Here is a 46,941-nt window from a genome sequence, read left to right on the forward strand (position 1 = left end):
CAGAGGCATGAGCAGAGGCATGGGCCGGGCGCCGGTAGTAGGACACGACCGACTGTGCCAGGGACCCGACTCCGACCGGGACGGCGACCAGGTCGGGCGCCCGGCCAAGGGCGTCGTCAACCTCCTCCAGGAGGGTCGCGTAGCCGTCGACGATCCAGCGGGGGACTTCCTCATAACCGGGCCATGCGGTGTCCTGGACGAGCGCGCGGTCGCTTTCGCCGTCGGCATACTGCGCCGCGGTGCGCACCGCAGCGTCATAGTCGCCATCGATGCGCACCACCGCGGCGCCCTCGGACGCGATCAGTGCGGAGGTGTGCTCCAGCATGACCGCGGGGACGAAGATCGTGGCCCGAACGCCAAAATACCTAGCCAGGTGGGCTACCGCCCGGCCGTGGTTGCCGTCGGTCGCGGTGACTAGGTGCGCTCCCGGCCGCCGCTCGAGGACCTGCTGGCACGCCCAGGAGGCGCCGAGCACCTTGAAGGCGGGCAGCCCCAGACGAGAAGACTCGTCCTTGACGAGCAGGCGGCCGACCCTAAGCTCTGTTGCCAGGGAGGGCAGGTCCACCAGCGGAGTCGGCGCATAGCCGGGCAGCGTGCGGTGGAAGTCTCGCGCTGACTGCCCTGCGCTGCCGGAAGACCATTGACGCGCAGGAGCATTGGCATACCAACTCCTCATCATGGGCCGACCGTAGTAGACGCCACGGACAGTCCTTGGGCACCGCTCCCAGCCCGCAGAGTGTGCGACGTGCTGGTGTGTGCTGTTCTGAGAGTCCTGCGGGTATGTCGGTGGTTGGTGTTTGACTGGGTCTTATGAAGGAGTCGAGCAGCCTGGTGGAGCGGCTTGGCCTGGTGGGCCAGTCGGCCCTGGTGGGCGCCGTGACCGCAGCGGCTGCGGACGAGGCGGGGTGGGACCTTGCCGCCGACCGACCGGCAGACGCCGTCATGTCGGCCGGGAAGGCGGTGCTGGCGCGGGTGTCGGACCTGGCCGGGCAGGTGATGGTCACCGACGTGATAGCCCGGGACCGACTGCCGGTGGCCGATGACGGCGATGTGGCAGCCGGCCTGTTCGGGCTCTCGCAGTCGCTGGGCCGGATGGAGGCCTTGATGGTGGCCTTCGTGGTCCAGGCCCATGAGCGTCGGGCGTATGCCGAGACTGGTCTGTCGTTGCACGACTGGTTGGCGACCCGGTGCCTCTATCTGAGCCGCGGGCAGATCGACGACCTGGTGGTGGTCGCGACCAGCATCTCCGTCGGTGGGGTGTTCCCCTCGAAATGGGCGGCGGCCTACGGCCCTCTCGCGGCCGCGCTGCAGGAGCGGGGCCTGTCGCTGCGAAGGGCTGCGAAGGTGGTGCGGACGGCGGTGAAGGTCCGGCCCGTGTTCGACACGATCGAGGAGTTCACGGCGTTCATCGAGTCGCTGGTCGCGGTCGCGCTGCGCGGTGATGTGACCGACCATGACCTGGATCGACTTGCGAAGAAGGTCGTCACGACGGCGCTGCCGCCCAAGGACAAGGAATGCCGGGAGAAGGCCGCCCGGCTGATGCGCTCGGTGACCGAGGTCGAGCTTGCCGAGGGGGAGGTGGTCAGGTTCACTGTTACGACGGACGCGGCCGGCGCTGCGACCATCCGCGCGGTCCTCTCCTCACCGCTGGCCGCGCCGGTGCCGGACCCGATCCTGGGGATGGACGAACGCAGCGCGGGGCAGCGCCGCCACGATGCTTTGCTCACCGTGATCGGCAGGGGTGTCGCCTCTGCCGAAGGGGTCCCGACCACGGAGAAGGCGAAGGTCGTCATCACGATCGACTGGGAGGTCCTGCTCGAGCGGGTCAACGGCGCTGGCTTGACCACCACCGGCGAGGTGCTGTCTCCCGCGGCCGTCCGCAGGCTCGCCTGCGGTGCCGGGATCCTGCCGATGGTGCTCGGCACCGGCTCCGTCCCGCTCGACATGGGCCGGGAGACCCGCCTGGCCACCCCTTCGCAACTCAAAGCACTGTGGGTCCGGGACGAGGGCTGCAGTTTCCCGGGCTGCACCATTCCGCCCGGCTGGTGCGACGCCCACCACATCCTCTGGTGGGGCCGTGGTGGCCGCACCGATCTGGACCAGCTCACCCTCCTGTGCGGACGGCACCACACCATCGTCCACGACAAGGATCTGGCTGCGACCCTCGTCGACGGACACGTCTACTGGCACCTCTAGCGACCACGCCCCAGGCCCGGCGCCCCGCGCCGGGTCTGCTGGCCTGCGCCGGTGCCTCACATGTCGTGAACGGCGTCCAGCGCGAGCGCTGAGTGCGCGAAGGCGCCACCGGCCCGCATCTCTGCCGCGACCCAGATCGCTTCCATCAACTGCTCCTTGGATGCCCCGGCTTTCAGGGCTCCCTTAGAGTGTCCCCGGATGCAGTAGGGGCACTGGGTGGTGTGTGCCACCGCCACCGCGATCAACTGCTTGGTCTTCGCGTCCAGCGAGCCATCGGCAAATACCGCCTTGCTGAACGCGCTGAAGGCGGCGTGAGTCTCCGGCGCCAGGTCGCGTCGCTCACGCGACATTTCCGGGGTGGCCTGGGGATAGAGGTCGTCAGACATGAGGTGCTCCTTCGCACTCGATCGCGAGCCGCGTGGCGGGTCGGGGCGATCAGCTGGCGGCAGCGCTCCTTCCAAGATAGCCCGGCCGAAGCGGCGAGAGGGGTGGGCCTGCGGAGCAGCCCATCGCTTTTGCCCCGACGCAACTTAGGATGAGTCCCGACCGACGTGCACCGGCGTCGGCCGCCAAGAGCCGTTGGGAAGTGACATGGACACAGCCACCAGGAGCAGGGACGGCAGCATCCACGTCACCGACGAGCGCTTCAACACGGTCTCCCACCTCGTCGGGGCCTGCTTCGCCATCCTTGGCGCCGCGCTACTCATCGCCCAGGCCAGCGAGCAGAGTGACCCCTGGAAGATCGTCGGGTTGAGCATCTATGGCGCCTCGCTGGTCACCCTCTTCGTCTGCAGCACCCTGCACCACGGGCTCGACCGCGGACAGCGGTTCAACGACCTGCTGCGCACGCTCGACTACACCTCGGTCTTCTTCCTGATCGCGGGCACGGTGACACCACTGGTGCTGGTCTTCTTCCGTGACACCTTCGGGTGGACCGTCCTGGCAGCCGTGTGGGCGATCGCGGTGCTTGGAATTGTGCTGCGCTCGGTATGGCGATCGCTGCCGAAGTATGTGACGAACGCTTTGTACATCGCGCTGGGATGGATGCCGGTAGCCCTCATCGGCGCAGGTGCCTCGCTGCCGCTGGGCGCCTGGGTGCTGATGGCCGTCGGTGGCCTGATCTACAGCGTCGGCTTCGTGATCTACGTCATCGAGCGCCCCAACCTCGTGCCGGGAGTGTTCGGCTTCCACGAGCTCTGGCATCTGCTCGTGATCATCGCGGCGGCGCTGCACTTCGTCCTGATGTACCTCTACGTGCTTCCCGCCTGACCGTCGCGTCTGCGAAGTCGATCCGCAGGACGGCACGTCGTGTGGTGGGGCGGGAGACCTCCCTCAGCCCCGCATCTGCAAAGGTCGACACCGTCCCGACGTGCAACTCCTCCTCGAGGGCAGCGCCCGTCACCATCGGGTAGGCCTCCACTGCGCGAGCGCCGCGCTCGCGGGCATGGACCACAGCGGCCCGGGCCAAGTGAGCACTGATGCCTTGCTTGCGATGCCCGGCACGGACGAAGAGGCAGGTGATCGCCCAGACCGAGTCGTCGGCGCGGTCTTCCGCACGCCCCTGCCAGGGCACGGTGAAGACCCGCACCAGCCCCGAGTAGGCAGAGCGCGGCTCCACCGCGCACCACCCGACGGGTTCGTCGTCGAGATAGGCCACTAGACCACTGGTGCCAGGAGAGTCCGGGTCGGCGCACGCCGTCTGCTCGCGGAGTCGCGCGGCACGCTCCTCCGCGGGGAAGCTGCCGAAGGACTCACCGCGAGACAACTTGTAGCGCTGGCAGAAGCAACGGCTGCCTGCGCCACGGGTACCGAAGATCGCGGCCAGGTCGTCACCACTGGCCTCGTTGGCCGGGACGATGCGCAGCCGCGTCATCGCGTGCCGCCCAGATGCGTGGGCAGGATCGGCTCCAGGCCCAGCCATGCGGCCAGGTCATGGATCTGCTCGAGCACCCGATCTCGGCGCGATGCACTCCATACCCCGTCCTCATGAAGCGCGTCCACCCGCAACACCCCGGCCTTGGGGTCGGCGGTCGTGTCCAGCTTGCCGCAGAGCGTGTCGCTATCGAGGACGGGCAGCGCGTAGTAGCCCCACTTCCTCTTGGCCTTCGGCTTGTACATCTCCAGGATGTAGTCGAACTCGAGCAACTCGCGCATCCGAGTCCGGTCGAAGACGAGGCGGTCGATCGGGCAGAGCAGGGCGACGCGACCGTCCCAGGGTTGCTGGTCCAGATAGGACCCGTGCACGCGCCACGTGCCTTTGACCCCATCCACCACCGCTTCCTCACCGGCGTTGCCCGCGTCCAGGGACTCGGACGGGCACTGCGGTCCGCGGGGCCGAAGGATCCCCAGCGCTGCCAGGCGCCACTCGTCCTTCACTGTCTGCGCCTCTTCGATCGGGATGGTGGGCACGTCGGGATAGATGCGTTCCGCCAGGTCCCACAGCCGCTGTCCGCCCTCGCGCCCGGCCACGGCGATCTCGCCACGGGCGCCCATGAAATCAAGGAGTCGCTGGACGTTCTTCTCGTTGGTCCACCCGCTCGACTGCCACGGCACCTCGGTGTGGTCGGGGATCGCGCCCGTCGGGGCAGGACCCTCCGTCTCCAGGAGATCAAGGATGGCGCGTCGGGCGCGGTCGTTGGCCTCCACCCAGCGCGCGTTACTGACCTGCCAGGGCAGGGTCTCGCCCTTGCGTCCGGCCGGCGAGGGCCAGGTCTCCATCTCGGCACGGTAGAGCCCGATGTCCTCGCCGGATCGAATGTGGCCCAGGATCTCGATCAGGGTGCGGTCAGCGAGGTGAGCGTCCAGGTCGCCCTGGTCGTAGTCGCGCCCAAGCCGTGACCAGAGGACCAGGTGGTGGGCGGGAGCGACGGCCTTGACGGGGTCGATCTGCAGGTGTCCGAGCTCGCGGACGGTCTCCACTACGTCGCCGGGACGTTCCTTGGTCAGGAGCTGAGCTCTGATGAGGATGCGTCGGGCCTCGCGCCGCGACAGATGGTGCGGGGTGCTCATCGCGCCAGACTAGATCTGCTCGCGGACAGTTGTCGTCCGCACCGTTGACCAGCAGCGTCCCTGTCTCCGGCAGGGTGCCTCTCGTCGGCCGTCTCCAGCGCCAATCAGTTGGACGCCGCGCTAGCCACTCTCGTAGCGTCACGAGCGTGCCCGCCAACGAGTTCGATCATCCGTTGATCGCCGCTGCTTATGACATCGTGGATGGAACTCGTGACGACCTCGATATCTACGTGCAACTCGCAGCCGATCTGGGCGCCGGCGCAGTGCTCGACGTCGGCTGTGGGACAGGCACTCTGGCCATCCGGTTGGCCGAGGAGGGGTATGCGGTGACCGCCGTCGACCCGGCTGGCGCCATGCTTGACATCGCCCTCAGCAAGCCTGGCGCGCAAGGCGTGCGATGGGTCCATGGCACGGTCGATGACGTCGCCGGGCTGGCGAGCGCGCCCGGATTGCCCGCAGACCTGGCCGTCATGACCGGCAACGTCGCGCAGGTCTTCCTGACCGAGGAGGCCTGGCTCGCCACCCTGCGCACCATCCACGACAACCTTGCTCCCCGGGGCCACGTGGTCTTCGAGACCCGGATCCCGCAGCGGCGCGCGTGGGAGGACTGGGCGGCGGCGCCCGGCCCGATGAGCTACGTCGTCCCCGGCGTCGGCGAAGTGAGCGACACCTTCGAAGTTCGCAGCGTGGACCTGCCCTATGTGACGTTTTGCTCGGTCAGTCGACTCCCGGACGGGACCACCGTGAAAGCGGAGTCGACGTTGATCTTCCGACCCCTTTCCGAGCTGAAGCGCGCCCTGGGGACGGTCGGCTTCACCATCGTGGATGTGCGCGACGCCCCGGATCGGCCAGGACGGGAGTGGGTCGTCATCGCGCGGCGCGGGGCCTGATGCGCTGGTCGTGACGGGGGTGGCGTCTCAGCAGTGGTAGGCGGTGACGTGCCGCGGCTCGTAGAGCAGGATGTCGTCGGCCCCCGGCACCTTGAGCATGACGCCCAGGCCGAAGCCCATGTCTTCCTTCTGGGTCGCAAACTCGGCGCCGCGGTTGGTGAGTTCGGTCACGGTCGCCTCGAGGTCGTCACACATCAGGGTGAACTGGTGGCGACGCTCACCCTTCCACTCGCCGCTGATGGTGGGGTGGACGCCCAACTCGCTGGGCCCGGTGCCGAAGATGAGCCAGTCGGCGGGGTCCTGCGAGCCGGAGCCTTCTCCGTGTGGCTCCCCGTGGTCGCCATCGCCGGGCTCGGAGACGAACGGAAAGTGGAGCACGTCCTTGAAAAAGGCGCGCGTGGCGGCGGCGTCGTCGGAGTAGATCAACGTGTGCACCGAGGTGATCATGGCGTCAACCTAGCGCGGGCACAGGTCGACCTGCTATCTGTGGCGGGTGCTCAGCGACCTGTGGGACCGCGCCACGTCCACCGCGGTGCCGCTGTCGTGGCAGGTCAGCCTGTTCCTGGGCGCATTAGCTGTGGTGGTGACGTGGAGTCCGGTGGGCTATCGCGTGGTCCGGCATCTGGTCACCCTGCTCCATGAGGCTGGCCACGCGCTCGTCGCGGCGGCGGTGGGGCGCCGCCTGTCCAGCATCCGGCTGCACGCGGACACCTCCGGGGTGACGCTCTCTCGCGGGCGTCCGCGGGGCCCAGGCATGGTCGCGATGGTCGCGGCGGGTTATCCGGCGCCCGCGCTAGCCGGTCTGGGTGGGGCCTTCCTGCTGGGGGCCGGGTATGCCGCGGGGCTCCTCTGGGCGCTCGTCCTCACCTGCGCGGTCCTGCTGCTTCTGGTCCGCAACCTCTACGGGTTGTGGGTGGTCGCGGTCACCGGTGCGCTGGTGGCGTGGCTCTCCTGGGCGGCTTCTCCGCCCGTGGTGACGGGGGCTGCCTACCTGGTCGCCTGGTCCTTGCTCCTGGCCGCCCCGCGGTCAGTGGTCGAGCTGCAGCGGCAGCGGCGGCGACCGCGACAACCGCGAGGACGCGCGGGCAGTGGCGGTGCCAGCGACGCCGACCAGCTCGCCCAGCTCACCGGCCTTCCGGCACTGGTGTGGGTCGGGTTCTTCTGGCTGGTGTGCGCCGCTGCGCTGGCCGTCGGCGGGATGCTGCTGCTGCGCAACGCATGACAGGGTGAGGTCCATGACTTTCCGGTCCCTGGGTCGACCTGCACCATCAACCACCCGACCCGCACCGCGGCCGAGCCCGACCACCTGGTTGCAACGCGTCATACCTGTGTTTCTCCTCGTCGCGCTGATGTGGGTCAGCGAGATCGTCGACCTGTCCACCCCGCTGCGCCTGGATCAGTACGGCATTCGGCCGCGTGACCCCAGCCATCTCGTCGGGATCGTGCTCAGTCCCTTCTTGCACCTCGGCTTCGGGCACCTGCTGGCCAACTCGATCTCGCTGCTCGCGCTGGGCAGCATGCTCGCGCTGTCGACGCGACACTTGTGGCTGGTCACGGTCGGCGTCATCGTGCTGGGCGGGGCCGGCGTGTGGTTGTTTGCCGGTCCGAATACCGTGCACATCGGTGCCAGCGGCGTGGTCTATGGCTATGCCGCGTTCCTGGCGGTCTACGGCTTCGTCGCCCGGCGCCTGGGCTCAGCGGCGGTCGGCCTGCTGGTCATCGTGGTTTACGGGTCGATGGTGTGGGGAGTGCTGCCGCTGCGCGAGGGCGTCTCCTGGCAAGGGCACCTGTTCGGTGCCTTAGCGGGAGCGGCGCTGGCCGTCGCGTTGGGGCGCAGGGACCGCGCAGCCCGGCGGATCTGACGGCACCCGGGCATGCAGCGAGCCCCGACGGGGGACGATCGCGTCGAGGCTCGGCATGTCAATGATAACGAACCTCATCGCCCCTGCCGACCACCACCTGTCGGGGTGTCGGGGACGATCTGGATCTTCCCAGCAGGGCTGCCTGTGCTTTGCGTAGGCGCATCCCTCTGACGGCGGCGTCTTCGACGGGCCCCTGGCCAAGATCGCCGAGGAGGAGCGTCGCTGACCCGTCAGCCGGCTGCCTCGGCCACCTGCTTGAGCTTTTCGACGTAGTCCGACCACCAGTCCGCGTCATGCTCGGGCAGGTTGGAGATCGCCGGCATGAGTCCGCACGAGCCGTCCGTCAGCTCACGGACGATATCGGCCTGACCAAGATGGCGCGCGAGCTCGACGACGACATGCACGAGCACGTGGGCGAAGGTCACCGGATCTTCCCCCCACCACGGCACGTGACCGGTCGCATCGAGGTCGAGCTCGTCGATGGTGGCGTCCGCGTGCGCCCATACGACGGTGGCCAGATCACGCACCGAGCCGATCGTCTCCTCGGCCCACGCCCACATGTCGGCATTGTCCGGCGCGTCCTCGCTCGACCAGGGCAGGGTCAAGGGGAAGGGCCGGTCGAAGACGAACCCGAAGTATTCCGACTCCACGCTCGCCACGTGCTTGAGCAGGCCGAGCAGGTTGGTCCCGGTCGGCGTCATCGGCCAGCGTGCGTCGCGCTCCCCGAGACCGTCGATCTTCCACAGCAACGTCTCGTGCAGGCGATGCAGGTAGCGAGCGAGGACATCCTTGACTGCGCCTGTGGGGTCGTCCTCGCCCTGGCTCACCGCGAGGTGGCCGATCGTCTTGGAGGTCGAGTCCGTCAGCGGGAACTCGACCGCAGCGCGCAGATCCATCTGGGCCACGGCTCCCGCCCAGTAGCGAAGGGTCCGTCCCGCCTCGGCGGCCGTGTCCTCGCCCAGGGTGTCAAGGTCGATGTCGAGTGTGAGTCTCATCCCTGCAGTCTGCCCATGCCGGCCGCGCTGTGCACGCGTTTTAGCTCGGGTCTGGCACCGGGATCACTTTGCCGGGGTTCAGGATCCCGTGCGGGTCCAGCGCCGCTTTGACCGCATGGTGCATCGCGAGCGTGGTCGGTGACAGCTCCCGCAGCAGCCCGGGGAGCTTGAGCAGTCCGACGCCGTGCTCGCCGGTGACCGTGCCTCCCATCTGCAGGGTTGCGGTGATCACCTCCTCGAATGCGGCCTGCGCGTGCGCCTTGGCCTCCTCGTCGTTCGGCGGCACGATGAGGAGCGGGTGCAGGTTGCCGTCCCCGACGTGGGCGACGTTGGCGATGGTCACGTCATACCGCTGGGCGATCTCCTCGATCCGGCTCAACATCTCCGGCACCTTCGCCATCGGCACGCACACGTCCTCGGTCAGGACGGGGCCGAGGCGCTCGACCGCGGGATAGGCCAGCCGCCGCGCGGCATAGAGGGCTTCGGACTCCTGCGGATCGCTTGATTGTGCGACGAAGGTCGCCCCCGCCTCCTCGAAGCACTGCACCAGCCCGGTGGCTTCAGCCAGACCGCCGTCCCCAGGCACATCTGTCCGGGCGATCAGCACGATCTCGGCCTCGACCGACAATCCCATGTGCTTCCACGCATCGACGGCCGCGAGGCAGTGCTTGTCGACCAACTCGAAGGTCGACGGCACCAGCCCCGCCGCCGCGACCGCACGCACCGCGTTGCCGGCATCGACCACAGAGGTGAAGTAGCCAGCCACCGTGATCGGCTCGGCAGGCAGGGGGCGCAGGCGCAGCACCGCTTCGGTCACGATCGCCAGCGTCCCCTCGGACCCGACGATCAACGAGCACAGGTCATAACCGGCTACCCCCTTGGCGGTCCGCCGTCCGACCCTCGTGAGCTCTCCGGCGGCGGTGACGATCTCCAGCTCGAGGACGTAGTCGCCGGTCACGCCATACTTCACGCAGCACATCCCGCCAGCGTTAGTGGCGATATTGCCGCCGATCGTGGACCAGGGAGAGCTGGCCGGGTCCGGCGGATACCAGAGGCCCTGCTCGGCGACCGCGGCCCGCAGGTGGTCGTTGACCACGCCCGGCTGCACGCGCACCCAGCGCTCGACAGTGGAGACCTCCAGCACCCTGGTCATCCGCTCCAACGACAACATCAGGGCGCCGTCGACCGCGTTGGCCCCGCCCGAGAGTCCCGTGCCCGCACCACGCGCGATCACCGGCACGCGGTGCTCGGCGCACCAGGCGACCGCCGCGCGCACCTGCTCGCTCGTCTCCGGACGCACCAGCGCGAGAGGTCTGCCGTACGGCGCCCACTCCGCGTCGTCGTGGGCATAGCTGGCGAGCACGTCGGGGTCAGTCACCACCAAGTCTGCGCCCACGGCAGCGACCAGCGCGGAGAGGTCGGTGTCGGCCCGCGTCGGGGGGAGGGTTGCGTCGTCTGCCATACCGCCAGTATGGCGACCGGTGCGCGGTGGCAGGCTCACCCCATGGGCACTGATCATTTCAACAGCAAGGCGGCAACCTGGGACCAGGATCCGGACAAAGTCGTCCGGGCCGCAGACGTTGCGGCGGCGGTGGCCGCCACCGTCCCGCTGGGCTCGCAGACCCGGCTCCTGGAGTATGGCGCGGGCACCGCCCTGGTGAGTCAGGCGTTCGGGGACCAGGTGGGCAGCCTGACCTTGGTCGACAACTCCTCCGGGATGCGGGCCGTGATGCTCGACAAAGTCGAGGCGGGCACCCTGCCGCCCGGGACGCGGATCTGGGACCTCGACCTGGAGCACGACGTGCCAGCCCCCGCGGAACGCTTCGACGTGGTCGTCAGCTCACTGGTGCTGCACCACGTCCACGACCTGGCCCGCGTGCTGTCCGGTTTCGCCACTCTGCTGCAGCCCGGTGGTTGGGTTGCGATCGCGGACCTGGACACCGAGGACGGCTCCTTCCACTCGAACACCCACGACTTCGACGGACCTCATGGCTTCGACCGGGCGGCGCTGACCGCAGCCTTGGAATCGGCAGGCTTCGTCGAGGTGAGCGTCGTGAACTGCACGACGATCACCAAGGACGAGACGGACTATCCAGTCTTCCTCGCCACCGCACGGCGACCCTGAGCCAAACGCCACCGCGCCAGGGCCTTAGCCAACGACGAGCTGGCGGCCCCAGGGGACCGCCAGCTCGTGGATCGGGCAGACGTGCTGTCGGGACGCTAGTAGAGCAGGTTGGGCAGCACCAACACGATCTGCGGGAAGATCGAGAACAACACGATCGCCAGGCTCAGCACGAAGACGTAGGGCAGCGACCCGAGCAAGATCTCCTTGAGCGGGATATGCGGCGCGATGCCCTTGAGCACGTAAAGGTTCAGCCCGACCGGTGGGGTGATCAGACCCATCTCCATGTTGATCGTCATGATGACACCGAACCAGATCGGATCGAATCCTTGCGCCAGGATCATCGGCAGCAGGATCGGCGTGGTCATCACGATGATGGACACCGGGGGCAGGAAGGCACCCATGACGAGCAGCACCAGGTTGATCAGCAGCAGGACGACCCAGCGATTCAGGTCTGCGTCACTGACCAGCGTAGCCAGGTCCTGGGGGACCCGTAGATAGCTCAGCACCGTCGCGATGACCGCCGAGAACGCGGTGATCATCAAGATCATCGTGCTCTGGTTGGTCGACTCCAGCAGCACATTCATCAGCTGCTTGCCGGTCAGGTCGCGGTAGAGAAGGGTGACCATGATCCACACCAGCAGGGCGCCGATGGCCGCCGCCTCGCTCGGGGTGGCGATGCCGCGGTAGAGCACCACCAGCACCAGACCGATGAGCAGCGCGAACGGCAGTGTCTTGGCCAGGCTCATGAACCGGAAGGCCCAGGTATAGGTGCGCTCCTGATGTGCCTCCCGGGCCTCGACCAGGCTGGAGACATGCTTGGAGAGGCGCCGGTCCTCCATGGTCTGCGCGATGTAGATCCAGATGCAGAACATCACCGCCAGCACGATGCCTGGCAAGATTCCGCCGGCGAAGAGCTGACCGATCGACTGCTCCGCGGCGATGCCGTAGAGGATCAGCGTCACGCTCGGGGGGATAAGGATGCCGAGCGTCCCGCCAGCGGCCACGGCACCCGTGGCGATCCGGTCGGAGTAGCCGCGTTTCTCCATCTCCGGCACCGCGACCCTGCCGATAGCGGCAGCAGTGGCCGCGCTTGACCCGGTCAGCGCGGCGAAGAGGGTCGAGGCGGCGACCGAGCTCATCGCTAGCCCGCCTCGGACCCGGGACAGCCACGCCTCGCCAGCCTCGAACAGTTGCGTGCTCGCCTTGGAGCCACCGAAGAGGTTGCCCATGAGCACGAACAAGGGGATGGCGAGGAGGCTGAAGTCGTTGACTGAGTCGAAAGTCATCTTGCCGAACAGCTCGAGCTGCGCGGGACCGAGGAAGAGGAAGATGGACAGCAGAGCGGTGATGGCGAGCGCGAACGCGATCGGCATACCCAAGAAGAAGAGCACCATCGCCATCAGACCGATGATGCCGCCTTGGGCCAGTGAGCTCATGAGCGCTCCCCTTGATTCTCGGATCCGTCGGTCGTGGAGCGCCTCCCGGCATGGGGCGGCGGGTCGTGCTCGTGGAGCGCTGCCTCTAGCTCGAGGTCAGCCATGACCTGGGCGAGCTCGCTGGTGCCGGACATCATGGACACCTTGGACAGGGGAATCTTGCCCATCAGCCCGAGGACTGCCTCGATGATCATCGCGATGAACTGCAGCGCCACCAGCAGCATCCCCATCGGCAGGATCGCGTAGGCGATCCACAGCGGGAACCGGAAGGCCGTCGCCGATTTGTAGTTGAAGAGATACGCCTCCTGCCAGTTGTTGAAGGAGGTCCAGAAGACCACCAGCACGACGCCAATGCACAGGAGCGCATTGATGATCCGCATGATCAGCTGAGGTCGCTGTGGCAACGCGTTGATAGCCAGGTCGACCCCGACGTGGGCATGGTGCTTGAGGCCGTAGGCGGCCCCGACGAAAGTCACCAGCATCATCAGGTAGATCGTCGACTCGGTCTGCCAGATCGTCGGCGCCTTGAAGAAGTAGCGGGTGACGACGGCGTGCGTGGTGATCAGGGTGGCGGCCACCAAAGCGATGGCCGACAACCAGCCGGACGCCTCAGAGAGCCAACCGACCCACCGCACGATCCTTGGCGGCCGGTACTCCTCCTCGACTGGCGCGGAGGTCGCGCTCACCGTCCCTCGCGAAGCTTCAGGGCCAGGTCGAGGAACTTCTGGCCACCGTCGACATTCTTGGCGTAGTCGTCCCACTGCTTCTTGGCCAGCGGGAGCCAGGCCTCAAAGTCGGCGTCGCTCATGGTGACGACATCGACACCGGCATCCTTGAAGATCTTCTCGACCCGGGCGTCGTCCTCCTGGGATGCAGTGTAGGCGTACTCCTGCAGGTCCTTTCCGACCTTCAGCACGGCGTCCTGCTGCTCGGCGCACAACTTGTCGAACGCCTCGGTGGTGACGACGAGAGGCTCATACATGAACCAGAAGGTGTGGGTGGTCGGCGAGGTGAAGGACGTCACCAGCTCCTGCAGGTTGTAGGACGCGAACGACCCGGTCGAGGTGACCGCGGCATCCAGGATGCCGGTCTGCATCGCCGTGTAGATCTCCGAGCTGGGCAGCGAGGTGATGCCCGCGCCAGCGTCCTCGAGCATGTGCTCGACGTAGGTCCCGGCGGCGCGCATCGTCATACCACCCTTGATGTCATCGGGTCGCAGGATCGGGTCGCCCTTGACCCCGATGGCTCCGGCATTCCATACGTCGGTCAGCGCGACGAGGCCGTTCTCCTTCATGTGCTCATGGACTGCCTGGCCGATCTCGCCGCTGTCCCAGGCCTTGGCCTCGTCGTGGCTCTGCACCAGGGCAGGCATCAGGGTGATCGACCACTGCGGGACACGCCCTGAGGCATAGTCGAGCGGGAAGACGGAGGCGTCGATCGCGCCGGTCATCATCGCGTCGTACTGCTCGGTCGCCTTGGACAGCGTGCTGTTGGGGTAGACGGTCACCTTGACCTTGCCGTCGGTCTCCTTGTCGACGCCTTCGGCGAACTTCGTGGCGATCAGGGCGCGGAAGTCGCCGTCCTCGGCGGCGGGCTCGGGCCACTGGTGGGAAAGCCGCATCGCGACGTCGGTGCACTCACCAGCGGCAGCATCGCCGGTGGCCGCGCCGTCGCCGGTGCCCGTGTCGGTCTTGGTGCCGGAGCCGGGGGCGCAGGCGGTCATGCTCAGTGCGGTGGCCATGGCTAGCGCCGCCGTGAAGACGCGGGATCGAGTGGGGGTCATTGGTCTCTCCTGAGGGGGTGATGGCTGGTTCTTGACAGGGATGGGGATGCACTGCGGGGGGAAGGAACGCTCAAGGGTATGTCGTGGCGGCACCCTGCCGGGCGATGTCTCCTTGGTCTGCGGGCACAGGGTCTGGAGGTCACCTCATCCGCCGGTAGCGATCCTGGCGGGCAGCCAGGCGTTCGTCGCGCGGCTGCGCGAGCAGGTCGCGCAGGTGGGCGGCGGTGGCACCGGCGATGCGGCGACAAAACTGTTCGGGCTCTTCTGCCGCGTCGGGTCGTTCCGGGACGATCTCGTCGACCGCGCCCATCGCGACGAGATCGACCGCGCGGATGTGGTGCGACTCGGCCATCTGCGCGGCCTTGCTGTCGTCGCGGTAGACGATGGCGCTGGCCCCTTCGGGAGGAAGCGGGGCGATCCAGCCGTTCTCCGCGCACACGGTCCGGTCAGCGGGCAGGAAGGCGAGTGCGCCGCCGCCCGTGCCCTCACCCAAGATGATCGAGACTACCGGGACCTCGACGGTCGCCAGGCTGGCCAGGCACCGAGCGATCTCGCCCGCCATGCCGCCGTTCTCAGACTCCGTGGACAAGTCCGCCCCCGGAGTGTCGATGACGGTGATGAGGGGCAGGTCGAGCTCTTGGGCCAGCGCAAACCCACGCTGGGCCACCCGGAGCGCGGCCGGACCGAGCGAGGAATCTTCCTGAGCCTGACGGTCCTGACCGACGAGCACGCAGGAGACGCCGCAGAAGCGTGCCAGGCCGAGGATGACAGTGAGGTCGGACTCCCCCGACCCAGTGCCGCGCAGAGGGATGAAGGTGGTGGTGGCATGCGTGAGCAGTTCACGCAGCCCGGGTCGGTCGGGCCGCCGGGTCGCTTCCACCGAGGACCACGCTGGGCGCGCATCGTCGACGGACCCGTCCGAGTGCTCACCGACGGGTTCCTGGGGCGACATGAGCACCTCAAGCGCCGCGATCGCGACGGACCGCAGCTCGGGCAGCGGCACGATGCCGTCGATAATCCCTCGCCGGGTGAGATTCTCCGCGGTCTGGACCCCTTCAGGGAAGGACTCTCCCTTGATGATCTCCCGCACGCGAGGCCCGAGGAAGCCGATCAGGGCGCCCGGCTCAGCGACCGTGAGGTGGCCGAGCGAGCCCCAGGATGCCAGCACCCCGCCGGTGGTGGGATGGCGCAGGTAGACCAGGTAGGGCAGCCCGGCGCGTCGGTGCGCTGCGACTGCCTGACCGATCTTGACCATCTGGACAAAGGCCGGGGTCCCCTCCTGCATCCGGGTGCCTCCGGAGGAGGGTGAAGCCAGCAGGGCAAGCCCCTCGGCGGTGGCTCGTTCGAAGGCCAGGGTCAGCCGCTCACTCGCGGCGGACCCGATGGAGCCGGCCAAAAAGCTGAACTCCGTCGCAGCGACCGCGACCCGTCGGCCGTCGAGTCGCCCCTCGCCGGTCACGACCGACTCGTCCAGGCCGCTCTTCTGACTCGCACGAGCCAGTTGGTCGGGGTAGTCCGGCCCGGCGTCTGGCTCGCTCATCGGCACGTCCCAGGACTGGAAGGACCCCGGGTCCAGCACGGTCGCCAGCACGTCGAGCGCGTGCGGGCGAGGAGGACGGCTGGCCCTGTCGACGGTCGGCGACGGCGCAACGGTGGGCGATGGTGCAGGCGTCATCGGAGGCTGTCCTTCTCGAGCCAGGCGCGGATCTGGTCACCGTGCTGGTCCAGCAGCGGCGGACTCTGGTGGCTGGTCGGCGTCGTCTCCTCGCCGTCCGGGGTGAAGAACCGTAGTGGCGGTCCGGGCAGGTCGATCGGGCCCAGCGTCGGATGGTCGACCCCGACGATGAGGCCCTGCGAGCGCGTCTGGTCCCACTCGTAGACCTCCTGCAAGTTGCGCACCCGTCCGGAGGGGACGCCAGCGGCCTCGAGCCGCCGGAGCAGCTCGTCTCCGTCGATGGTGGCGAAGGTCGACTCCAGCAAGGTGATCACGTCCTGGCGGTGCTCCACCCGCTCGGAGTTCGTCGCCATACCTGACGCCAGCGGGTCCAGCCCGAAATCGGCGCACAGACGCTGCCAGAGACTCTCGTTGCCGCAGGCGATCTGGACGGCCCCGTCCCGGCAGTGGAAGAGGCCGTAGGGGCAGATCGAGGGATGGTGGTTGCCCTGGGCGGCAGGCACCTCGTTGGCCACCGTCCACCGGGTGCCCTGGAAGGCGTGCACGCCGACGATCGAGGCGAGCAACGAGGTCCGTACTACCTGGCCGCGCCCTGTGCGCTCGCGCTCGAGAAGAGCGGCCAGCACGCCGTAGGCGCCATACATGCCGGAGAGTAGATCCCCGATCGGCACCCCGACGCGTTGCGGGTCATCGGGTCCGGAGCCGGTCATCGACATCAGCCCGGCCTCGCCCTGGGCGATCTGGTCATAGCCGGGGCGGCCGCCCTCGGGTCCGTCATGCCCGAAACCGGAGATCGACAGGACGACCAGGCGTGGATTCAGCTCGTCCAGGACGGTGGTGGGGAAACCCAGGCGGTCGAGCACGCCGGGGCGGAAGTTCTCCATGAGCACGTCGCAGTGCCGGATCAGCTCGGTGAGGGTGCTGCGTCCTTCGTCGGACTTGAGGTCCAGCGCGATGGATTCCTTGTTGCGGTTGCAGGACAAGAAGTAGGTGGCGACGTCTTCCCCGTCGCTACCCGTCACGAAGGGGGGGCCCCAGGAGCGAGTCTCGTCTCCGCGCTGTGGTGCCTCCACCTTGATGACGCGGGCGCCGAGGTCAGCGAGCATCATCGCCGCGTGCGGCCCTGCCAGCGCCCGGGTGAGGTCGAGCACCGTGACGCCCTGAAGCGGGCCATCGTGGACAGGCTGTGTCATGCGGCACCTTTCGAAGTGGGTCAGTGGCTTAGCCTCTAGTCAACCAGACTGCTTTGTCAATAGACTGCGCTCATGAGTCCACGCGGCAGGGGCGTCCGGGGTAGACAGCTGGCGAGTGCCGGCGACCCCGAGCACAGCGCTACGACGACCGTCCCGGGTCGGATGATGCGGCCACGTCTTTACGAGCAGATCGTGGAGGAGCTGCTCACCCATATCCGCCGGGAGAAGCTGCATGCCGGGGACAAGCTGCCTCCCGAGCGCGACCTCGCGCAGGCCCTCGGCGTGAGCCGCGCCTCCCTTGCCCAGGCCCTCGTCGCGCTGGAGGTCGTCGGTGTGCTGCAGGTCCGGCACGGCGAAGGGGCGGTGATCCTGGAGGCCGCGCCCCCCCATGGCGCGCTGCTCGCGGCGGTTCGTCAACATCAGGACACGCTGCCGGACATCATCGACGCCCGGTCCGCACTGGAGGCCAAGCTGGCGTCGCTGGCGGCCCAACGCCACGTCCCGGAGGACATGCAGGCGATCGACGACGCGCTGGCGTTGATGGAGCGGCAGGTCAACAGCGGTGAGCGGGCCCTCGAGGGGGACCGCGCCTTCCACGAGGCGGTCACGCGCGCGGGGCACTCCCGGATCCTGGCGCGCCTGATGGGCGAGATCAGCTCCTTGATCCTGGAGACCCGGATCGAGTCGCTGTCACAGCACGGACGGCCTGCGGAGTCGCTGGAGCAGCATCGCCTGGTCGCGGAGGCGATCCGCTCCCGCGACGCGATGGGCGCCGCGATCGCGATGATCCGGCACATCGACACGGTGTCCGACGTCGCCTTCCTGCGGCCGTACGAAGAAGAGCAGGACATCGCGTCAGAGGCGGGCGTGGGATGACTCACCGTGCGGCCGACAACCTGGACCTGCTGGACCACGAGAGCGCCAAGCTCCTGACCACGGTCGAGGGTTTGACGACGCAAGACCTCGCGAGGGCGACCCTGTGCACAGGGTGGACGGTCGGGCACGTCCTGACCCACTTGTCCCGCAACGCAGAGGCGCTGCTCAACCTGGTGCGCTGGGCCGTCGACGGCCAGGAGCGAGACTCCTACGCCTCGGATGCGGCCAGGACGGACGACATCGAGGCCGGCGCGGGCCGGCCACTGCAGGACATCGTGAGCGACCTCCGCTCCAGCGGGGAGCGTTTTCGACAGGAGGCCGAGCAGTTGCGCGGCCCGGCCGGCGAAGCCACCGTCCTCAGCCGCCTCGGGACGCCGGTCACCGGGGCTCAGGTCATCGCGATGCGCAGCCTGGAAGTCGTCTTCCACCACGTCGACCTCCGCGTCGGCTACACCTTCGACGACGCCGATCCCGCATGGGTGGCACGCACCATGCGCGGCGGGGCCAGGCGCTGGGACGCGCTCCCGCAGGCTCCCGGACTCACCCTGCGGCCGAGCGGACTGGCGCCTATGGACATCGGCGGAGGCGGGTCAGCGGTCAGCGGCACGGCGGGTGCCCTGCTGCTCTGGCTGGCCCGAGGTCGGGCCGATGGTCTGAGCAGCGAGGCAGAGCTGCCCTCCCCGCCGCCCTGGGCCTGAACCGCCGGATACTGGAGGCGTGCGAAGGATGAATGTGCAGATGGATACAGACAGCGGGGAGCGACCTGGTCCTGACCTGTCCATCTCTGCCCACCGGTGGCGGGCGCTGCGCCCCTTTGCCGCGGTCGCTCTCCTCGCCGTCGTCGTGGGGGGATTGGTAGCGGCGCTGACGGGACCACTGAGCTGGCCCGACGGATCCTGGGCGGCGGCATACCTCGTGCTCGTGGTCGGGGTCGCCCAACTTGTGCTGGCCGCGGGTCGGATCTGGCTTCCCGAGCACCTCACCGCCAGGCGCTCCCGGCTGTGGGCGGAGCTAGCGGCCTGGAACCTCGGCAGCCTCGCCGTGCTGGCCGGGACGATGGGGGAGTCGGTATGGGCCGTCGCGCTCGGCAGTCTCCTCCTGCTCGCGGCGCTCGCCTCGTGGGCGGAGGCGGCTCGTCGGCCGCGCCACGGGCACCGGACCGTGGCGGCGGGCTATCTACTTTTCCTCGCCTTCCTCATCCTCAGCGTGCTCGTGGGCACCGCGATCTCCGTGAGCCGCCACGCCTGAGGTGGTAGGAAGAAGCCAGAGGCAAGGAGCGCGTCGTGACGACACCCAAGGTGCAGATCAAGCGGATGTATGAAGACCCCTCGCCCGATGACGGTCAGCGGGTGCTCGTCGACCGGATCTGGCCGCGAGGCGTGAGCAAGCAGCGGGCCGCGCTGGACGAATGGTGCAAGGAGGTAGCGCCGTCGACCGCGCTGCGAAAGTGGTACGACCACGACCCGGACAAGTGGCCTGAGTTTGCCACGCGTTATCGGGCCGAGCTGAAGGAAAAGGAGCGCGCCGCCGCGTTCGACTCGCTCCGGAAGCGGGCGCGCGAGGGCAGGTTGACCCTCCTGACCGCGAGCAAGGCGAGCGAGATCAGCGATGCCGCCGTGCTCGCGGAATTGCTCAACGACTGAGACGATCGCCCTACCTACCGAGTGGAGTTATCTGGATGAGCACCTTCCCGGCCGATGATCGCTACGACTCCATGACCTACCGCCGGACCGGACGGTCCGGCCTGGTGCTGCCGGCGGTGAGCCTGGGCCTGTGGCACAACTTCGGGCACGACGTGCCGGTCGAGCGGCAGCGGGACATCTTGCGCACCGCCTTCGACCACGGCGTGACGCACTTCGATGTGGCCAACAACTACGGGCCGCCATCGGGAAGCGCCGAGGAGAATTTCGGTGAGCACCTGCGCAGAGACTTCGCCGTGCTGCGCGATGAGCTGGTCATCTCGAGCAAGGCCGGGTGGGACATGTGGCCCGGCCCCTACGGTGGCATCGGGGGATCCCGCAAATACCTGATCAGCAGTCTGGACCAGTCGCTGCGGCGCATGGGACTGGACTATGTCGACATCTTCTACCACCACCGACCCGACCCGCAGACCCCGCTGGAGGAGACGATGGGCGCGCTGGACCAGATCGTCCGCAGCGGCCGAGCGCTCTATGTCGGCATCTCCTCCTACTCCGCGCAGCGCACCCGCGAAGCGGCGGCCATCCTCGCCGACCTGGGAACCCCGCTGCTGATCCACCAGCCGTCCTATTCGATGCTCAACCGCTGGATCGAGACTGAAGGCCTGGTCGAGGTGCTCGACGAGCTTGATGTGGGGTGCATCGCGTTCTCACCGCTGGCGCAGGGGATGCTCACCGACCGCTACCTCGACGGAGTCCCGGAGGACTCGCGCGCCGCCCAGAGCAAGTCCCTGGGGAGGGGCATGCTGACCGAGGAGGCCCTGGGCCACATCCGCTCGCTCAATGACCTCGCCCGCGAGCGTGGACAGACGCTGGCCCAGATGGCGCTGGCGTGGGCGCTGCGGTTGCCCCAGATCACCTCCGTCCTGATCGGGGCCAGCAGCGCCGCGCAGATCAAAGCCAACCTGGGCGCCCTCGCCAACCTCGACTTCTCCGATGAAGAGTTGAGCGCGATCGAGGCGCATGCCGTCGACAGTGGCGTCGACATCTGGCGGGCTGCCCGCAAGAGCGACGGTCGCGACTGACCCGCGACCGGCCTACGCACAGCATGGGCAACTCACCACATTGCTGACAGGCAGAGGTCGGGCAGGGCAGGATTGGGAGCAGGCTCAGAACCTCACGTAAACTTCCGAGAAGTGGAAAATAACATCCATGAAACGGAAAGTCAGGAGTGTCCATGTCATCAGCACCACACCCCAGCTCGACGACGACCCCCACCGACTCGCCCACCGACTCGCTCGTCGCTGAGCTCACGGCTGACCTGGATCAGCGGCTGGAGGCTGCCGATGCAGATCTAGTCAGCCAGTTCCCCGGGGATGTCGCCAGCCGCCAGCCGATCCACACGGTCTATATCCCGGCGGACCGCTATGCCGACGACGTCGTGGCGCTCTGGGGCCAGCAGGCCCAGGCCGCGCTCACCGAGCACCACGACCTGCTTGCCGGCCTGCTCGGCGAAGACGTCGCGAAGGAGGTGCTGCCGCTGGTTGCCGCCAAGCTGGCGAGCGAGCCGATCGAAGACCTGCGGATCGACTTCGAGGACGGCTTCGGCGACCGGGGTGACGAGGCTGAGGACGTCGCCGTCGCCACCGCCAGCGCCGCCCTGGCCCGCTCGCAGCAAGGCGGCACCTGCCCGCCCTTCACCGGGATTCGGTTCAAGTCGTTCGAAGCGCCGACGCGGGCGCGCGGCATCCGAACCCTGACCACCTTTATCGGGGGCCTGCTGCACTCGGGTGGGAGCCTGGAGGGGTTCGTGGTCACCTTCCCCAAGGTGACCAGCGTCGACCAGGTCGAGGCGATGGTCCACGCCTGCGACCGCATCGAAGAGGCCCTCGGGCTGCCGACGGGGTCGATCCGTTATGAGATTCAGGTAGAGACTCCGCAATCGATCCTCGGTCCCGACGGCTCCGCGCTCGTGGCTCGGATGATCCATGCCAGTGCTGGGCGGGCTACCGCGCTGCACTACGGGACGTATGACTACTCCGCGTTCTGCGGGATCCCGGCGCCCTACCAATCGATGGAGCACCCCGTCGCCGACCAGGCCAAACTGGTCATGCAGGCTGCGGCGGCGGGCACGGGCGTCCGCCTCTCCGACGGCTCGACCAATATCCTGCCCATCGGCTCGCCGGAGGAGGTCCGCACCGGTTATGCCCTGCACCTGCGGCTGGTCCGGCGCTCGCTGGAGCGCGGCTACTACCAGGGGTGGGACCTGCACCCCGCGCAATTGCCCAGCCGGTTCGCGGCCACCTACGCGTTCTACCGGGAGAACTTCGCTCCAGCCGCGCTGCGGCTGCGCAACTATTTGTCCAAGGCGCAAGGCAGTGTCATGGACGAGCCGGCGACTGCTCGCACACTGGCTGACCTCGTCGTGCGTGGCTTGGACTGCGGCGCCTTGCTGGCTGAGGAGGTGCAGGAGGCCACGGGAGCGGAAGCGCAGACCTTGATCGATTTGGCTCGCCCTCTCAGGGTGTGACCAAATCGATGTGGGGAATTGTGGCCAAGGCCTTGACGGCGGCCCACGATTGCCCCTAGTCTTCCAACATCCGGGAAAGTAATTCCACATCGCGGACAACACACCACCACACAGACAGTGAAGTCTCACCGCGGAGGCGAGCTGTCGAAGGAGCGTGAACCAGATGGCCATCGTCCTCGGGACCAACAGGTACGGCAAGTCCGAGAACCGCGTCGTGCGGATCAACAAAGACACCGACCGTCACGAGATCCGCGACATGAATGTCTCCACTTCCCTCTACGGCGACTTCGAGGAGGCGCACACCTCCGGGGACCAGGCCAACATCCTGCCGACGGACACGCAGAAGAACACGTCCTTCGTCTTTGCCAAGACCGTGGGAGTCAGCTCCATCGAGGAGTACGCCCAGGCTCTCGGCAAGCACTTCCTGGAGGCGGCCCCGCCAGCCACCCGTTCGCAGATCCGTGTCCAGGAGTACGCCTGGGACCGGATCGTCGTGGACGGCCAGGAGCACGACCACAGCTGGGTCCGCCGTGGCACCGAGACCCGCACCGCCGTGGTGACCGTGGAGGGACGTGGCGACGACCAGCAGGTCTGGGTCCTCTCCGGGCTGGAGGACCTCACCGTCCTCAAGTCCAGCGGGTCCGAGTTCCAGGGCTACCTCAAGGATCAGTACACGACCCTGAAGGAGACCACCGACCGCGTCATGGCCACCTCGCTCACCGCTCGGTGGCGCTGGAGCGACACCGAGGGCGTCGACTTCAACGCGGTCTACGACTCGGTCAAGGCGCTGTGCCTGGCAGCTTTCGCCCGGCACTACAGCAAGGCCCTGCAGAACACCCTGTTCGTCATGGGCCAGGACGTCCTCGAGGCGCACCCGCAGATCGCCGAGATCCGCTTCTCCGCACCCAACAAGCACCACTTCGACTACGACTTGGGTCAGTTCGGGCTGGAGAACAACAACGAGGTCTTCATCGCGGCCGACCGTCCGTACGGCTTGATCGAAGCCACCGTGACCCGCGACGACGCAGCCGAGGCTGGGCTGGCGTGGCAGGACGCCCGCAGCTTCGTCTGAGGGCTAGCACGACACCGTTCAACGCACACCGAGGAAGGCCAGATGTCCGGACAGTTCCAGGATTTCAATGCTCTCGATGACGGGCAGGCACGCCGCCTCCTCGCGAGTTGCCTCGATGTGCCGCGATGGGTCGAGGAGGTCAACGCGGGTCGACCCTATGCCGACCGTGCCAGCCTTCTCGCTGCCGCCGACGCGTCGGCGCGCACCCTGAGCCCGGAGGAGTTGGACGCCGCACTGGCGGGCCACCCTCGGATCGGGGAGCGCGCCGGCGCCGGTCACAATGCCACGGCGTCCTCCCGGGAGCAGGCCGGGGTCGACGCGCGCGATGACGAGGTGGTGGCCCGGCTCGCGGACGGCAACGCCGCCTACGAGCAGCGCTTCGACCGGGTCTTTCTGATCCGCGCCGCAGGACGGTCCGGGGAGGACATCCTCGCCGAGCTGGAGCGGCGCCTGCGTCACGACGACGACACCGAGCGTGCCGAGGTCGTCGACAACCTCCGGGAGATCACTCTCCTCCGACTCGAACAGGCTGTGTAAGCACCTATGGCAACTCTGTCCACCCACGTCCTCGACACCTCCCTGGGCCGCCCCGCCGAAGGTGTCGCCATCGTGCTGACCACAGTGGCCGGCGAGGAGCTCGGCTCGGGGGCGACCAACGCCGACGGTCGGATCGGGCGGATCGGTCCCGAAGAGCTGCCGGCCGGTGACTACGTGCTGACCTTCGCCACCGGTGCCTACTACCTCGCCACCGGGCAGCAGGGCTTCTATCCCAGCGCCTCGGTGACCTTCACCGTGGCGGAGGGCAGCGAGCACTACCACGTGCCGCTCGTGCTTAACCCGTTCGCCTACTCCACCTACCGGGGCAGCTGAACTCCTGCGTGCACGGTGACGGGTCGCGGCTTGACGCGGCGACTACTTCTTCCCTACACTCTCACATAACGGAAACATATTTCCACGATGTGAAAACTCGAGACTGACGACGAACCAGTGAAAGGCAGATCCCATGAGCGACCAGCCACACACCCTGCGCTATCTGGCCAACTGCTCGATGCTCTTCACCGAGGAGCCGCTGCTGGAGCGGCCGCGCGCCGCTGCCGCGGCAGGCTTCACGGCGATCGAGTTCTGGTGGCCCTGGCCGGACAACCCCACGCCTTCGCAGGAAGAGATCGACGCCTTCGTCACCGCCGTGGATGATTCCGGTGTGCAGCTCGTCGGGCTCAACTTCTTCGCCGGTGAGCTGACTGGGCCGGTGGATGCGGGTGTGCTGTCGATCCCCGCGCGGTCACAGCAGTTCCGCGACAACATCCCCGTCGCAGTAGGCATCGGGGAACGGCTCGGCGTCCAGGCCTTCAATGCGCTGTATGGCGTGCGGGTGGATGACTCCACGCCCCAGGAGCAGGACGCGCTAGCCCTCGAGAACCTCGGCTTGGCCGCGGAGGCGGCAGCCCGCATCGGCGCCACCGTCCTCGTGGAGCCGGTCAGCGGTCCCAAGCCCTACGCCCTGCGGACTGCCGCCGACACGATCGCCGTGGTCGACGCGGTCCGGGCCGCCGGCCACGACAACGTCGGCTTCCTCAACGACCTCTTCCACCTGGCCAACAACGGCGACGACCCCGCCGCCGCGGTCGCGGCCCACACCGATAAGACGGCGCACGTGCAGATCGCGGACTACCCCGGCCGCGGCGAGCCCGGCACCGGCGAGCTGGACCTGGACGCGCTCCTGGCCCAGCTTCAGGAGCAGGGCTACGACGGCTACGTCGGCCTGGAGTACAAGCCGACCACCACCACCACCGACTCCCTAGCCTGGCTGCCTACCGCCCGCCGGGCCTGACCACCGACCCCCTCGCAAGGAGACCTTCAATGGCACGCATCGCCTTCATCGGCCTCGGCATCATGGGCAGCCCCATGGCCGTCCACCTGCAGAACGCCGGCCACGACGTCGTCGGCTACAACCCCAGCCCCGAGAAGACTCGGCCGCTCGTGGACGCCGGCGGCACGGCCGCGGAGAGCACCGCGGACGCCGTCAAGGACGCCGAGGTCATCGCCGTCATGGTCCCGGACTCCCCGGACGTCGAGGACGTCCTGATCAACGGGATCTTCGGCAACGCCCCCGAGGGTGCGCTCATCATCGACTTCTCCAGCATCCGCCCCGACGTGACGACCGCCTTGGCCAAGCAGGCCATCGAGCGCGGCTACCGCATCCTGGATGCCCCGGTGTCCGGTGGTGAGGCCGGCGCGGTCAACGCCAAGCTCTCGATCATGGTCGGCGGCAGCGCCGAGGACTTCGCCGAAGTCGAGGACATCTTCACCACGGTCGGCAAGACTGTCGTGCACGTCGGTCCGAACGGCGCCGGCCAGACGGTCAAGGCTGCCAACCAGCTCATCGTCGCCACCAACATCCAGGCGGTCGCCGAGGCCCTGATCTTCCTCGAGGCCTATGGCGTCGACACCGAAGCAGCACTGACCGTGCTCGGCGGCGGCCTCGCCGGCTCGGCCGCCCTGGAGCAGAAGAAGCAGAACATGCTCACCCGCTCGTTCGAGCCGGGCTTCCGCATCGACCTGCACCACAAGGACATGGGCATCGTCACCTCCGCCGCCCGCGAGGCCGGCGTGGTGCTGCCCGTCGGTGCGCTCATGGCCCAGCTGATGGCCTCTGCACGCGCCAACGGTGACGGTGGCCTCGACCACTCCGGGCTGCTGCGGGGCGTCGAGCGTCTCAGCGGTCAGACCCCGGCCTGACGCACACCTTCCCCCCTACCCGCTCCCGTCCCATCGAGGAGCACCCAATGCAATTCAAGGAGACGACATGGCGTTGATGACAGCAGCTGAAGCTGCGGTGGAGATCCTGAAGAAGGAAGGGATCACCAACCTCTTCGGCCTCCCCGGCGCAGCGATCAACCCGTTCTACAAGGCGCTGGAGACCCGAGGCGGTCTGCACCACACCCTCGCGCGCCACGTCGAGGGTGCCTCGCACATGGCCGAGGGCTATACCCGGGCCAAGCCCGGCAACATCGGCGTGTGCGTGGGCACGAGCGGTCCCGCCGGCACCGACATGATCACCGGGCTCTACTCCGCCAGCGCGGACTCCACCCCGATCCTGTGCATCACCGGTCAGGCGCCGGTCGCCAAGCTGCACAAAGAGGACTTCCAGGCCGTCGACATCGCCTCGATCGCCAAGCCGCTGACCAAGATGGCAGTCACCGTGATGGAGCCAGGTCAGGTGCCGGGCACCTTCCAGCAGGCCTTCCACCTCATGCGCTCCGGACGTCCCGGCCCGGTCCTGATCGACCTGCCGATCGATGTCCAGATGGCGCAGATCGAGTTCGACATCGACACTTACGAGCCGCTCCCCGCCTACAAGCCGGCAGCGACCCGCAAGCAGATCGACAAGGCCCTCGACATGCTGGCCGCCAGCGAGCGCCCGTTGATCGTGGCCGGCGGCGGGATCATCAACGCGGACGCGGCCGACCTGCTGGTCGAGCTGGCCGAGCTGACCGGGGTGCCGGTCGTGCCGACCCTCATGGGTTGGGGCACCCTGCCCGACGACCACGCGCTCAACGCCGGGATGGTGGGCCTGCAGACGAGCCACCGCTACGGCAACGAGACGATGCTCGCCTCCGACTTCGTGCTCGGCATCGGCAACCGCTGGGCCAACCGCCACACGGGTGACCTCGAGACCTACACCGAGGGCCGCACCTTCGTGCACGTCGACATCGAGCCGACCCAGATCGGTCGCGTCTTCTCCCCCGACTTCGGCATCGTCTCCGACGCCAAGGCTGCCCTGGCGCTCTTCGTCGAGGCCGCGCGCGAGCGCCAGGAAGCCGGTGCGCTGCCCGACCGTGGTGAGTGGGCCGAGTCCTGCCGCGACCGCAAGCGCAAGCTGTGGCGCAAGACCAACTTCGACAACACCCCGATCAAGCCGCAGCGCGTCTACCAGGAGATGAACCGTGCCTTCGACCGCACGGTCCGCTATGTCTCCACCATCGGTCTGTCACAGATCCAGGCAGCCCAGCTGCTCCACGTCTATGAGGACCGCCACTGGATCAACGCGGGCCAGGCCGGCCCGCTGGGGTGGACCGTGCCCGCGGCGCTCGGCGTGGCCACCGCCGCGCCGGAGGACACCGTGGTCGCGATCTCTGGCGACTACGACTTCCAGTTCATGATCGAGGAGCTCGCCGTCGGGGCGCAGTTCAACATCGGCTACATCCACGTCCTGGTCAACAATGCCTACCTCGGCCTGATCCGTCAGTCCCAGCGCGGGTTCGACATGGACTACCAGGTGCAGCTCTCCTTCGAGAACCTCAACAGCCCCGAGCTCGGTGGCTACGGCGTCGACCACGTCAAGGTGGCCGAGGGACTGGGTTGCAAGGCCATCCGGGTGACCGATCCCGAGGAGATCTTCTCCGCACTGGAGAAGGCCAAGGCCCTCAAGGACGAATACAAGGTGCCGGTCATCGTCGAGATCATCCTGGAGCGCGTCACCAACGTCTCCATGGGTGCCTCCATCGCGAACGTCACCGAGTTCGAGGAGCTGGCCAACGGCGGAGAGGACGCGCCGACGGCACTCTTCGCCAACCTGGACTGAGACCCGGTATGACGTCGGGCGCGCCAGCAGGCACGGACGTGGCGACCTGGTCGACCGTGTCGTCACCGAAAGAGGCACGATAGACCCCATGGACGATCCCCTGCGCAACACCGCCGAGCTGGACCTGCTGGTCCGCGCCCCACGAGCCATTGTCGCCGGTCAGGAGCAAGCCGTGGCCGTCGGCGTCAAGGACGGCCGCATCGTGACGGTCGCGCCCCTGGACGCCGACCTCTCGGCGACCCAGGTCATCGAGCTCGCTCCCGACGAGGTCCTCCTCCCTGGGCTGGTCGACACGCATGTGCACGTCAACGAGCCAGGTCGGACCGAGTGGGAGGGCTTCGCCTCCGCCACCCGTGCCGCGGCGGCCGGCGGCGTGACCACGATCATCGACATGCCACTCAACTCCATCCCCTCGACTGTCACGCTCGCGGCGCTGCGCGAGAAGCAGGAGGTGGCGCGGGACCAGGTCAGCGTCGACGTCGGCTTCTGGGGCGGCGCCGTCCCGGACCACCTCGGTGACCTAGAGGCGCTGCACGAGGCGGGCGTCTTCGGCTTCAAGTGCTTCTTGGCAGACTCCGGCGTCGAGGAGTTTCGACACCTGGAGCCGGAGCAGTTCACCGAGGCGATGACCGAGACCGCTCGGATCGGGGCGCTCATGATCGTGCACGCCGAGGACTCTGGTGCGTTGGCCGCGTCCACCCCGGCGGCGGGCGTCGGCTACCGGGACTTCCTTGCCTCCCGACCCACCCAGGCCGAGGACATCGCCGTGCAGCGCGTCATCGACGAGGCGCGCCGCACCGGGGGACGTGCCCACATCCTGCACCTGTCGGCGGCGGACGCGCTGCCGGCCCTGAAGGCGGCGCGTGCCGAAGGCATCGACCTCTCGATCGAGACCTGCCCTCACTACCTCTCGCTCTGCGCCGAGGACATCCCCGATGGTGCCACGCAGTTCAAATGCTGCCCGCCGATCCGCGAGCACGACAACCAGGACCAGCTGTGGGCGGGCCTGGTGGACGGCGACATCGACATGATCGTGACCGACCACAGCCCTTCGACCGCAGATCTCAAGCATTTTGAGACCGGCGACTTCGGCACCGCCTGGGGCGGCATCGCCTCGGTCCAGCTGGGGCTCGCTGCCGTGTGGAATGAGGCGCGCGGGCGCGGCATACCTCTCACGAGTGTCGTCTCGTGGATGGCGACCGCCCCCGCCGACCGGGTCGGGCTGACCCACAAGGGTCGGATCGAGATCGGCGCTGACGCCGACCTCGTCGTCTTCGCGCCCGAGGAGGAATGGGACGTCGACGTCGCCAAGCTCAAGCACAAGAACCCCGTCTCCGCCTATGCCGACCGCCACCTGACGGGCAAGGTCCGCCAAACCTGGCTCCGCGGGACCCTGATCACCGACGATGGCGCGCCGTTCGGCGCCTTCCTTCAGAGAGGACAGTCATGAGCACCACGCCCGCACCGCGGCGCTTCGCCACCCCCCCGGGAGGTCTGCCACCGCAGACCCAGCTCACCACCGACCGGGCGGTGTTCACGGAGGCCTACGCCGTCCTCCCGCACGGGACGATGACCGACATCGTCACCAGCCTGCTGCCCTTCTGGGACGACACCCGGCTGTGGACGATCGCGCGGCCGTTGTCCGGCTTTGCCGAGACGTTCTCGCAGTATGTCGTCGAGGTCGCCCCCGGCGGCGGCTCCGACCGGCCCGAGCTCAATGAAGGCGCAGAGGGCGTGATCTTCGTCGTCGGGGGTGCGCTCACCCTCACCCTCGACGGCACCGACCACGAGCTGGCCGAGGGTGGCTACGCCTACCTCCCCCCCGCCGCTGACTGGACGTTGCACAACACCAGCTCGGAGGTCGCGACCTTCCACTGGATCCGCAAGGCCTACGAGGTCGTCGACGGCCTGGACGTGCCGGAGGCGTTCGTCACCAACGAGGCTGACGTCGTGGCCGTGGAGATGCCCGGCACGAACGGCGCCTGGGCCACGCAACGCTTCGCGGACCCCAACGACGTCCGACACGACATGCACGTCAACATCGTGAACTTCGAGCCCGGTGGCGCGATCCCCTTCCCCGAGACGCACGTCATGGAGCACGGCCTCTATGTGCTCGAGGGCAAGGCCGTCTACCTGCTCAACGACGACTGGGTCGAGGTCCAGGCCGGCGACTTCATGTGGCTGCGGGCCTTCTGTCCCCAGGCCTGCTACGCCGGCGGTCCCGGCCGGTTCCGCTACCTGCTCTACAAGGACGTCAACCGGCACGCCAAGCTGCCCTACTGACCAACTTTCACCAAGCGGAAGTCATTTTCCGCAAACTTCTTCCTCAATCGATCTGGGTGGCGTAACCTGTCCAGAGAGCACCGAGGATTGTCGTTCGCCTGGACAACCGGCAATCTGGAGACACGAACCAGGATCCCAGCGGCCAGCGCCGGCCGCCGGGACGAGCCCCGCCCGGGGTAGGAGTGAGAGCATGACAGTAGAGACCTCCGAACACATCGCCAGGCTGACGGTGAACGGCAAGGACGCCTCCATGGCGGACGCGACACCGCATACGACGGCTCTGGACTGGTTACGTAACAAGGGGTTGACCGGCGCGAAGGAGGGTTGCGCGGAGGGCGAGTGCGGGGCCTGCGCGATCATGGTCGCCCGCCCCAGCGCGACCCCCGGGGTGGAGACCGAGTGGGTCTCGATCAACTCCTGCCTGGTCCCCGTGGCAGCCCTGGACGGACAGGAGATCGTGACCGCCGAAGGCTTGGGCACGCCCACAGACCTGCACCCGGTCCAGCAGGAGATGGCAGACCGGGGCGGATCGCAGTGCGGCTACTGCACGCCAGGATTCGTCACCTCGATGGCGGCCGAGTACTACCGGTGGGGGCGCGGCACCAAGAACGACCCCCTGCAGATCGGCTCGCGGCCCGCAGCGCCTGCGGACGCGCACGCCGGTGATGCCGAGCACGGGCCTAACGGCTTCGACCTGCATTCGCTGTCCGGCAACCTGTGCCGCTGCACCGGCTATCGCCCGATCCGGGATGCGGCCTATGCCCTCGGGGCGCCGCCGGAGGGCGATCCCTTCGAGGCGCGCCTGCATCAGCCCGCTCCCGGCCCCGCCGCGACGCGGATCCTCGCCGATGGCGCCGAGTTCGTCCGTCCCGCGAGCCTGGACGAGCTCCTCGAGCTGCTCGCCGCGCGTCCCGAGGCCATGCTCCTAGCCGGCTCGACGGACGTCGGAGTCGAGCTCAACATCCGCGGTTCAAGGCCCCCGTTGGTCGTCGCCATCGACCGTCTCCAGGAGCTGCGCGACTTCGAGGTCGGGCCGGAGGAGGTCCGGATCGGCGCCGCGCTGACGTTCTCCGAGATCGAAAAACTTCTGGACGGGCGTGTCCCCGTGCTGGATGAACTGTTCCCGCAGTTTGCCTCCCGGTTGATCCGCAACTCCGGCACGATCGGCGGCAACTTGGGGACTGCCTCGCCGATCGGAGACTCCCCACCTGTGCTGTTGGCGTTAGAGGCCTCGTTGCTTCTGGCTGGGCAGGGTGGCGAACGTCTCGTCCCGCTCGCTGATTACTTCACCGGTTACCGCCAGTCCGTGCGGGCGCCGGAGGAGCTCATCAAGGAGATCCGGATCCCGCTGCCCATCGCCCCGATCACCGCCTTCCACAAGATCGCCAAGCGCCGCTTCGACGACATCTCCAGCGTCGCGGTCGGCTTCGCCCTGGACATCGTCGACGGTCGGGTCGCCGAGGCCCGGATCGGGCTGGGCGGGGTGGCCGCCACCCCCATCCGTGCCCTGAAGACCGAAGCTGCCCTGGAAGGAACTGACTGGACCCAGGAGAGCGTCGCCGCTGCGGCCGCGATCCTCGGGGCCGAAGGCACCCCCATGTCGGACCACCGGGCCAGCGCCCCCTACCGCGCCGCCATGCTCGAGCAGTCTCTGCTCAAGCTCTACGCCAAGACCCTCACCCTCGAGGAGAACGCCTCATGAGTCAGCTTTCAGAGCGCCCAGCACAAGCTGTCGTCGGCGTCGCGACCCCGCACGAGTCGGCCGCCCTCCACGTAACCGGCCGTGCCCTCTACACCGACGATCTGTATGCCCGCACCAAGGACCTGCTGCATGCCTGGCCGGTCCAGGGGGTGCATGCGCACGCCACCATCACAGCGCTGCGAGTCGAGCCGGCGTATGACGTCCCAGGGGTCGTCCGCGTGCTCACCGCCGCCGACGTGCCGGGCATCAACGACTCCGGGGTCAAGCACGACGAGCCACTCTTCCCCGACGAGGTCCGCTACTTCGGCCAGGCCGTGTGCTGGGTCCTCGGCGAGACCGCAGAGGCCGCGCGTCGTGGTGCCGCGGCCGTCGAGGTCGACTACGACGTGCTGCCCTCGCTGATCTCCGTCCACGAGGCGATCGAGGCAGACAGCTTCCAGGGCGCCCAGCCGACCCTGGAGCGCGGCGACCTGGAGGAGGGGTTGGCGGCGTCCACCCACGTCTTCAGCGGCGGCTTCGACTTCGCCGGCCAGGAGCACTGCTATATCGAGACCCAGGCGGCCCTAGCCACCATCGAGGACAACGACCAGATCTTCATCCAGAGCAGCACGCAGCACCCCACCGAGACGCAGGAGATCGTCGCGCACGTGCTAGGGGTCTCCAGCAGCCAGGTGACCGTCCAGTGCCTGCGCATGGGTGGCGGCTTCGGCGGCAAGGAGATGCAGCCGCACGGGTATGCCGCGGTCGCCGCGTTGGGCGCCACCCTCACCGGGCGCCCGGTCCGGGTCCGCCTCACCCGCAACCAGGACCTCACCATGACCGGTAAGCGGCACGGTTTCGTGTCCAGCTGGCGGGTCGGCTTCGACGACGAAGGCCTGGTGCAGTTCCTGGAAGCCACGCTCACCTCGGACGGTGGGTGGAGCCTGGACCTGTCTGAGCCGGTGCTCGGCCGGGCGTTGTGCCACATCGACAACGCCTACTGGATCCCCAACATCAAGGTCGTCGGCCGAATCTCCAAGACCAACAAGACCTCGCAGACTGCGTTCCGCGGCTTCGGCGGCCCTCAGGGCATGCTGGTCTTCGAGGACATCCTGGGCCGCTGCGCCCCGCTCATGGGGCGCAAGCCGCACGAACTGCGCCGACTCAACTTTTACGCCAACGGCCAGACCACGCCCTACGGTCAGCCGATCACCGAGATCGAGCGCCTCGAGCAGGCCTGGGACCAGGTGTGGACGTCGGCCGACATCGAGGCCCGACAGGCCCAGATCGAGGAGTTCAACCAGAGCCACCCGGACACCAAGCGCGCGCTGGCCATCACCCCGGTCAAGTTCGGGATCTCCTTCAACCTGACCGCCTTCAACCAGGCGGGCGCCCTGGTGCACGTCTACAAGGACGGCTCGGTGCTGGTCAATCACGGCGGCACCGAGATGGGCCAAGGCCTGCACACCAAGATGCTCGCGGTCGCCGCGACGGCGCTGGGCGTCCCGCTGGCCAAGGTCCGCCTCGCCCCGACCCGGACCGACAAGGTGCCCAACACCTCGGCGACCGCAGCTTCGACCGGCGCCGACCTCAACGGTGGCGCGGTCAAGGCGGCCTGCGAGCAGATCCGGGACCGACTGGCCCACGTGGCCTCGCGCCTCCTGCACGTCCCGGACGCCGACATCCGTTGCGCAGACGGGGTTGTCAGCGGACTCGGCACGGACGCGACCGTGACCTGGGAGGAGCTGGTCAACACGGCCTACTTCGCCCGCACGCAACTGTTCGCGGCCGGTTATTACCGGACCGAGGGCCTGCACTGGAACTCCCAGATCTTCCAGGGCAGCCCGTTCAAGTACTTCGCGCACGGCGCCGCCGCCGTCGAGGTCGAGGTCGACGGGTTCACCGGCGCCTATCAGACCCTGCGGGTCGACATCGTGCACGATGCCGGCGATAGCCTCTCGCCGCTCATCGACCGCGGTCAGATCGAGGGCGGCTTCGTCCAAGGCTCTGGCTGGCTGACGCTGGAGGACCTGCGCTGGGACGAGAGCGACGGCCCGCAGCGCGGCCGCCTCGCGACCCAGTCCTTCAGCACCTACAAGATGCCGAGCTTCTCGGAGATGCCGCCGGAGTTCAACGTCCACCTGCTGGAGAGAGCGCACAACGAGGGTGGCGTCTATGGCTCCAAGGCCGTCGGCGAGCCGCCACTGATGCTCGCCTTCGCGACCCGCGAGGCGCTCCGTCAGGCATGCGCGGCCTTCGGCCCGGTGGGCATGGGCGTCGAGCTGGACAGCCCGGCCACGCCCGAGGCGGTCTTCTGGGCACTGCGGGCGGCACGCACCGGCCACAGTGCCGAGGACCTCGTCGAGGGCGCGCCTGGGGTGCACCCGCCCGATGCCGACGCGGACGCCCCGGAGCGCCTGCCGGAGTCCGAGGTGGCGGTGCGCGAGCTGTCGCAGGCCTGAGCATGTTGTGGCTTCGAGCGGTGGAGATGCTGCGCTCCCAGCGGCAGCCTGGCGTGCTGGTCACCGTCACGGCGGTGCGCGGCCATTCCCCACGCCACGCGGGCGCCAAGATGGTCGTCGGAGAGCACGACACCTGGGACTCGGTCGGCGGCGGCAACCTGGAGATGGTCGCGATCCAACGCGCCCGCGCGCTGCTCGCGCAGGACGCTCCGGCCCCGGTCACGATCTCCTCGCAGCTCTCTGACAAGGCGCCCTACGAGCACGGGGTGCAGTGCTGCGGTGGCGTCGTGACGATGCTCCTGGAGCCGCTGCACGTGACGCCGGTGGTGGCCATCTTCGGGATGGGTCACGTCGGGCACGAGCTGGCGCGGATCCTGGCGCGGCACGACCTGGATCTGCACCTGGTCGACACCCGTCCCGAGCAGTTGGCCGAGGCAATGATGGGGCCCTATGCGGACGCGGACGCCCGCATCCACAGCCATCAGATGCCGGTGCTGCCGGAGTTGGTGCTGGGGGGCCTCCCGGCGGGCACGCACATCCTGGTGATGACGCACGACCACGCCGAGGACTACGCCATCGTCGACGCCGCGCTGCGCACCGAGGGCCTCGGCTCGATCGGCCTGATCGGGTCTTCGGCGAAGTGGTCTCGGTTCCGGTCTCGGCTGCTCCGCGAGGGTGGCTTCGACCTCGAGGCGCTGGAGCGCGTGAGGACGCCGATCGGGCTCCCCACCGTGACCAGCAAGGAGCCGGCTGCGATCGCGGTCGGGGTCGCGGCCGACCTCCTTGGCACGTTCGCGCACCAACGCCTGAGTGCTGCACATTCGGGCTAAGGCGATCTTCCGCGGCCACGTGGCGTAGACTTCCGTCATACGGAAAATCATTCCCGTTGACAGCGCGTCTTGTGCTCGATGGAAGGTTAGGTCATGTCAGCAACAACCACCACCAGTCCCGTCAATGGCAAGACTGGTGGTCGTTCGGGAGGTGTCCAATCCCTGGAGCGTGCCTTCCACATCCTGGAGGCCATGGCCGACTCGGGCGGCATCATCGGGTTGTCCCAGCTGGCGGACAAGGTCGATCTCCCGCTCGCGACGATCCACCGCCTGGTCCGCAGCCTCGTTGACCTCGGCTACGTCCGCCAGGAAGCCAACCGGCAGTACTCCCTCGGGCCACGTCTGATGCGGCTAGCCGCGGAGTCCGGCAAGCGCATCGGAGCGCTCGCCAAACCGTTGCTGACGGAGGCGGTAGAGGCCCTCGACGAATCGGTGAACCTGGCCATCCTCGACGACGACGAGATCGTCTACGTCGCTCAGGTGCAGCCCTCACGCAACTTCATGCGCATGTTCACCGAGGTCGGCCGCCGCACCACACCGCACAGCACGGCGGTCGGCAAGGCTATCCTCGCCTCCAGCGACGACGTCGACGTCGTCGCGCTGCTCGAGCGCACCGGGATGCCCCGGCGGACCGAGCACACCCTCACCACTGCCGAAGAGTTCCTCACCGTGCTCCGTGCTACCCGGGCTCGTGGTTTCGCCATGGACGAGGGTGAGCAGGAGGTCGGCGTCCGGTGCGTGGCGGTCGCGGTGCCCGGCGCACCCCGCCCGATGGCGCTGTCCATGTCAGGGCCGACCACCCGGATGGATGATGCCACGGTCGAGCGAGGGGCCAAGGTGCTCAGAGAAGTGGCAGCCAAGCTCGCCAAGGAGCTCGGCGCCAACGACCTCATCATCGCCTGACCTCACTGGACCGGCTGCTGGAGCTCGGTCACCCACACGTGAGGACGGCCGGTGGGCTTGGCCAGATAGATCTCGCGGCAGCGTCCCCGTGGTCGCAGCCCCTGCTCGGCGACCTGGATCTCCAACGACTGCCAGGTGCCGATGATCTCGCCCAGGCTGCCGTGGTGCAGCGTGGTGACCGCCCGGGCTTCGGGCTCCAGGGTGGCGAGCTCAAGACCGGGGCAGTGGTCCACGGCCGGCTCAAGGCCGGGACGGATCGGGTAGGCAACGCCCAGCCGCAGGTCGCTGCGCGGGGGTGCGTCGTCATACCAGGCGATGGTCGGCTCCGTCCTCCTGATCCCGAGGGCTCGCAGATCACGGGACAGCGCTGCCCACAACGGCACGATCGCGTGGTCGATCTGCGTCGGATCCTCGACCCGCGTCCACCTTTGCAGCACCAGGGTCGCGGGCAGCGCCTTCTCCGTGATGGCCAGGCCGCAGCGGTCAGCCTCCTGCAGACTGCGCCGCCAAGCCGCCTCGGAGGAGTCAATCCCCGGCTCCTTGGCGAGGAGCCGGTTGAGCTCGGGGAGCTGTCGAGCGTCGTAGCCACCTGCGCCGGCGTCGGGATCGACGAGCGTAGGGACCAGCAGTGCGCGAGCGCGCAGGTCGCTCAACGTGGCCGCGCGGACGTGCCCGTGGCGTGCGAAAGCGAGGGGAGTGAGCATCCCTGTCACCTCCTGACCCGTTTTCCCTGATGTATTTTCCCCGACCTGAAAAGACGCTAGCCTCCCAGGCATGGTCGCCGCCGTCTTCGTCGCTCCCTATCTGCTCGATGCCACGGCGCGGTTCGTGCTCTCGGCAGCCCGCCTGCCCGGGGTGCGGCTCGCGGTCATCACGATGGACCCCGTCGAGAAGTTGTCGCGGGAGGCACGCGCAGCGCTGGCGGGGCACTGGCAGGTCTCCGACGCCCTCGACCCGCAGCAGCTCGTCGACGCGGTGCGCGGGCTGCGTGCCCAGCTCGGACCCGTCGATCGGTTGATCGGGGTGCTGGAGCAGCTGCAGGTCCCCCTCGCGCAGGCGCGGGACGCACTGGGGATCGAGGGCATGGACGAGGTCACGGCCCGCAATGTGCGCGACAAGTCGCAGATGAAGTCCGTGCTGAGGGCGGCGGGCCTGCCGTGCGCCCGACACCAACTCGTCTCCCGGACGCAGGAAGCCCTCGACTTCAGAGCAGAGGTCGGATTCCCCCTGGTGGCCAAGCCTCCGGACGGCGCGGGCGCCAAGGCCACCTACCGGCTCGACACCGACGCCGACTTCGCCTCGTGGCTGCGCGCGGTTCAGGCCGATCCTGGCGAAGTGTGGTTGTTGGAGGAGTTCCTCACCGGGCGGGAGCACACCTTTGACAGCGCGACCATCGACGGCACCACGATCTGGTCCTCCATCTCGCAGTATCAGCCGCCGCCCCTGGAGGTGCTGCGCACGCCGTGGGTGCAATGGACCGTGGTGCTGCCTCGTGACATCAGCGGGCCGGAGTACGACCAGATCAAGGCCGTCGGTCCGCGGACCCTGGAGGTGCTGGGAGTGCAGACTGCGTTCTCCCACATGGAGTGGTTCCAGCGGCCCGACGGGTCGGTCGCCGTATCCGAGGTCGGCGCGCGACCTCCCGGCGCCCAGCTGGCCTCGATGATCGGCTTCAGCCACGACTTCGACTTCTACTCGATGTGGGGACGACTGGTCATCCTCGACCGGTTCGAGCCGCGCGACCGGGTCTACGCGACCGGCACCGCATACCTGCGCGGCATGGGGCGTGGCCGGGTGCGTGCCGTGCACGGCGTCGAGGAGGTGCAGCGCAGGGTGGGTCACCTCGTGGTCGACGCCAAACTGCCCCGACTCGGCCAGCCGGCTTCCTCCTCCTACGAAGGGGAGGGCTTCGTCACCGTCCGGCACGAGGACACGGCTGTGGTCCGGGAGGCTCTCGACCTCATCCTCTCGGGCCTGCGGGTTGAGCTCATCGAGAACGACTGAAAGGCGTACTGCTGTGAACATCGTGATGCTCTCCCCAGGTTTCCCCCACGAGCAGGCCTATTTCACCCGGGCCCTAGCCCGGACCGGGGCCAGGGTGATCGGGGTCGGAGACCAGCCTCCGCAGCTCCTTCCCCCCGAAGCCCGGGAAAGCCTCGCCCACTACGAGCACGTCTCCCTCGGCGACGAAGCCGCGGTGCTGGCCGCGCTCGAGGGGCTGTCGCGACATACCCGCATCGATCAAGTGGAGTGCCTCTGGGAGCCGTATGTCGTGCTCGCTGCCACTATCCGTGAACATCTGGGACTGCCGGGGATGACGGTCGCGCAGGCGCTGCCCTTTCGCGACAAGGAGGCGATGAAGCAGGTGCTGGACGCGGCGGGCATCCGCACGCCGCGGCACGCGGCCGTCTCGGACGTGCACGGGGCATGGGAGGCAGCCGAGCGGATCGGCTACCCCCTCATCGTCAAGCCGATCGATGGTGCCGGCTCTGCGGACACCTACCGCGTCGACTCCGCGCAGGAGCTGGCTCAGGTGCTCACCATGGTCCGGCACGTCGCGACGCTGAGCGTAGAGGAGTTCATCGACGGTGAGGAGTTCACCCACGACACAGTGTGCGGTGAGGGTGACATCCTCTTCGAGAACATCAGCTGGTATCGACCACGCCCGCTGCAGGGACGCAGTCATGAGTGGATCAGTCCGATGACGATCGCCCTGCGCGACATCGAGGACGAGCGACTCGCCGGGGGTCGGGCGATGGGTAAGGACGTGCTGAAGGCCCTTGGCTTCCGCACCGGGTTCACGCACATGGAGTGGTATCTCAAGGGGGACGGCGAGGTCGTCTTCGGCGAGATCGGTGCCCGGCCGCCGGGTGCCCGCACGGTCGAGGTGATGAACTATGCGCTGGACGGGGACCTGTACACGACCTGGGCGCAAGCCGTGGTCACCGGCACGTCGGCACCGATGAAGCAGCAGTACAACGCGGTGAGCATCTTCAAACGGGCCCAGGGCGCTGGCCGGATCACCCGGATCGAGGGGCTGGAACAGCTCGTCGCGCAGTTTCGGCCGAGCATCTGCGTCGTCGACTTGTTGCCCGTGGGGGCGCGCCGACGAGACTGGCGGGCGACCTTGCTCTCCGACGGCGTGGTCATCCTGCGCGACCCAGACCTCGATCGACTGGTCGCGATCAGTGACCGGTTCGCGCAGGATCTGCAGCTCTACGCCGGATGAAAGACCTCGACCCCGGGCGTCGCAGGAAGATTGACGACACCCGGGGGAGGGTCCAGACGAGCCCGCCTAGGGGAGCTCGAAGGTGTTGACCTCGCCGAAGCCGGGGCACATCGCGCACGTGGTGACGTAGGCGGTGCCCTGCCGGATCGCCACGCCATAGGGCGCGGTCAGCCCGTCCACGACGGCTGCGTGCTGCGTCGCCCCAGGGGTGATGGCACGCAGCGAACCGGTCGGCAATCCCTCCGGCGGCTCGTTGAGCAGGCCCACGTCCGAGAGCTGCACGGCATAGAGCTGCTTGCCGGACCACGCGAGGTCGGTGACATTGGTCAGCCCGGTCGCGTAGACCGTCGGCGTCTGGCCCTTGCGGACCATCCAGATCCGGGCGGAGCCGGGAGCGAACGGGAAGCCGGTCAGCTCGCTGACGAAATAGGCCCCGTTCGGGCCCTTGGCGACGGCGGTCGGCACCGACTGCATGGGTATCTTGAAGTCGCCGACCAACGGGGGTGCCTGCACCCACTGGTCACCGAAGACCGCGAGGGTGGAGACCTTGTCACCGACCGTCTGGAGCAGGTCGTTGCCGCCCGCGTCCGTCGCGATGTAGCGGTTGCCCTGGCGGATGACGGAGGTCGGGTTGGAATCGAACCACTTTCTCGGGTCCTCGGGGTCGGCCGGTCCCTGGTGCGGGTTGGCGTCGTTCTCGTAGGCGGCCAGGTCGGCCACCATGGCCGGCGCCGCGCCACCCTTGGAAGTGACCAGCGTCCCCAGCAGCGCGCCGGCCTCGCCGAGGGTGTCGCGATCGGCCGGGTCCCCACCCAGACCCATAGCGACTGCCAGGCGGTCGAACGTCTGCGCGGAGACGTCAGAGGGCCCGGTCGCGGCGAAGCCCCCCGGTCCGGCGAGCGACGGCAGACCGATGAGCACTCGCGACTGGACGCCGGACTTCTTCATCAGCTTCGTCACCGACCCGGTCGAGCCCAGGCAGGCCACTCCTTCACCGCCCTCGATGCAGGGGCCGTCGCCGCCGAGCCCTGCCTCGGCGACGTAGAGACTGCCATCGGGAGAGAAGGAGAGGCCTCGGGGGTTGTTGAGCCCGGTCGCCACGGTGTTGTCGGCCGAGTCTGGACTTGCGGCGATCGCCACCGGAATGGCGGTCGTCATCGCAAGTCCGAGAGCGAGCGCGCCCATGGCCAGTGTGCGGGTCGATCGATGAGTGCTTGACACGGTTGTTCCTTTCCCTGCGCGTGTCCGTCGGTGGGCACGACTCACCTTGCAGTGTCCTGCGCTCTCCCACTCCTGTAAATAGGGCAACTGCCCTATATGGCTGGGTGGGGCACACGGCTGGGCACGTGCGGGAGAGCGGCTGGGCGAGCGAGCGGCGGCATGGCGACCACATACTTGCTCATGACCCGACTGCGCACCGTCACGCCCGAGTCCCCGGGCTGGACCCGGCGTCGTGCCGGCACCGGCTTCACTTACCTGGACCACGCCGGCGAGCGGCTGCGCCCCGAGGACGTGGAGAGGGTCAAGGCGCTCGCGATCCCGCCGGCGTGGACGCAGGTGTGGATCTGCCCGGTCCCCAACGGGCACCTCCAGGCGGTCGGCACCGATGACGCGGGGCGGCGGCAGTACCTCTACCACCCGGCGTGGCGGGAACGGCAAGACGAGCTCAAGTTTGGCCGTATCGAGGAGGCAGCCGCCGCCCTTCCCGCAGCTCGGCGGCGTGTCGGCACCGACCTAGCGCGGGAGGGTATGCCGTTGGAGCGCGCCTGTGCAGCGGCGGTGCGGATGCTCGACCTTGGCTACTTCCGCATCGGGCACGACGTCTACACCGACGCCAACGGGAGCTTTGGGCTGACGACCCTGGAGCGCCGGCATGTGCGCGCGGTCGCCGGCGGTCTGCGGTTCAGCTTCGAAGGAAAAGGGGGGATCGCGCAGGAGTTGTCGATCGAGGACGAGCAGGTGCGTGCGGCGATCGCCGTGATGCGCAGGCGGCGCACCGGCTCGGTGCGGGTGCTGGCGTTCAAGGACGGTCGGCGCTGGCACGACCTGGAGGCCACGCACGTCAACGCCTATCTGGCCGACCTGTTCGAGGGAGAGCTGACCGCCAAGGACTTTCGCACCTGGCACGCCACGGTGCATGCCGCCGTGTCGCTGGCCAGCTCACCGGAGCCGGGCGACACCAAGACGTCGCGGCGGCGGGCGATCAAGGAGGCGGTCCAGGAAGTGTCGGACTATCTGGGCAACACGCCCACGATCGCCAAGGGTTCCTACATCGACCCCCGCGTCATCGACAGATACGAGTCAGGGGTGACGATCACCGTCCCCTCCGCCACCGGCCGCACGCCCGCGACGAGGCAGCGCGCGATCGAGGAGGAGGTCCGCTCGTTGCTCTCCTGAGGCCTGGCCCACCACTGCGAGCGCATCAGTCACAGCCGTGCGGCGAGCTCGACGCCCTGCCGGATGGCACGCTCGGCATCCAGCTCCGCGGCGACCTCAGCCCCGCCGATCACGTGGGCACCGGGGAGCTCCTCCGCTAGGTCGCGCACGGACTCCTGCCCTGCGCACAGCACGATGGTGTCGACGTCGAGGAGCTGCGGCTGCCCGTCCACCAACAGGTGCAGGCCGGCGTCGTCGATCCGCTCGTAGGTCACGCCGGTCAGCTGGACGACTCCGGCATCGCGCAGGTTGATCCGATGCGCCCAGCCGGAGGTCTTGCCCAGCCCCGCCCCGATCCGTGTTGTCTTGCGTTGCAGCAGCCAGACCGCACGAGGCGGCACGGGCAGGTCCTTCTCGGTGAGCCCGCCACGGTGGACTGCCGGGTCGGCCACCCCCCACCTCGATTTCCATCCCGCCAGGTCCGTGTCGACATGCGTGAGGAAATGGCTGACGTCGACGCCGATGCCACCGGCACCCACCACCGCGACCCGCGGCCCGGCGCGCACCTGCCCAGCCAGCAGGTCGGCATACGTCACGACACTGGGGTGGTCGACGCCGGGCATCGCCGGGACGCGCGGTCGCACTCCGGTGGCGAGCACGACCTCGTCGAAGCCTTCGAGGTCTGCGGCCGTGGCCGGGGTGCCGAGCCTGACCGTTGTCCCCAGCACCTCGAGCCGTCGTCGGAAGTAGCGCAGGGTCTCGCCAAAGTCGGCCTTGCCCGGGATCCGCATCGCATAACGAAACTGACCACCGAGCTCCGCACCCGCCTCGAAGAGGGTGACGACGTGCCCACGTTCGGCTGCCGCTACCGCGGCCGACAACCCGGCCGGGCCGGCTCCGACGACGGCGACCTTCTTGACCTGGCGGGTCGGGCCCAGCACGAGCTCGGTCTCCCGACCCGCGCGCGGGTTGACCAGGCACGACGCGCGCTTCCCGACGAAGACGTGGTCGAGGCAGGCTTGGTTGCAGGCGATGCACGTATTGATCTCATCAGCACGACCAGCGCTCGCCTTGGCGACGAACTCCGGGTCCGCCAGGAACGGCCGCGCCATCGACACCAGGTCGGCGCTGCCGTCGGCGATCAACTGCTCGGCCATCTGCGGGCTGTTGATCCGGTTGGAGGCAGACACCGGGACGCCGACCTCCCGGCGGAGCCGAGCGGTCAGGTCTGCCCAGGCTCCTTGCGGCACCTGGGTGATGATCGTTGGCACCCGCGCCTCGTGCCAGCCGATGCCGGTGTTGAAGATCGAGACGCCCACCTCCTCCAGGCGCTGCGCGAGCTCGACGACTTCCTGCCAGGTCTGGCCGCCCTCGACGAGATCGATGAGCGAGATCCGGTAGAGCAGGAGGAAATCCTCGCCGACCGCCTCGCGCACGCGGCGCACGACCTCGACCGCCAGGCGCATCCGCTTCTCCGGGGTGCCGCCCCAGGCGTCCGTGCGGTGATTGGTCCGCGGCGCGAGAAACTGGTTGAGCAGATAGCCCTCCGACCCCATGATCTCGACGCCGTCATAGCCGGCCCGCTGGGCCAGCCGCGCCGACCGCGCGAAGGCGGTGGCCGTCCGATCCACGGACCGCGCGGACATCTCGCTCGCCGAGAACGGCGTGATCGGCGACTTCGAGGCAGAGGCGGACACCGCAAACGGGGTGTAACCGTAGCGACCGGCGTGGAGCAGTTGCAGCGCGATCTTGGCGCCGTGCTCATGGACTGCGGCGGTAAGGCTCCGATGCCGGCGCGCAGTGACAGCGCTGGTCAGTTGCGCGCCCAGCGGCGTGAGCCAACCACGAATCGTGGGCGCATAGCCGCCGGTGACGATCAATCCCACCCCGCCGCGCGCTCGCTCCACGAAGTAGGCGGTGAGCTCGCTGTGATGCCACGGTCGATCTTCCAACCCGGTGTGCATCGAGCCCATGATGACCCGGTTGCGCAACTGCCCGCCGAGGACATCGATCGGCGAGAGGAGATGCGGGTAGGCAGAGTCGCTGGTCACCGGGCCGATGCTACCGATGGGTCACCCGCGCTGGGCCAGGGTCCGGGGTTCCTGCTGGGGGATGGCCACGATTGCGCCGATGACCAGGACCCCGGCCGAGAAGACGAGCCCGGAGGCCAGCCCGCCGAAGCGGTCGGCCACCAGCCCGGACAGCCACGGGCCGAGGGTCTGCCCGAGACCGAAGGCGATGGTCGTGAAGGCCAGCGCGGAGGTCCATTGTGCCGTCGGCAGCAGGCGCCGCACCCCGACCGTCATCGCGGTCACCGCGGATAAAAAGGTCCCGCCGACAACGATCCCAGACACGAAGAACGCCCACGTCTGCGGCACGATCACCGGCAGCACGGTCCCCGCGGCGAGCGCCAGGAGCACGACGGTCATGGACCGCGAGCCGCCGAGGCGGCCCAGCAGCCGGGCCCACGCGAGGACCCCACCGACCGCGGCCAGGCCGAGCACGACCCAGAAGGCCGCTGTGGTGCGCTGCCCCACCCCCTGCTCCTGCAAATAGGCGACCACGAAAGTGAGGTAGGCGATGTAGCCGAGCCCGAAGCAGGCATAGGACGCGGAGAGCCACCCGATGCTGCGGCGGCGCCAGCTGCGCTGGTCCAGGGCTGGCTGCTCGGGGTCCTGGGTATGGCGAAGCGCCAGCCCCGCGACGACGGTCGCCAGGAGGCCCATGCCGGCCAGCATCACCCAGCCGAGTCGCCAGCCGGTCCCGCCGGTCTCGTCGAGCACCCACGGGACGACGAGCCCGGCGACCGTCATGCCAGCGCCGGTGCCGGCGTAGTAGATCCCCAGCATGACCGCGGCGCGTCCTGCCGAGCCCTTGGCGCCGGCCGCCGCGACGAGCACCGCCCCGAGGACGAACGCCCACGCGCCGCCGATCCCAGCCAGGAGGCGCATGGTCAGGAGCACGCCATACACCGTGCTCACCGCGGTCAGGAGCACCGAGACGGTGGTCAGCGCGCAGCCCAGCAGGAAGGCGCGTCCGGTCCCGATCCGTCCAGCCAGCTGCGCCGCGACCAGCGCGCCGACGAGATAACCGATCGCGTTGGCCGTGTTGAGTACGCCGGCCTGGGAGTAGGTCCAGGACAGCTCCGCGCGCATCGGTGGGAGCAGCAGCGCATAGGCGAAGCGTGCCAGCCCCAGCCCGACGAACGGCCCGGCCGACAGGGCGACGGCGACCAGGACGCGGTCGGGATGGCGCGACATCGTGGGCGACCTCTCAGACGAAGGCGCTGAGGCCGGTGACGGACCGTCCGACGAGCAGAGACTGGACCGTGTCGCTGCCCTCGTAGGTGTAGACCGCCTCGATGTCGGCGAAGTGGCGGGCGACGTGGTGGTCCAGGAGGATCCCGTTGCCGCCGAGCAGGTCCCGGGCCGTGCCGCACACCTTGCGTGCCGCTCGACCGCAGTGCAGCTTGGCCATCGCCGCGTGCTCAAGGGTGCAACGACCTTGCGCCTCGAGTTGGGACATCCGCGCGCACAGCAGCTGCATGGAGGTGATGTCGGTGACCATGGCCGCGAGCTTGTCCTGGATGAGCTGGAAGGAAGCCAGCGGATGCCCGAACTGCTCCCGGCGCAGGGTGTAGCCCAGCGCTCCCTCGTAGGCGGCGACGGCGTGGCCGACGGCCTCCCAGGCCACCGCCTGCCGGGACTTGCAGAGGACCTTGTTGGTGTCGGAGAAGGTGCGTGCGGAGGCGAGCCGCGCGTCGCCTGGGATCCGCACGCCGGTCATCGTGATGTGTGCTTGGATCACGCCACGGTTGGCGATCTTGCCGGTGATCGGCTGCGCCTCCCACCCCTCTCGCTGGCGAGGATCCTCCACGACGAAGCCGCCGACGTCACCCTCCTCGTCGCGCGCCCACACCACCACCAGATCGGCGACCGTGCCGTGCCCGATCCAGCGTTTGGCGCCGTCCAGCACCCACGAGTCACCGTCCCGCCGGGCGGTGGTCTCCAGGCTGACGACGTCGGAGCCATGATTCGGCTCGGTGAGTGCCACTGCACCCAGACGGTCGACCGTCGCCATCGAGGGGAGCCAGCGCTCACGCTGCTCGTCGTTGCCTAGGAGCTGGATCGAGGTCATCGCCAACCCCGAGTGGACCGCGTTGCAGGTCGCCAGCGAGCCGTCCGCGCGAGCGAGCTCGAGGGCGATCATGCCCTCGGCCAGTGGCGACACGCCGGCGCAGCCCCAGCCCTCGAACGAGGCGCCGGCCACCCCCAGCTCGCGGTAGACGTCGACCATCCGGGTGTCGAACTCGCCCCGCTCCCAGTAGTCGCCCGCGATCGGCACGACCCGCTCGTCGCACACCGCTCGGACCTTGTCGCGCAGTGTTCGCTCGGAGTCGCTGAGCAGGTCATCCAGATGCATGAAGTCAGTGCCTCGGGCCAGGCCGAGATCAGAGCCGTCGGGAAGTTCACTCACCCCGCCATTGTGTCCTGTCAGCCGATGCGGCGGGACGACGGCCGTACGATTTGGGCATGCCGAGCACCTACATCGTCGAGCGGTCCACCACCATCTCGTCTTCTCCGCACAGCGTCTACGAGCAGATCGCCGACTTCCGGCAGTGGCCAGGCTGGTCCCCCTGGGAAGGCCTGGACCCGCAGATGCATCGCGTCTACACCGGTGCCGATTCCGGTGTCGGTGCGTCCTACGCCTGGTCCGGCAACAAGAAGGCCGGGTCCGGGAGCATGGTCATCGTCGAGGCCGAAGAACCGTCCAAGGTGCGGATCGACCTGGTCTTCGAAAAGCCGTTCCCAGCCAGCAACGACACCTGGTTCACGATCATGCCCGACGGCGCCGGGTCGCGCGTGACCTGGACGCTGACTGGTGTGTTGACCCGTGGCCTGAAACTGATGGGCGTCTTCAGGTCGATGGACACGATGATCGGCCCCGACTTCGACAAGGGCCTGGCCCAGCTCAAGGAGCTGCTGGAGATCCGCGTCTCCTGAGTGGAGCGCGGCTCACCCGGGCCACGGGCACTGCTGACCAGCGGCCCACTCCCAGGGCGGGTCCTCCCCGACGAGGCCGTCGACCGACTCCCGGAGCAGGTCCGCGTGCCCGGTATGACGCCCGTACTCCTCGATGAGGTCGCAGACCAACTGGCACAGGTTGGCGTGCTGGCCAGAGGCATCGCTGGCGGCGACCCGTTGCGACATGCCCCCGTCGTTGAGCGCGGACGCCAGCCGTGCACGGCTGCGCAGCACGGCAGCGTCGTAGAGCGTGTAGAGCTCCTCGGGGGAGTTGTCGCCCGCGGAGACG

At 68.4% G+C, this 46,941-nt stretch carries 46 protein-coding genes; 28 read left to right on the forward strand and 18 right to left on the reverse strand.

Annotated features, from left to right (window positions below; all coding sequences use genetic code 11):
• The coding region (locus tag Q4P07_RS05730; protein ID WP_303373941.1) for a pyridoxal-phosphate dependent enzyme at positions 1-679 on the reverse strand (679 nt) is incomplete at its 3' end.
• 131 nt (positions 680-810) lie between these two features.
• Between Q4P07_RS05730 and Q4P07_RS05735 the strand changes: the two genes are divergently transcribed.
• Entirely contained in the window at positions 811-2,196 is a 1,386-nt protein-coding gene (locus Q4P07_RS05735) for an HNH endonuclease signature motif containing protein (RefSeq protein ID WP_303373942.1), read from the forward strand.
• 56 nt (positions 2,197-2,252) lie between these two features.
• Here Q4P07_RS05735 and Q4P07_RS05740 read toward each other — a convergent pair whose 3' ends face one another.
• Positions 2,253-2,582: a carboxymuconolactone decarboxylase family protein gene (locus Q4P07_RS05740; RefSeq protein ID WP_303373943.1), complete on the reverse strand. Its 330-nt coding sequence runs from the start codon at positions 2,580-2,582 to the stop codon at positions 2,253-2,255.
• 205 nt (positions 2,583-2,787) lie between these two features.
• Here Q4P07_RS05740 and Q4P07_RS05745 point away from each other — a divergent pair, with 205 nt between their 5' ends.
• Positions 2,788-3,465: a hemolysin III family protein gene (locus Q4P07_RS05745; protein ID WP_303373944.1), complete on the forward strand. Its 678-nt coding sequence runs from the start codon at positions 2,788-2,790 to the stop codon at positions 3,463-3,465.
• Here the strand turns inward: Q4P07_RS05745 and Q4P07_RS05750 are convergent.
• Complete coding sequence (locus tag Q4P07_RS05750) at positions 3,410-4,069, reverse strand: GNAT family N-acetyltransferase (protein WP_303373945.1); 660 nt, start codon at positions 4,067-4,069, stop codon at positions 3,410-3,412. The two genes, Q4P07_RS05745 and Q4P07_RS05750, sit on opposite strands and share 56 nt — an antisense overlap.
• Positions 4,066-5,205 carry a crosslink repair DNA glycosylase YcaQ family protein gene (locus tag Q4P07_RS05755; protein ID WP_303373946.1) on the reverse strand — a complete coding sequence of 380 codons (1,140 nt, stop codon included), beginning with the start codon at positions 5,203-5,205 and terminating at the stop codon, positions 4,066-4,068. Before Q4P07_RS05755 ends, Q4P07_RS05750 begins: the two co-directional genes overlap by 4 nt.
• Positions 5,206-5,351: 146 nt before the next feature.
• Between Q4P07_RS05755 and Q4P07_RS05760 the strand changes: the two genes are divergently transcribed.
• Entirely contained in the window at positions 5,352-6,095 is a 744-nt protein-coding gene (locus Q4P07_RS05760; RefSeq protein WP_303373947.1) for a bifunctional 2-polyprenyl-6-hydroxyphenol methylase/3-demethylubiquinol 3-O-methyltransferase UbiG, read from the forward strand.
• Between the two features lie 27 nt (positions 6,096-6,122).
• Here Q4P07_RS05760 and Q4P07_RS05765 read toward each other — a convergent pair whose 3' ends face one another.
• Positions 6,123-6,542, reverse strand: a complete 420-nt coding sequence (locus Q4P07_RS05765) for a VOC family protein (protein WP_303373948.1) — start codon at positions 6,540-6,542, stop codon at positions 6,123-6,125.
• Between the two features lie 46 nt (positions 6,543-6,588).
• On the opposite strand from Q4P07_RS05765, the gene Q4P07_RS05770 reads away from it, so the two are divergent.
• Both Q4P07_RS05770 and Q4P07_RS05775 read left to right on the forward strand, forming a co-directional pair.
• Positions 6,589-7,317: a M50 family metallopeptidase gene (locus tag Q4P07_RS05770; RefSeq protein WP_303373949.1), complete on the forward strand. Its 729-nt coding sequence runs from the start codon at positions 6,589-6,591 to the stop codon at positions 7,315-7,317.
• Positions 7,318-7,330: 13 nt separating this feature from the next.
• Positions 7,331-7,957, forward strand: coding sequence for a rhomboid family intramembrane serine protease (locus tag Q4P07_RS05775; protein WP_303373950.1), 627 nt, complete (start codon positions 7,331-7,333; stop codon positions 7,955-7,957).
• 230 nt (positions 7,958-8,187) lie between these two features.
• On the opposite strand, the gene Q4P07_RS05780 is transcribed toward Q4P07_RS05775, so the two are convergent.
• Positions 8,188-8,952: a DinB family protein gene (locus Q4P07_RS05780; protein ID WP_303373951.1), complete on the reverse strand. Its 765-nt coding sequence runs from the start codon at positions 8,950-8,952 to the stop codon at positions 8,188-8,190.
• A 40-nt stretch (positions 8,953-8,992) separates the two neighbouring features.
• Positions 8,993-10,414: an FAD-binding oxidoreductase gene (locus Q4P07_RS05785; RefSeq protein WP_303373952.1), complete on the reverse strand. Its 1,422-nt coding sequence runs from the start codon at positions 10,412-10,414 to the stop codon at positions 8,993-8,995.
• Between the two features lie 42 nt (positions 10,415-10,456).
• On the opposite strand from Q4P07_RS05785, the gene Q4P07_RS05790 reads away from it, so the two are divergent.
• Positions 10,457-11,077, forward strand: coding sequence for a class I SAM-dependent methyltransferase (locus tag Q4P07_RS05790; RefSeq protein ID WP_303373953.1), 621 nt, complete (start codon positions 10,457-10,459; stop codon positions 11,075-11,077).
• A 95-nt stretch (positions 11,078-11,172) separates the two neighbouring features.
• Here the strand turns inward: Q4P07_RS05790 and Q4P07_RS05795 are convergent, their stop codons facing one another.
• From Q4P07_RS05795 to Q4P07_RS05815, 5 genes are all read right to left on the reverse strand, one after another.
• Entirely contained in the window at positions 11,173-12,513 is a 1,341-nt protein-coding gene (locus Q4P07_RS05795; protein WP_303373954.1) for a TRAP transporter large permease, read from the reverse strand.
• Entirely contained in the window at positions 12,510-13,199 is a 690-nt protein-coding gene (locus Q4P07_RS05800) for a TRAP transporter small permease subunit (RefSeq protein WP_303373955.1), read from the reverse strand. Before Q4P07_RS05800 ends, Q4P07_RS05795 begins: the two co-directional genes overlap by 4 nt.
• Positions 13,196-14,296, reverse strand: coding sequence for a TRAP transporter substrate-binding protein DctP (gene dctP, locus Q4P07_RS05805; protein ID WP_303373956.1), 1,101 nt, complete (start codon positions 14,294-14,296; stop codon positions 13,196-13,198). The genes Q4P07_RS05800 and dctP overlap by 4 nt, the downstream gene beginning before the upstream one ends.
• A gap of 139 nt (positions 14,297-14,435) precedes the next feature.
• Positions 14,436-15,971: a carboxyl transferase domain-containing protein gene (locus tag Q4P07_RS05810; RefSeq protein ID WP_303373957.1), complete on the reverse strand. Its 1,536-nt coding sequence runs from the start codon at positions 15,969-15,971 to the stop codon at positions 14,436-14,438.
• Positions 15,968-17,164 (reverse strand): CaiB/BaiF CoA-transferase family protein, encoded by a 1,197-nt coding sequence (locus tag Q4P07_RS05815; RefSeq protein WP_303373958.1) that lies wholly within the window; start codon positions 17,162-17,164, stop codon positions 15,968-15,970. Before Q4P07_RS05815 ends, Q4P07_RS05810 begins: the two co-directional genes overlap by 4 nt.
• 72 nt (positions 17,165-17,236) lie before the next feature.
• Here Q4P07_RS05815 and Q4P07_RS05820 point away from each other — a divergent pair, with 72 nt between their 5' ends.
• The 18 genes from Q4P07_RS05820 to Q4P07_RS05905 all read left to right on the forward strand — a co-directional run bounded on the left by Q4P07_RS05820 (position 17,237) and on the right by Q4P07_RS05905 (position 36,023).
• Positions 17,237-18,040, forward strand: a complete 804-nt coding sequence (locus Q4P07_RS05820; protein WP_368660251.1) for a FadR/GntR family transcriptional regulator — start codon at positions 17,237-17,239, stop codon at positions 18,038-18,040.
• Positions 18,037-18,738 (forward strand): maleylpyruvate isomerase family mycothiol-dependent enzyme, encoded by a 702-nt coding sequence (locus tag Q4P07_RS05825; RefSeq protein ID WP_303373959.1) that lies wholly within the window; start codon positions 18,037-18,039, stop codon positions 18,736-18,738. The genes Q4P07_RS05820 and Q4P07_RS05825 overlap by 4 nt, the downstream gene beginning before the upstream one ends.
• A gap of 40 nt (positions 18,739-18,778) precedes the next feature.
• Positions 18,779-19,288: a hypothetical protein gene (locus Q4P07_RS05830; protein WP_303373960.1), complete on the forward strand. Its 510-nt coding sequence runs from the start codon at positions 18,779-18,781 to the stop codon at positions 19,286-19,288.
• 35 nt (positions 19,289-19,323) lie between these two features.
• Positions 19,324-19,683, forward strand: coding sequence for a DUF488 domain-containing protein (locus Q4P07_RS05835; protein WP_368660252.1), 360 nt, complete (start codon positions 19,324-19,326; stop codon positions 19,681-19,683).
• A gap of 35 nt (positions 19,684-19,718) precedes the next feature.
• Positions 19,719-20,762, forward strand: a complete 1,044-nt coding sequence (mgrA, locus tag Q4P07_RS05840) for an L-glyceraldehyde 3-phosphate reductase (RefSeq protein ID WP_303373961.1) — start codon at positions 19,719-19,721, stop codon at positions 20,760-20,762.
• 152 nt (positions 20,763-20,914) lie between these two features.
• Positions 20,915-22,207, forward strand: a complete 1,293-nt coding sequence (locus tag Q4P07_RS05845) for an aldolase (RefSeq protein WP_303373962.1) — start codon at positions 20,915-20,917, stop codon at positions 22,205-22,207.
• Between the two features lie 163 nt (positions 22,208-22,370).
• Positions 22,371-23,279, forward strand: a complete 909-nt coding sequence (pucL, locus tag Q4P07_RS05850) for a factor-independent urate hydroxylase (protein ID WP_303373963.1) — start codon at positions 22,371-22,373, stop codon at positions 23,277-23,279.
• Between the two features lie 42 nt (positions 23,280-23,321).
• Positions 23,322-23,816: a 2-oxo-4-hydroxy-4-carboxy-5-ureidoimidazoline decarboxylase gene (gene uraD / locus Q4P07_RS05855; RefSeq protein ID WP_303373964.1), complete on the forward strand. Its 495-nt coding sequence runs from the start codon at positions 23,322-23,324 to the stop codon at positions 23,814-23,816.
• A 6-nt stretch (positions 23,817-23,822) separates the two neighbouring features.
• Complete coding sequence (gene uraH / locus Q4P07_RS05860; protein WP_303373965.1) at positions 23,823-24,149, forward strand: hydroxyisourate hydrolase; 327 nt, start codon at positions 23,823-23,825, stop codon at positions 24,147-24,149.
• 133 nt (positions 24,150-24,282) lie between these two features.
• A complete protein-coding gene (locus Q4P07_RS05865; protein ID WP_303373966.1) occupies positions 24,283-25,110 on the forward strand; it encodes a hydroxypyruvate isomerase family protein in 828 nt (275 codons plus the stop codon).
• Positions 25,111-25,139: 29 nt separating this feature from the next.
• Positions 25,140-26,018, forward strand: a complete 879-nt coding sequence (locus Q4P07_RS05870) for a 2-hydroxy-3-oxopropionate reductase (protein WP_303373967.1) — start codon at positions 25,140-25,142, stop codon at positions 26,016-26,018.
• 67 nt (positions 26,019-26,085) lie between these two features.
• Complete coding sequence (gcl, locus tag Q4P07_RS05875; RefSeq protein ID WP_303373968.1) at positions 26,086-27,864, forward strand: glyoxylate carboligase; 1,779 nt, start codon at positions 26,086-26,088, stop codon at positions 27,862-27,864.
• Positions 27,865-27,952: 88 nt separating this feature from the next.
• Entirely contained in the window at positions 27,953-29,314 is a 1,362-nt protein-coding gene (allB, locus tag Q4P07_RS05880) for an allantoinase AllB (protein ID WP_303373969.1), read from the forward strand.
• The gene (locus Q4P07_RS05885; protein ID WP_303373970.1) at positions 29,311-30,147 is read left to right on the forward strand and encodes a bifunctional allantoicase/(S)-ureidoglycine aminohydrolase; all 837 of its coding nucleotides are present in this window, start codon (positions 29,311-29,313) and stop codon (positions 30,145-30,147) included. The genes allB and Q4P07_RS05885 overlap by 4 nt, the downstream gene beginning before the upstream one ends.
• Before the next feature lie 190 nt (positions 30,148-30,337).
• On the forward strand, positions 30,338-31,849 hold the full coding sequence (locus Q4P07_RS05890; protein ID WP_303373971.1) for a xanthine dehydrogenase small subunit: 1,512 nt from the start codon (positions 30,338-30,340) through the stop codon (positions 31,847-31,849).
• Positions 31,846-34,290 carry a xanthine dehydrogenase molybdopterin binding subunit gene (gene xdhB / locus Q4P07_RS05895; RefSeq protein WP_303373972.1) on the forward strand — a complete coding sequence of 815 codons (2,445 nt, stop codon included), beginning with the start codon at positions 31,846-31,848 and terminating at the stop codon, positions 34,288-34,290. The genes Q4P07_RS05890 and xdhB overlap by 4 nt, the downstream gene beginning before the upstream one ends.
• Before the next feature lie 2 nt (positions 34,291-34,292).
• Positions 34,293-35,120, forward strand: coding sequence for a xanthine dehydrogenase accessory protein XdhC (gene xdhC, locus Q4P07_RS05900; RefSeq protein WP_303373973.1), 828 nt, complete (start codon positions 34,293-34,295; stop codon positions 35,118-35,120).
• 93 nt (positions 35,121-35,213) lie between these two features.
• Positions 35,214-36,023 (forward strand): IclR family transcriptional regulator, encoded by an 810-nt coding sequence (locus Q4P07_RS05905; RefSeq protein WP_303373974.1) that lies wholly within the window; start codon positions 35,214-35,216, stop codon positions 36,021-36,023.
• A 2-nt stretch (positions 36,024-36,025) separates the two neighbouring features.
• Here the strand turns inward: Q4P07_RS05905 and Q4P07_RS05910 are convergent, their stop codons facing one another.
• Entirely contained in the window at positions 36,026-36,727 is a 702-nt protein-coding gene (locus Q4P07_RS05910) for a GyrI-like domain-containing protein (protein ID WP_303373975.1), read from the reverse strand.
• Between the two features lie 70 nt (positions 36,728-36,797).
• On the opposite strand from Q4P07_RS05910, the gene Q4P07_RS05915 reads away from it, so the two are divergent.
• The gene (locus Q4P07_RS05915; RefSeq protein WP_303373976.1) at positions 36,798-38,027 is read left to right on the forward strand and encodes a hypothetical protein; all 1,230 of its coding nucleotides are present in this window, start codon (positions 36,798-36,800) and stop codon (positions 38,025-38,027) included.
• A gap of 13 nt (positions 38,028-38,040) precedes the next feature.
• The gene (locus tag Q4P07_RS05920; protein ID WP_303373977.1) at positions 38,041-39,252 is read left to right on the forward strand and encodes an acetyl-CoA carboxylase biotin carboxylase subunit family protein; all 1,212 of its coding nucleotides are present in this window, start codon (positions 38,041-38,043) and stop codon (positions 39,250-39,252) included.
• A gap of 66 nt (positions 39,253-39,318) precedes the next feature.
• Here the strand turns inward: Q4P07_RS05920 and Q4P07_RS05925 are convergent, their stop codons facing one another.
• The gene (locus Q4P07_RS05925) at positions 39,319-40,473 is read right to left on the reverse strand and encodes a ScyD/ScyE family protein (protein WP_303373978.1); all 1,155 of its coding nucleotides are present in this window, start codon (positions 40,471-40,473) and stop codon (positions 39,319-39,321) included.
• A gap of 159 nt (positions 40,474-40,632) precedes the next feature.
• Between Q4P07_RS05925 and Q4P07_RS05930 the strand changes: the two genes are divergently transcribed.
• Positions 40,633-41,649: a DNA topoisomerase IB gene (locus tag Q4P07_RS05930; protein WP_303373979.1), complete on the forward strand. Its 1,017-nt coding sequence runs from the start codon at positions 40,633-40,635 to the stop codon at positions 41,647-41,649.
• A 29-nt stretch (positions 41,650-41,678) separates the two neighbouring features.
• On the opposite strand, the gene Q4P07_RS05935 is transcribed toward Q4P07_RS05930, so the two are convergent.
• Genes Q4P07_RS05935 through Q4P07_RS05945 form a run of 3 tightly spaced genes read right to left on the reverse strand, consistent with a single transcriptional unit; the run spans position 41,679 to position 46,104 of the window.
• On the reverse strand, positions 41,679-43,679 hold the full coding sequence (locus tag Q4P07_RS05935) for an NADPH-dependent 2,4-dienoyl-CoA reductase (RefSeq protein WP_303373980.1): 2,001 nt from the start codon (positions 43,677-43,679) through the stop codon (positions 41,679-41,681).
• A gap of 21 nt (positions 43,680-43,700) precedes the next feature.
• Positions 43,701-44,888: a YbfB/YjiJ family MFS transporter gene (locus tag Q4P07_RS05940; RefSeq protein WP_303373981.1), complete on the reverse strand. Its 1,188-nt coding sequence runs from the start codon at positions 44,886-44,888 to the stop codon at positions 43,701-43,703.
• A gap of 13 nt (positions 44,889-44,901) precedes the next feature.
• The gene (locus tag Q4P07_RS05945; protein ID WP_303373982.1) at positions 44,902-46,104 is read right to left on the reverse strand and encodes an acyl-CoA dehydrogenase family protein; all 1,203 of its coding nucleotides are present in this window, start codon (positions 46,102-46,104) and stop codon (positions 44,902-44,904) included.
• Positions 46,105-46,160: 56 nt separating this feature from the next.
• On the opposite strand from Q4P07_RS05945, the gene Q4P07_RS05950 reads away from it, so the two are divergent.
• The gene (locus tag Q4P07_RS05950) at positions 46,161-46,631 is read left to right on the forward strand and encodes an SRPBCC family protein (RefSeq protein WP_303373983.1); all 471 of its coding nucleotides are present in this window, start codon (positions 46,161-46,163) and stop codon (positions 46,629-46,631) included.
• A 12-nt stretch (positions 46,632-46,643) separates the two neighbouring features.
• Here the strand turns inward: Q4P07_RS05950 and Q4P07_RS05955 are convergent.
• The coding region (locus tag Q4P07_RS05955) for a DUF664 domain-containing protein (protein WP_303373984.1) at positions 46,644-46,941 on the reverse strand (298 nt) is incomplete at its 5' end.

The sequence above is a fragment of the Ornithinimicrobium sp. genome (genome assembly GCF_030537745.1).
GTDB lineage: Bacteria > Actinomycetota > Actinomycetes > Actinomycetales > Dermatophilaceae > Ornithinicoccus.

Coding starts and splice junctions, on each gene's coding strand:
- Q4P07_RS05735 (WP_303373942.1), top strand. CDS start 811: ATGAAGGAGTCGAGCAGCCTGGTGGAGCGGCTTGGCCTGGTGGGCCAG.
- Q4P07_RS05740 (WP_303373943.1), bottom strand. CDS start 2,582: ATGTCTGACGACCTCTATCCCCAGGCCACCCCGGAAATGTCGCGTGAG.
- Q4P07_RS05745 (WP_303373944.1), top strand. CDS start 2,788: ATGGACACAGCCACCAGGAGCAGGGACGGCAGCATCCACGTCACCGAC.
- Q4P07_RS05750 (WP_303373945.1), bottom strand. CDS start 4,069: ATGACGCGGCTGCGCATCGTCCCGGCCAACGAGGCCAGTGGTGACGAC.
- Q4P07_RS05755 (WP_303373946.1), bottom strand. CDS start 5,205: ATGAGCACCCCGCACCATCTGTCGCGGCGCGAGGCCCGACGCATCCTC.
- Q4P07_RS05765 (WP_303373948.1), bottom strand. CDS start 6,542: ATGATCACCTCGGTGCACACGTTGATCTACTCCGACGACGCCGCCGCC.
- Q4P07_RS05775 (WP_303373950.1), top strand. CDS start 7,331: ATGACTTTCCGGTCCCTGGGTCGACCTGCACCATCAACCACCCGACCC.
- Q4P07_RS05780 (WP_303373951.1), bottom strand. CDS start 8,952: ATGAGACTCACACTCGACATCGACCTTGACACCCTGGGCGAGGACACG.
- Q4P07_RS05785 (WP_303373952.1), bottom strand. CDS start 10,414: ATGGCAGACGACGCAACCCTCCCCCCGACGCGGGCCGACACCGACCTC.
- Q4P07_RS05790 (WP_303373953.1), top strand. CDS start 10,457: ATGGGCACTGATCATTTCAACAGCAAGGCGGCAACCTGGGACCAGGAT.
- Q4P07_RS05795 (WP_303373954.1), bottom strand. CDS start 12,513: ATGAGCTCACTGGCCCAAGGCGGCATCATCGGTCTGATGGCGATGGTG.
- dctP (WP_303373956.1), bottom strand. CDS start 14,296: ATGACCCCCACTCGATCCCGCGTCTTCACGGCGGCGCTAGCCATGGCC.
- Q4P07_RS05810 (WP_303373957.1), bottom strand. CDS start 15,971: ATGACGCCTGCACCATCGCCCACCGTTGCGCCGTCGCCGACCGTCGAC.
- Q4P07_RS05815 (WP_303373958.1), bottom strand. CDS start 17,164: ATGACACAGCCTGTCCACGATGGCCCGCTTCAGGGCGTCACGGTGCTC.
- Q4P07_RS05820 (WP_368660251.1), top strand. CDS start 17,237: ATGAGTCCACGCGGCAGGGGCGTCCGGGGTAGACAGCTGGCGAGTGCC.
- Q4P07_RS05825 (WP_303373959.1), top strand. CDS start 18,037: ATGACTCACCGTGCGGCCGACAACCTGGACCTGCTGGACCACGAGAGC.
- Q4P07_RS05830 (WP_303373960.1), top strand. CDS start 18,779: ATGGATACAGACAGCGGGGAGCGACCTGGTCCTGACCTGTCCATCTCT.
- mgrA (WP_303373961.1), top strand. CDS start 19,719: ATGAGCACCTTCCCGGCCGATGATCGCTACGACTCCATGACCTACCGC.
- Q4P07_RS05845 (WP_303373962.1), top strand. CDS start 20,915: ATGTCATCAGCACCACACCCCAGCTCGACGACGACCCCCACCGACTCG.
- pucL (WP_303373963.1), top strand. CDS start 22,371: ATGGCCATCGTCCTCGGGACCAACAGGTACGGCAAGTCCGAGAACCGC.
- uraD (WP_303373964.1), top strand. CDS start 23,322: ATGTCCGGACAGTTCCAGGATTTCAATGCTCTCGATGACGGGCAGGCA.
- uraH (WP_303373965.1), top strand. CDS start 23,823: ATGGCAACTCTGTCCACCCACGTCCTCGACACCTCCCTGGGCCGCCCC.
- Q4P07_RS05865 (WP_303373966.1), top strand. CDS start 24,283: ATGAGCGACCAGCCACACACCCTGCGCTATCTGGCCAACTGCTCGATG.
- Q4P07_RS05870 (WP_303373967.1), top strand. CDS start 25,140: ATGGCACGCATCGCCTTCATCGGCCTCGGCATCATGGGCAGCCCCATG.
- gcl (WP_303373968.1), top strand. CDS start 26,086: ATGGCGTTGATGACAGCAGCTGAAGCTGCGGTGGAGATCCTGAAGAAG.
- allB (WP_303373969.1), top strand. CDS start 27,953: ATGGACGATCCCCTGCGCAACACCGCCGAGCTGGACCTGCTGGTCCGC.
- Q4P07_RS05885 (WP_303373970.1), top strand. CDS start 29,311: ATGAGCACCACGCCCGCACCGCGGCGCTTCGCCACCCCCCCGGGAGGT.
- Q4P07_RS05890 (WP_303373971.1), top strand. CDS start 30,338: ATGACAGTAGAGACCTCCGAACACATCGCCAGGCTGACGGTGAACGGC.
- xdhB (WP_303373972.1), top strand. CDS start 31,846: ATGAGTCAGCTTTCAGAGCGCCCAGCACAAGCTGTCGTCGGCGTCGCG.
- xdhC (WP_303373973.1), top strand. CDS start 34,293: ATGTTGTGGCTTCGAGCGGTGGAGATGCTGCGCTCCCAGCGGCAGCCT.
- Q4P07_RS05905 (WP_303373974.1), top strand. CDS start 35,214: ATGTCAGCAACAACCACCACCAGTCCCGTCAATGGCAAGACTGGTGGT.
- Q4P07_RS05910 (WP_303373975.1), bottom strand. CDS start 36,727: ATGCTCACTCCCCTCGCTTTCGCACGCCACGGGCACGTCCGCGCGGCC.
- Q4P07_RS05915 (WP_303373976.1), top strand. CDS start 36,798: ATGGTCGCCGCCGTCTTCGTCGCTCCCTATCTGCTCGATGCCACGGCG.
- Q4P07_RS05930 (WP_303373979.1), top strand. CDS start 40,633: ATGGCGACCACATACTTGCTCATGACCCGACTGCGCACCGTCACGCCC.
- Q4P07_RS05940 (WP_303373981.1), bottom strand. CDS start 44,888: ATGTCGCGCCATCCCGACCGCGTCCTGGTCGCCGTCGCCCTGTCGGCC.
- Q4P07_RS05950 (WP_303373983.1), top strand. CDS start 46,161: ATGCCGAGCACCTACATCGTCGAGCGGTCCACCACCATCTCGTCTTCT.